Genomic DNA, 56328 nt, shown 5'->3' with positions numbered 1-56328 from the left:
CACCGCCGAAATCGCCGACTACTGCGCCATCGGCGGTGACGGCCCGGTGCTGGTGGGCTCGGCCCGGACCGTGGCCGATCAATTGCAGGAATGGGTGGAAGAAACCGGTGTCGACGGTTTCAACCTGGCCAGCGTGGTTGCGCCGGAAACCTTCGAGGCGGTGGTCGACCTGCTGGTGCCAGAGCTGCAGGCCCGGGGGGTGTTCAAGCGCGCCTACCAACCCGGCACGCTGCGCAACAAGCTGTTCGGCCGCGGTGACCGCCTGGGTGGATCGCACCCGGTGGCCGCCCTGCGCCGGGAGGCACGCCGATGAACGAGCTACTGGCCAACCTCGACTGGGCCGAAATCGCCCAGGCCTGCCTCGATACCTTGAGCATGCTGGGCGCCGCACTGGGCTTCACCGTGCTGTTCGGCCTGCCCCTGGGGGTGTTGCTGTACCTCACCGGGCAGCGCCAGCTGCTGGCCAACGGGCCGCTCTACCGTGCCCTGTCGCTGGTGGTCAACGTGCTGCGTTCGCTGCCGTTCATCATCCTGCTGATCGTGCTGATCCCGTTGACCACACTGCTGACCGGCACCTCCCTCGGGGTCAAGGGCACCATCCCGCCCCTGGTGGTCGGTTGCACGCCGTTCTTCGCGCGCCTGGTGGAAACCGCGCTGCGCGAGGTCGACCGCGGCCTGGTCGAGGCCAGCCAGGCCATGGGCGGCAGCATTGCCCAGATCATCCGCCACACCCTGCTGCCCGAAGCCCGCACCGGGCTGATCGCAGCCGTCACGGTCACCGCCATCGTGCTGGTCGACTACACCGCCATGGCGGGCGTGATCGGTGGTGGCGGGCTTGGTGACCTGGCGATCCGCTTCGGCTACCAGCGCTTCCAGACCGATGTGATGGTGGTCACCGTGCTGCTGCTGATCCTGCTGGTGCAGGTGCTGCAGATGAGCGGTGACCGCCTGGTAAGACATTTCACCCGACGCTGACCCTTGCAAGGTATCCCCTCATGAAAAAGACCCTTACTGCCTTCGCCGCCTTCATCGCCTTCAGTGCACAGGCCGCTGAACATCTGGTCGTCGGTGCCACGCCGGTACCCCACGCCGAGATCCTCGAATTCGTCAAACCGGCCCTGGCCAAGCAAGGCGTGGACCTGGACATCAAGGTGTTCAACGACTTCATCCAGCCCAACCTGCAACTGGCGCAAAAGCACCTGGATGCCAACTACTACCAGTACCGCCCGTTCCTCAACGACTTCAACAAGACCCGGCACACCGACCTGGTGCCGGTGGTGGGCGTGCATATCGAGCCGTTCGGTGCCTATTCGGCCAAGTACAAGACCCTGGCCGAGCTGCCAGAAGGCGCCAGCGTGGCCATCCCCAACGACCCGGTGAATACCGGTCGCGCCCTGGTGCTGCTGGCCGAGGCCGGGTTGCTCAAGCTCAAGGACCCAAGCAACCCGCAGTCCACCCAGCGGGACATCACCGACAACCCGCGCCACCTGAAGATCCGCGAGCTGGAAGGCGCCATGCTGGCCCGCTCGGTCAAGCAGGTCGACCTGGCCTTCGTCTTCGCCAACTACGCCCTGGAGGCCGGCATCGATACCAACAGCGCGCTGATCGTCGAGAAAGGCAAGGACCTGTACGTCGAGTACCTGGTGGCCCGCCCCGACAACCTGCAGGACCCAGGCATCCAGAAACTGGCCAAGGCACTCAATTCGCCAGAAGTACGCAACTTCATCCTGACCCGCTACAAGGGCCAGATCGCCCCGGGTTTCTGAGCCATGAGCCGCTTCCAGCAACAGCTTCAGTCTGCCCAGGCCCATGTGCAACTGCAGGGCGTCCACAAGCGCTACGGCGGGGTCAGTGCGCTCGATGCCATCGACCTTGAGATACGCCGCGGCGAGGTGTTCGGCATCATCGGCCGCAGCGGCGCGGGCAAGTCCTCGCTGCTGCGCCTGCTCAACCGCCTGGAGGCACCCAGTGCTGGCCAGGTCTTGATCGACGGCCAGGACATTGCCGGGTTGCAGGGCAAGCCCCTGCAGACCCTGCGGCGCAACGTGGCGATGATCTTCCAGCACTTCAACCTGCTGGCCAACCGCACGGTCGGTGAGAACGTCGAACTCCCCATGCGCATGGCCGGGGTGCCACGCGCTCAGCGCGCCGCGCGGGTGCAGGCGCTGCTGCAGCTGGTCGGCCTGGCAGACCGCGCCGGGGATTACCCGGCGCAGCTCTCGGGTGGCCAGAAGCAGCGCGTGGGCATCGCCCGGGCGCTGGTGCTGCAGCCGCAGATCCTGCTGTGCGATGAGGCCACCTCGGCGCTCGACCCGCAGAGCACCCAGTCGGTGCTCGAACTGTTGCGCGACATCAACCAGCAGCTGGGCCTGACCATCGTCCTGATCACCCACGAAATGCAGGTGATACGCGACCTGTGTGACCGCGTGGCGGTGCTGGAACAGGGCCGTATCGTCGAGGCCGGTGAGGTGTGGCAAGTGTTCGGCAACCCCCAACATCCTGTCAGCCGCATGCTGCTGAGCGACGCCGCCCTGCCGCGCAAGGCCAGCCACCCTGGCCACCGCCATATCGACCTGCATTATACCGGGCACCAGCAATTGCAGCCCGACCTGCCGGCTATCAGCGCGGCACTGGGCGAAGGTGTGAGCCTGCATTCGGCTTCAATCGAGCCTATTCAAGGCCGTTGCCTCGGGCGCCTGCGCCTGGCAATCGACAACTCGACGCCGTCCGAAGTGCTGATGCAGCGGGCCCGCCGGCTGGCCGACCGGGTCGAGTGGGTTTGAGCGAACTGGGCCACATCGCCCAGGCTGCCGAGGTTACAGCGTCCTTTGCCCCCTCAGTCGCTTGATTTTCGGTTACGCCAGTGGGTCATCTGCATGCCTGTGGCCGGGTCCTGCGCGGGGACGGGTACTGCAACGATCCGCGCCAGCGCCTGCTGGTGGGTTGCACACGCCGGACGCTGCATGTCGTACTGTTCCTGCCCGTGCGGATAGGCGCCGACCACCAGAAAGTCATCGCTGGCTTCGACGCAGCGATGACCGGTACCCGCCGGCAATACCAGCACATCGCCTGCTTTGATGCTCAGCGTCTGCCCCGCTTCGCCGCCGAGGGTAACCTGGGCATGGCCACTGGCGACGCCCAAGGCCTCATGGGCGTTGGTGTGAAAATGGTGGTAGTGGAAAATGCCGGCACGCCATAGCGGTGCCCACTGGTGTGCCGAGAACAGCGCTTCGAACGCACTGGCATTGTCATCTGCAGGGTTCAACTGAAACCTGTACAGGAGCACGGGAAAACGGTTGTTGGGCGTGGCCCCGTCATCGTCGAAGAGCAGGGTCTGCAAGTTGCCGCTGGTGGTATTGATGCCATTCATCTACGTTCATCCTGATCAGGTAACCGATGTGCCTGGGAAGCCCGCGAGCCTGGCAAGGTTCCGGTCGGCCGACAGACGCGAACACCATTGAAACTTTCCCGACGCCGGCCAAGTCCAGACCCCTATCGAGGACATTCCGGGAGAGGACGATGGCTGGCACGGTAGGCGACTATCTGGTGGAGCGCTTGTATGACTGGGGGGTGCGGCGCATCTTTGGCTACCCCGGCGATGGCATCAATGGCGTGTTCGGCGCCCTGAACCGGGCCAACGGCAAGATCGAGTTCATTCAGGCCCGCCACGAAGAAATGGCCGCCTTCATGGCCAGCGCCCACGCCAAGTTCACCGGCGAACTGGGTGTGTGCATCGCCACCTCGGGCCCCGGTGCCTCGCACCTGCTCACCGGCCTGTACGATGCGCGCATGGACCACCAGCCGGTGCTGGCCATCGTCGGCCAGCAGGCGCGCGCCGCGCTTGGCGGGCACTACCAGCAAGAGCTCGACCTGCTGTCGATGTTCAAGGATGTGGCCGGTGCCTTCGTCCAGCAGGCCTCTACGCCCGAACAAGTCCGCCACCTGCTCGACCGCGCCGTGCGCACGGCCGTCGGCGAGCGCCGAGTCACCGCAATCATCCTGCCCAACGACCTGCAGGACCTGCCCTGCAGCGAGCCGCCCAGGGCCCATGGCACGGTGCATTCAGGCATCGGTTACAGCAAGCCCAAGGTTGTCCCGTTCGACGATGACCTGCAGCGTGCTGCCGACGTACTCAACGCCGGGCGCAAGGTTGCGATACTGGTCGGCGCCGGCGCCCTGCAGGCCACAGAGCAGGTCATCGCAGTGGCCGAAAAACTCGCTGCGGGCGTGGCCAAGGCGCTGCTGGGCAAGGCCGTTTTGCCCGACGATCTGCCTTGGGTCACCGGTGCCATCGGCCTGCTCGGCACCGAACCCAGCTACCAGCTGATGGCCGAGTGCGACACCTTGCTGATGATCGGTTCGGGCTTCCCCTATTCCGAATTCCTGCCCAAGGAAGGCCAGGCCCGTGGCGTGCAGATCGACCTGCAACCCGACATGCTCAGCCTGCGCTACCCGATGGAGGTGAACCTGGTCGGCGACGCTGCGCAAACCCTGCATGCGCTGCTGCCACTGCTGGAGCACAAGGCTGACCGGCGCTGGCGTGACAAGGTCGAAAGCTGGCGGGCGCACTGGGACAAGACCCTGGAAAAACGCGCACGGGTCAAGGCCGAGCCGATCAACCCACAACGCGTGGTGCACGAACTCTCTCCACGCCTGCCCGACAACGCCATCATTACCAGCGATTCCGGCTCCTGCGCCAACTGGTTCGCCCGCGACCTGCAGATCCGTCAGGGCATGCAGTGCTCGCTGTCCGGCGGCCTGGCCAGCATGGGCGCGGCCGTGCCCTACGCGATCGCGGCCAAGTTCGCTCACCCACAGCGTGCCGTGGTCGCCCTGGTCGGTGATGGCGCCATGCAGATGAGCAACCTGGCCGAGCTGATCACCGTGGCCAAATACTGGCAGCAGTGGGACAACCCGCAGTGGATCTGCGCCGTGTTCAACAACGAAGACCTCAACCAGGTCACTTGGGAGCAACGGGTAATGGAAGGCGACCCGAAGTTCGAAGCGTCGCAATCGATACCCGATGTGCCCTACCACCTGTTCGCCATTTCCATCGGCCTGCAAGGCATCTACGTGGAGCGCGAAGAAGACATCGCCGGCGCCTGGGAACGGGCCCTGGCAGCCGACCGGCCGGTGCTGATCGAGTTCAAGACCGACCCTGACGTGCCGCCGCTACCGCCGCATATCAAGCTGGATCAGGCCAAGAAGTTCGCCAGCAGCCTGCTGCAGGGCGACCCCGACCAGGCCGGTGTCATCGTGCAAACAGCCAGACAAGTGCTCAGCTCGGTATTGCCGGGCAAGAAATGACCCACCATGAGGACCTCCCATGCGTGCAATCACTCCCGAGGACGCCCAGGCGCTCCCCATACGCCTGACATTGAACGGGCAGGCCCGCTTGCTGCAGGTCCTGCCGTGGACAACGCTGCTGGACCTGCTGCGTGAACAGCTGGACCTGACCGGCACCAAGAAAGGCTGCGACCACGGCCAGTGCGGCGCTTGCACCGTGTTGCGTGACGGCCGGCGGGTGAATGCCTGCCTGACCCTGGCGGTCATGTGCGACGGCGCCGACCTGGTCACCATCGAAGGGCTGGCCAATGGCGACCAGTTGCACCCCATGCAGCGCGCGTTCATCACCCATGACGCTTTTCAGTGCGGCTATTGCACGCCCGGGCAAATCTGCTCGGCCATCGGCCTCGCCCGCGAAGGGCGGGCCGACAGCCGCGAAGCCATACGCGAGCAAATGAGCGGCAACCTATGCCGCTGCGGTGCCTACGGCAACATTGTCGAGGCCGTGGAAGAGGCCCTGCCGCTGATGCAGGAGGTACGCACATGAGCCCGTTCAGCTACCACAAGCCTGCCTCCGTCAACGAAGCCATCCACCTCGCCAGCCTGTCGTCCCGGTTCATTGCCGGCGGCACCAACCTGGTCGACCTGATGAAGGAAAACGTGATACAGCCCGAGCGCCTGATCGACATCTCGGGCCTGCCACTCAAGGAAATCGAAGCGACTGCAAACGGCGGCTTGCGCATCGGGGCGCTGGTCAGTAACGCCGAACTGGCCTGGCACCCACTGATCGAGCAAGGCTATCCATTGCTGTCACAGGCCATCCTGGCAGGCGCCTCACCGCAGCTGAGAAACATGGCGAGCACCGGTGGCAACCTGCTGCAACGCACACGTTGCCATTACTTCTATGACACTGGCACGCCGTGCAACAAGCGCGCGCCAGGCAGCGGCTGCCCGGCGCGCACAGGCCTGAACCGGATGCATGCCATCCTCGGCGCCAGCGCCGCCTGTGTCGCCACCCACCCCTCTGACATGTGCGTCGCACTGGCCGCCCTGGAAGCGGTGATACACGTGCAAGGCCCGCAGGGTGAGCGCCAGATCGCCTTCGCAGACTTCCACCGCCTGCCGGGTAACGCCCCCGAGCGCGACAATCGCTTGAGTGACGATGAACTTGTCGTCGCCATCGAGTTGCCCCCGCCCGACTTCGCCGCGCATTGCAGCTACCTGAAGATCCGCGACCGTGCGTCGTATGCCTTCGCCCTGGTGTCGGTCGCGGCTGGCCTGCATATCAAGGCAGGCCTCATTCAGGATGCCCGCCTGGCGCTCGGCGGTGTAGCGCACAAGCCTTGGCGGCAAGCAACCGCTGAACAGGTATTGAAAGGCCAGGCGCCTTGCGCGGCATTGTTCACGCAAGCCGCCCAAGTATTGCTGCAAGGTGCCAGCCCGCTGAGCCACAACGGTTTCAAGATCCCCCTCGCACACCGGGCCATCGTACGTGCGCTCAGTGAGGCCGCCTTTGGCAAAACCTATGCAGGAGCCGCCCCATGAATGGCATTACCCCCGTTGTCGGCCAGCCCATCGACCGTGTCGATGGCGTGGCAAAGGTCACCGGGCAGGCGCGCTATGCAGGCGAATACCCCGCAGCCGGGCTGCTGCATGGCAGCGTCGTCTGCAGCACCATCGCCCGCGGCCGGGTGCTAGGCATCGACAGCAGCGAGGCGATGAAGGTACCCGGCGTCATTGCCGTGCTGGACCATGCCCACCGCCCTCGGGTGTCCAGTTATGACGATGACTACAGTGACCAAGACTCGGCCAAAGGCGCGCCTTTTCGCCCCTTGTTCAATGACCGCGTGCTGTACAGCGGGCAACCGCTGGCACTGGTGGTTGCCGAAAACCTTGAGCTGGCCCGCTACGCAGGTTCCCTGATCAAGATCGAGTACAGCCAGGAGGCGCACCAGACCGACTTGCTGGCCGTACACGAAAATAGCCACAAGGCCCCCGCCGAGACGCCAGCGCCCCGTGGCGACTTCGCCGGGCAGTTCGTCAATGCGCCGGTCAAGGTCGATGTGACCTACCTGACCGCCAATGAGCATCACAACCCCATGGAACCTCACGCATCGACGGTCCTCTACAAACCCGGCGATCGCCTTGAAATACATGACAAGACCCAAGGCACCCAGAACTGCCAGGACTATCTGCACAAGGTGTTCGGGCTGCCCAAGGAAAATGTCCGGGTACTGGCCGGGTATGTCGGCGGGGCGTTCGGCTCAGGGTTGCGTCCGCAGTATCAGTTGCCGCTTGCGGTCATGGCTGCACTGCAACTGAAACGTTCGGTCAGGGTCACCCTCACCCGCCAACAGATGTTCACCTTTGGTTACCGGCCTCGCACGCTGCAGCGTCTGCGCCTGGGTGCCGATGCAGACGGTCGGTTGCTGGCGGTTGCCCATGACGCGGTCGGCCAGACGTCTCGCTTCGAAGACTTCACCGAGCACCTGGTGGAATGGAGCGGCATGCTTTACCGCTGCGATAACGTTGCGCTGAGCTATCGCCTCACCCCGCTCGATGTATACACCCCGCTGGACATGCGTGCGCCCGGTGCAGGCTCCGGTGTACTTGCCCTGGAATGTGCAATGGATGAACTGGCCTGTGCGCTCGAACTTGACCCGCTGCAATTGCGTCGGGTCAATTTCACCGACCATAACGGCAATGAAGGCAAACCCTACTCCAGCAAGGAATTGCTGGCCTGCTACGACCAAGGCGCCAGGCGCTTCGGCTGGAGCAGCCGTAATGTCGTACCACGTAGTATGCGAAGGGACCGGCAACTGATCGGTTGGGGCATGGCCGGTGGCGTGTGGGAAGCCATGCAGATGAAGGCCAGCGCCAAGGCGCGGCTCGATGCACAAGGCCACTTGACCGTCAGCAGCGCGACGACCGATATCGGCACCGGCACCTACACGGTCATGGCGCAGATCGCCGCCGACGCTATTGGCCTGTCGGTAGCGAACGCAACCTTCGTGCTGGGCGACTCCTCGTTACCCACCGCGCCATTGCAGGGCGGCTCGTTCACGGTCTCGTCCGTCGGTGCGGCAGTCCTGCAAGCCTGCCAGGTCCTGCGCGGCAAGGTGCTGGAGCGTGCACGCGTGACCTACCCCGCACTGGCCAACCTGCCACTGGAGGCAATCACCTTCGCCGACGGTCACCTTCATTGCGGCGAACAGCGCATCGCGCTTGCGGACATTGCCGCCTCATCGGAAAAAGGCTTCTTCGAAGTACAGATCGATGCAGAGCCGAGTGCGAAACGTGAACCGTTTTCCACCGCCACGCACTCCGCCGTGTTCGTCGAAGTCCTGGTGGATGAAGAGCTGGGCACGATCAAGGTAAACCGTGTGGTCAGCGCCGTCGCTGCCGGGCGCCTGGTCAACCCGAAAACCGCTCGCAGCCAGATCCTGGGCGGTGTCGTGTGGGGCTTGGGCATGGCCTTGCATGAGCAGACCCAGACTGACCACGCGCTAGGCCGGATACTCAACCACAACCTGGCCGACTACCACATTCCGGTCAATGCCGACGTAGGCGATATTGACGTGATATTTGTCGACGAGCAGGACGAAATCGTCAACGAACTGGGCTCCAAAGGCGTAGGCGAGATCGGCGTGGTCGGCGTGGCGGCCGCAGTCGCCAATGCCATCTACCACGCCACCGGCAAGCGCATCAGGGAGTTCCCGATCACCCTCGACACGCTGCTGTAACTCAGTTTTTGCGCGTGCCCAGCTCGATCCATACCGGTGCGTGGTCACTGGCCTTGGCTTGGTTGCGCACCCAGGCGTCGACGCCGGCCTGCTTGAGGTAAGGCGCAAGGTCAGGGTTTAGCAACAGGTGGTCGATGCGCAACCCGGCGTTGCGCGCCCAGTGATTGCGAAAGTAATCCCAGAAGGTGTACACGCGCTCGTCAGGGTGCAGATGGCGAATGGCATCGACCCAGCCCTGCTCCAGCAGTTGCTGGTAGCAGGCGCGCGACTCCGGTTGCAGCAGCGCATCCTTGCGCCAAGAGCGTGGGTTGTAGATGTCCATGTCGGTGGGCACCACGTTGAAATCGCCGGCCAGCAGCGTCGGGTGGCCGCTGCGGTACAGGCCCTTGGCATGCTCGACCAGGCACTCGAACCAGCGCAGCTTGTAATCGAACTTCGGCCCAGGCTGCGGGTTGCCGTTGGGCAGGTACAGGCAGGCCACCAGCACCCCATGCACCGCTGCTTCCAGATAACGGCTCTGGTGGTCGTCCTCCATGCCGGGCAATCCACGACGGACCTCCAGCGGCTCGCTGCCGCGTGCCAGGATTGCCACGCCGTTCCACGACGGCTGCCCCTGGTACAGGCAGCCGTAGCCAGCCGCCTCCAGGTCCTGGCGCGGGAACTGCTGATCGGGCGCCTTGAGCTCCTGAAGGCAGGCGATGTCCGGTTGCTCCCGCGCCAACCAGGCCAGCAGCGCCGGCAGGCGGCTGCGGATGCCATTGATGTTGAAGGTGGCGATCTTCAGCGCTTTCATGCGTCCGGATCGCTCACGTGGGCCTGCACGGCATCCTCCAGCGCGCGCACATGGGCCTGGTCGGCCAATGCCTTGAGCGCCAACCAGTCGTCCCAGTCGATGGCGCCATCGTCGCGCAGGGCCTCGGCGGTGCGCACCAGCTCATGGTGGTAGGCATCCGGCGACTCGCGGCGGTAGCTGATGTCGTCGTACTGGGCGTACCAGGCCTCAAGCTCGGGGATGCTGCGTTCGATGCTCATGGGTGACACTCCTCGCTGTGCCCTTTGCATGTATGAGCCCTGCCCCCTGGCAACGTTCAACCGCAACGTCGCCGGTGCCCTCTTCATCGATCTGCGCCATGCTCAAGCGCGAGGTTTCGCGCAGCAGCAGCGAACACACCGCGACCAGTGCCAGCGCCGCTGCCCCGTACAGCGCCACGCCGAGCGGGTCGTGGTCGGTGAGGATCAGGATCGCCGTGGCGATGCTCGACGCCGTGCCGCCGCCCAGCGCCGCGCCAATCTGATAACTGGCCGAAATCCCCGAATAGCGCATGCTGCGCGGGAACTGCTCGCCGAGAAAAGCCGGGATCGGGCCCTGGGTCGCGCCCATCAGCAGGCCGGTCAGGCAATAGGCGAACAAGGCGATGGCGAAGCTGTGCAGGCTCACCAGGGAAAAGAACGCGAACAAGCCCATGGCCATGACCAGCGCGCCGAAGCTCATCACTGCGCGCCGGCCCAGGCGGTCCGACAGGTAGCCGAACAGCGGCGCCGAGAGCACGATGGCGACCGACAGCGCCAGGTCGAACATCAGCGCCTGGGTACTGCCAAAGCCGACCTGGGTGGCGTAGGTAAGGAAGAAAGTGCTGCCGATGTAGGCGATGGTGCAGTAGCCGAAGGCGATCCCGGTGCACAACAGCAGTTGCCGTGGGCGCTGGCGCAGGGCCTCGGCCAGCGGTGCGCGCGCAGCCTTGGCCACAGGCGCAACGGGCGCTGCAGGCGCCTTGAGCCGGGCATACAGGCCGATAAGCACCAAGGTGCCGCCCAGCCAGAACGGGATGCGCCAGGCAAAATCGACCAGGTTGTCGTTGAACGCCGCACTGACGATGGCGAACACCGCCGCCCCGAGAATGCCCCCGACGCCGATGCCCATGCTGGTGAAGCTGCCCCACAAGCCACGCAGCCCCGGTGGCGCCGACTCGATGCCGAACAGTGCGGCGCCGCCCCACTCGCCACCTGCCGCAAAGCCCTGGATCAGGCGCAGCAGCACCAGCATGACCGGCGCGGCCACGCCGACGCTGGCATGCCCGGGCAGGCAGCCGATGAGGAAGGTGCTCAGGCCCATCAGCAGCAAGGTGGTGACCAGCACCTTCTGCCGGCCGAGGCGGTCACCGAAGTGGCCGAACACCAGGCCGCCCAGCGGCCGGGCGAAAAAGCCCGCGCCGAAGGCGCTGAACGCCACCAGGGTGGCGGTCAGGTGGTCCATCTGCGGGAAGAACACCTGGGGAAACACCAGTGCGGCGGCGGTGCCGTAGATGATGAAGTCGTAGAACTCCAGCGCCGTGCCCATGCCGGAAACACAAAAGGTACGGAACGCGGAGCGGGATGATGCAGGCTGAGTCTGTCGCGAATGCATTGTTGTTGTTCTCGTTCAGCGGGTGCAGCCGGCCAGGCTGCAACCGGTATGCCTCAGAAGGTTTGGCTCAGAAGGTCTGGAAGCCGGCCCTGGCCAGCTGCACGGGCGTGCCGGCGACGTATTCCAGCAGGCAGCGTTCGGTGTCGATGCCGACGCTGAGCAGGGTTTCCCAGCGTTCGGTGTCGGGCATGGCCATGTCCGGGTGGAAGCAGATCGGTGCGCTGTCGCCCGCGGCACCGCACATGGCCTCGGCACGGGCACGCAGGTCGGCGCTGCCCATCTGGCCGATCACCTGCTCCAGGTGGCCCAGGCGGCACTGGGTATCGGCGCGGTCGGCGACCTGCTCACCGCGGCTCAGCTGGGGGTCGAGGAAGTGGTTGGTGTGCAGCAGCCAGCCGTCTTCACGGGGCAACACCAGCGCCGTGCGCGCAGGGCTCAGCTCGATGCTCACCGCGCGCGGGCTGCTGTCCTGACGGGAAAATACGGTCAGTACGGTCGAGGCACTGACCCGCGCCGAACGGGCCAGCTCGATGGCCTCGTCGACGCTGCTGGCGTCCTGCAGCAGGCGACGGGCGATGGCGTGCACCGGCACCCCGCCGCTGTCGTTGTCGCTGCTGTGGTGCAGGATGTTGAAGTGCAGGCCGAGGCCTGCGCTGTTCACCCCCAGCTTGGCCAGCATGCCGAACTCGCAGAACAGCTTGACCTGCATGCCACGCTCGGTAGGCAGCGCCAGCATCAAGCCGTGGGGGCACAGGCTGTCGTGCCAGTCCCAGGTCTGCAGGGTCTGTGGCGCACGTGGGCCACAAGGTGCGTGCACGGTGGTCGAGCATTCACTGTGCCGGGTGCGCGCGGCCAGCACTTCGGTGCGGGCGTTGAGGCTCGCCAGCTGCCACAGTGGCAGGCCGGCGCCGTCGGCCATGCCGATCACTTCTGCGGCCAGCTGCGGGCACCAGGATTCCAGGGCGGCCAGGCTGTTTTCGCCGATGCGCTGCGCCTCGCCCAGCGACACGCCCACCCGTGGGAAAAAGCCCAGGTACAGGGCGGTGGTGGTGCGAATCTGTTCGGCAAAGCGTTCGCCGATCTGGCGGCCCCGCTCGAGGGGGTTGCGGATGTCGGTGACGTGGGTGTGGATCTTCACGGCGGGAAACTCCTGGTACGCGGTGGTCAGACGCCTGCAAGCCTAACCAGCGTTCCTGCGCCGATCATTGCCACAACCCGCACAACTTTTGTGCCCAGGCGGAAAAACTCAGCCGCGCCCCAGCACCGGCGCGCCCTGCCCGCGCAGGTGGTCATGCAGCATGGCGATAAACGCCTGGACCTTGCGGGTATTGCGCCGGTGCGGCAGGTACAGCACATGCACCCACGGCCCGAACGCGCTGAGCGCCCGCCAGTAGTCGGGCATCACCTCCAGCAGTTGCCCGCTGGCCAGGTACGGCGCGGCGCTCCAGGTCGGCACGAACTGCAAGCCCTGCCCATCGAGCAGGCAGGCCAGCAGGAAATCGAAGCTGTCACTCACCAGCTTCGGCGTGGGCTGGCGCACGCGCAGGGTCTGGCCCTCGTGCTCGATCCACCAGTAGCTGCGGTTGAGCAGCGGGTGGCGCAGCAGCAGCCAGTCGTGCTGGGCATAGTTGTCCAGGGTGATCGCCTCGCCATGGCGGGCCAGGTAGGCGGGGCTGGCGCAGAGCATCACGCGGTTCTCGATCAGCGGCTGGGCGATCAGCTCCGGCTGGTCGGTGGGGCCATCGCGCAGCGACAGGTCGTAACCGCCATCGATCAGGTCTTCGTTGGCATCGTTGAGGTTGACCTCCAGGCGCACCTGCGGGTGCTCGCGCAGGAAGCGGCAGCACACCTGGTTGAGAAACGCCGGGCCGAACGACGGCGGTGCGGTGATGCGCAGGGTGCCGCGCAACGCATGCTGCAGCTGCTCCACCTCCTCGGTCACCCGCTGCAGGTGCATCAACGCCTGGCGGGCGCCGTCCAGGTACAGGTTACCGGCCTCGGTCAGCGCCATGCGCCGGGTGGTGCGCTCGAACAGGCGCACGCCCAGTTCGCTTTCCAGGTGCGCCACCGCCTTGGTGATGGCCGATGGCGTCTTGCCCAGTTGCTCGGCTGCACGGCTGAAGCTGCCGTGCTCGGCAGCGGCGACGAAGATGGTCAGGGCCATCATCTTGTCCATGGTTTATTCCTGTCAGGCACAAGCGAAAGAGATGGCATGGGTAGTGCGCCCCTACCATCAAACCTTGAAATGCCGCCAATTTGAATAGGCATTAACCAGGCTGCGGCTTGCAGCCAGGCAATCATGGGCCAGGGATTATTGCCCCAGGGCGAAGAAAGCTACCTCGGCGTTGCCAGCTGCACCTGCAGAAAGGCCATCAACGCCGCTGCCGCAGGGGACAGGCTGCGGCCCTTGCGCGTCAGCATGCCGATGTGCCGCTCCACCTTGGGTTCGACCAGCGGCACGAACGCCAGCTTGTCGTTCTCCAGGGGGAACGCCAGGTACGGCAAGGTGCTGATGCCCACCCCCTCCTCCAGCATTGCGATCAACGAGATCATGTTGGAAACGAACAACCGGCTGTGCTCCAGCAAGCATTCGGCCTCGGTGCCAGCCAACAACTGCGAGGTGCCGTTGCGGACCATCGGCACACCCTGCAACTGCGACCAGTGCAGGGCATCGCCCGCCTGCGCCAGTGGGTGGTCGGCGCGGCACACCACGCCCACCTGGTCATTGACGATCGGGGCGAAGTCGAGCTGCTCGTCCTCTGCCCACAAGCTGCTGATGCCAAAGTCCACCTGCCCCTGGGCCAGCAACTGTTGGACGCGCTCGGCCGTGCCGTCCTGGATGCTGACCTGCACATTCGGGTGCTCGGCCACGAACCGCGCCAATGGCCCGGGCAACATGCGGCTGGCCACCGACGGCACAGTGGCGATGCTGACCTGGCCGATTTCATGCCGGGCCAACAAGGTGGCCTCACGGGCAATGCGGTCGTGATGCTCGATCAGCCCGCGAAACAACGGCAGGCAATGCTCGCCGAACGGGGTCAGCTCGACCCGGCCGCCGCCCTTCTCGATCAGCGCCTGGCCCAGCTTCTGCTCCAGCTCGCGCACCGCCAGCGAGATCGCCGGCTGGGTGCGAAAGGCCTGGCGGGCCGCAGCGTGAAAGCTCTTGAGTTCAGCGACCAGCAAAAAGTAACGCAGCTGGGCGATTTTCAGCTCGGGCAACATGGTTAGCGTTCCTTATCAAAGCATTTTTTTTATTAATTTTTATTTGCTGCATATTGCTCGCAAGATGAAGGCCAGGCAAACGGAGGCTTTCAGCCATGTCACTCAAGACCTACAAGAACTACATCGATGGCCAGTGGTGCGAAGGCCACGCCACCCTGGGCAACCACAGCCCATCGGACACCCGCGACCTGATTGGCCACTACCACCAGGCCAGCGCCGAACAGACCCGCCAGGCCATCCAGGCCGCCCGCAGCGCCCAGCCGCACTGGGCGGCCAGCGGCCTGGAAGCCCGCCAGCAGGTATTGATGGCCATCGGCGACGAACTGATCGCACGCAAGGCAGAACTCGGCGAACTGCTCTCGCGCGAGGAAGGCAAACCATTGGCCGAAGGCATCGGCGAGGTCCACCGCAGCGGCCAGTTCTTCCATTACTACGCCGCCGAAGTGCTGCGCCAGATGGGCGAGACCGCCGCCTCGGTGCGCCCCGGCATCGACATCGAAGTGCATCGCGAACCGGTGGGCGTGGTCGGCATCATCACCCCGTGGAACTTCCCCATGGCCACCGCCGCCTGGAAGATCGCCCCGGCACTGGCGTTCGGCAACACCGTGGTGTTCAAGCCAGCCAACCTGGTGCCGGCCAGCGCCTGGGCGCTGACCGAGATCATCAGCCGCCAGGGCCTGCCTGACGGTACTTTCAATCTGGTCATGGGCAGCGGCGCCAGCGTCGGCGAAACCCTGGTGCAGTCGGCCGAAATCGACGCCCTGACCTTCACCGGCTCGCTGCAGACCGGCCGCCGCGTCGCTGTCGCCACCGCCGGCAACCTGGTGCGCTGCCAGCTGGAGATGGGCAGCAAGAACGCCCTGGTGGTGATGGACGACGCCGACCTCGACCTGGCGGTGGAATGCGCCCTCAACGGCGCCTTCTTCGGCACCGGGCAGAAGTGCACGGCGTCTTCACGACTGATCGTCTGCGACGGCATCCACGACCGCTTCGTCGAGGCCCTGCGCCTGCGCATGCGCCAGCTCAAGGTCGGCCATGCCCTGGAGGCCGGCGTGCAGATCGGCCCGGTGGCGGACGCCCGCCAGCTTGAACAGAATCTGCAGTACCTGCAGCTGGCCCAGGCCGAAGGCGCCACCCTGATCGAAGGCGGCGAACGGCTGCAATTGGAGAGCGACGGCTACTACATGCGCCCGGCGCTGTTCGTCGACAGCCGCAACGACATGCGCATCAACCGCGAGGAAGTGTTCGGCCCCATCGCCTGCGTGATCCGCGTGCGTGACTTCGACGAGGCCCTGACCACCCTCAACGACACCGAATACGGCCTTACCGCCGGCATCATCACCCAGTCGCTGCGCCACGCCAGCGCCTTCAAGCGGGGTGCCCAGACCGGCTGCGTGATGGTCAACCTGCCCACCGCCGGCACCGACTACCACGTGCCGTTCGGCGGCCGCAAAGCATCGAGCTTCGGCCCCCGCGAACAGGGCCAGTACGCCCGCGACTTCTACACCGTGGTCAAGACCACCTACCTGCGGCCCTGAAGGAATACGCGCCATGCACGACCTCTTGATGATCGACGGCCTGCAGTACTCCAACTGGAGCCCGGAAATATTCCAGCAGATGCAGGCCGGTGGCCTGAGCGCGGTGCACGCCACCATCGCCTACCACGAGAACGCCCGCGAGACCTTGTCGCGCCTGGGTGAGTGGAACCGCCGCTTCGAAACCTGGCCCGAGCTGATCCGCCCGGTGCGCTCGGCAGCCGATATTCGCCTGGCCCACGTCGAAGGGCGGGTGGGGATCTTCTTCGGCTTCCAGAACTGCTCGCCGATCGAGGACGACATTGCCCTGGTAGAGGTGTTCCGCCAGCTCGGGGTGTTCGTCATGCAGCTCACCTACAACAACCAGAGTTTGCTGGCCAGCGGCTGCTACGAGCGCGAGGACAACGGCATCAGCCGCTTCGGCCGCCAGGTGATCGCCGAAATGAACCGGGTCGGCATGCTCATCGACATGTCCCACAGCGCCGAACGCAGCACGCTGGAAGCCATCGAGCTGTCGAGCCGGCCGGTGATCATCTCCCACGCCAACCCGGCGAGCTTCCACGCCGCCAAGCGCAACAAGTCCGATGCCGTGCTGCGTGGCATCGCCGAGACCGGTGGGCTGCTGGGCTTCAGCACCTACCCGTTCCACCTCAAGGGCGCGTCGGACTGCAGCCTGGAAAGCTTCTGCGACATGGTGGCGCGCACCGCCGACTTGATGGGCGTGGAGCATATCGGCATCGGCACCGACCTGTGCCAGGCACAACCGCTGGCGGTGCTCGAATGGATGCGCAATGGCCGCTGGAGCAAGGACAAGGACTACGGCGAAGGCTCCAAGGACAACGCCAACTGGCCGGCACCGTTGCAGTGGTTCCGCGACAGCCGCGACTTTTGCAACATCGCCCACGGCCTGCGCGCCCGCGGCTTTGCCGAGGACGACGTGGCCAGGATCATGGGGCTGAACTGGTTGCGCCTGCTGGAGACCGCCACCACGGCGCAGGCCTGAGCCCCTTGCACGGACAGCATCAACAATAACAACAATCGCAGGTTCCGGAGGCTTCATGAAAAACCCAACCACCCTGCAGGCAGAAGGCCAGGCCATGGGCCTGCCGCTGACGCGGGACATCGACTGGCCGCTGTTCCTGATCAGCGGCGGCTTCCTCGGCGCCTTCCTGCTGGCCGCGCTGATCGACATCGACACCGTCTCGGCGCTGGTCAACACCCTGTTCGCCTGGTCGACCAAGGCCTTTGGCCTGTACTGGCAGGTGCTGATGCTGGCGACCTTCGCGGTCAGCCTGGCCATTGGTTTCTCCCGCTGCGGGCGCGTGCGCCTGGGCGGCGTGACCCAGCGCCCGGACATCAGCACCTTCAATTGGATCGCGGTGATCATGTGCGCCTTGCTGGCCGGTGGCGGAGCCTTTTGGGCCGCGGCCGAACCGCTGATGCACTTTGCCAGCCCGCCGCCGTTGTTCGCCGGCCTGCAACCGCACAGCGAGGCAGCGGCCACCGCGGCCCTGGCGCAAGCCTTCGTGCACTGGGGCTTTCTGGCCTGGGCCGTGCTGGGCAGCCTGCTGGCCATCGTGCTGATGCACCTGCACTACGACAAGGGCCTGCCGCTGGCACCGCGCACCCTGCTCTACCCGCTGTTTGGCGAGCGTGCGCTGAAGGGCCCGATCGGCACCTTGGCCGACGCCACGTCGATCATCGCCGTGGTTGCCGGCACCATCGGCCCGATCGGCTTTCTCGGCCTGCAGATCAGCAGCGCCTTGCATGCGGTGTGGGGCCTGCCCAACGACATCGTCACCCAGTCACTGACCATCGTGCTGGTCACGGCGATGTACACCGTGTCCTGCCTGGTGGGGCTCAAGGGCATCCGCTTCGTCAGCGAGATCAATGTCTGGCTGATGATCGGCCTGGCGCTGTTCATGGTGGTGTGCGGCCCCACCCTGTTCATCCTCGGCGGTTTCCCCGCAGCCTTCGCCTTGCACATCGAGCATTTCATCCCGATGACGATGTTCCGTGCCGACCCCAAGTGGCTGGACTGGTGGACGGTGTTCTACTGGGGCTGGTTCATCGGCTACGCCCCCATGGTGGCGCTGTACGTCGCGCGGATCTCGCGGGGCCGCACCATTCGCGAGATCATCATGACGCTGTCGATCATCGCACCGCTGGTGACCATGTTCTGGTTCACCGTGGTCGGCGGCACCGGCATCGGCCTGGAGCTGCAGACGCCAGGCGTCGTCACCGCCCATGGCACCCAGCCCGAGGACCTGCTGCTGGGGGTGACGCAGAACCTGCCGCTGGGCGGACTGATCAGTGGATTGTTCCTGTTCCTGAGCTTCATTTCGGTGGCGACCAATGGCGATGCCATGGCTTTCACCGTGGCGCTGGCGATGTCCAGCAACGATAAACCGAAGAAATGGCTGTGTGGATTCTGGGCCATCGGCATGGGCCTGGCGGCGGTGGTGCTGATCACCATCGGCGCGGGTGGCGTGACGGCCCTGCAGTCCTTCATTGTCATCACTGCGGTGCCGGTGTCGCTGGTGATCCTGCCGGCGCTGTGGGATGCGGTGCGCATTGCCCGGCACATGGCCCGCGAACAAGGCGTCTGAACATGATCCATCCAGGTACGACAACAATGTCCAACAGCCTACCTGCAACACTGGCGCTGCGCCCTGCCAGCCAGGTCATGGACCTGGCCCGGCTGGGCAGCCACTTCCAGAGCCCGCTGAGCTTCGTACGCAGCAGCATGCGGCGGATGATGAACCAGCGCTGGCAGATCCAGCGCAACCGCTTCGACCTTGATGCGCAAGGCTTTGGCACGGCCATCTACAGCATCGACACGCCCAATGGCCATTACCACTGCGTGTTGTTCTCGGCCTACCTGCCGCCAGAAAAACGCAGCGACCGGGTGATCGCCGACCAGTGGGACGTCACCTTTGTGCTGGTCGCCGGCGACGTCGACGCGGCGCAACTGGCCGACCTGCAACGCAACGTGCCGCTGCAGGAGGCTGGGCGCTTCGATGCCCGTGTACTGGTACTGTCCCGGGCCAACCGCAGCCTGCGCAACTTCGACCGCTTCCTCGCGGCGCTGGCCGAAGGGCAACAGCCAGATCCGCACCAACTGGCCGAGGTCGGTTACCTCTACCGCACCACTGCGGTGTACGGCAACGGCAAGTTCGGCATCGCCGACTTCGGTTGCCTGCAGGACAACCCGGACTTCAACCAGCCGTTCAGCGCGCAGATGTTCACGGTCTACCTGCTTCGCCACTTCAGCATCGAGCAGATCGAACACATGGCCCGCGCCCTCGCCCCACAGCGGGCCGTGCCGCTGGCCCCGGCGCTGCAACGTTACCTGGGGGTCGGCAACGCGACCGGGCTAGGCATGGCGCCATTCCTGATCAACCACCCGCAGCTGGTGGAACGCTGGATCCACATGCGCGAAACCGCGCTGGGCCAGGCCTTGGCGCACCCGGCCGAGCCCGCCCGGCTGTTACGCCTGCACGCACTGCTGGCGCGGGCCAGCCTGCACCTCAGCCAGACCCAGACCGAAGACCTGCGCCAGCACGAACAGAATCGGCAAACCCTGGCCGAACTCGCTGCGCTGAACGACTGGCTCGCTGGCCAGCCCGCTGGCGCTGACCTCTGGCCCCGGCTGCTGGGCTGGAGCGAAGCCCATGCCGGGCCGGGCTGCCAGGAACTGCTGGTGAGCCTGCTGCTGGAGCTGTACCCCGAATTCACCACGCCGCTGGCCGAGCAGATGGGGGCCAGTGAGGGTTGGCCGCTGAACGCGCAGATGCCGCTCAGGCAGCTGCGCGAACTCATCGAACAGCAGTATGGCTGGGCCCTGGCCTACGACTTCGACAACGTGGAGGCCGAGCACTTCTTCTGGTATCGCTCGGCCGAGAAAGAGGAGCCACGCCTGGGCATGCGCGCCGAGGAACCAGGCGCAGAAAAGGAAATGCAACTGGGCATCGCCCGCAATATCCAGCGCTGCCACCGCGCCGTGCTCGAGCACCTGCAGGCACACCCTCAGGCACTGACCGCGCACCTGCTGATTGCCGCGCCTGCGCTCAAAGGCACGGTGCGCCGCCTGCAAGGCATGGCCCACAGCACCTACGGGGAAATCCGCGCCAACCTGCTGGACCGTGACATGCTGCCGATCCACCTGCTGCGCTGCAAACTGGCATTCTTCGGCGCGGGCAAGTTCGACCCCAAGTCGAGCCGCTGGGTGCGCATCACCTTGTTCCAGGGCGCCCCCCTGGTGAGCGACATCGGCCAGCCGTTCGAAGACGACTGGAACTTCGCGGTCATGCCGCAGGGAGCCTTGTGACCATGCGTGTATCACTCAACGAAATCCAGGTGATGTGCCGCAAGGCGTTCGAAGGCATGGGCTTTGCCCCGGGCGACTGCGAGGACGCGGCCGAACTGGTGGGCTGGCTGCACCTGCAAGGGCTGGACGGCATCGGCGCGCTGGCACAGGCGCTGGACTTTCTGCAAGGTGAAGCCACCCAGCCATTCACCCTGACCGACGACGACAGCACCTCGCTGGTGATCGACGCCCACGGCCAGAGTGTGCTGCGCTGCGCCGCGACGGCAGTGGAACTGGCACTGGAAAAGGCGCTGCACCGCGGCCAGGCACTGCTGCGCATCCATCACTGCCATAACCGCCTGTTGCTGCTGGGCTACCTGAGCAAGGCCGCTGAACGCGGGCTGCACGTGCAGGCCCGCTGGGAGGATGCCCGCCAGCGCCACCTGGCCGACTTTACCGCAGGCGAGCAACGCCCTGCGCTGCACAGTGAAGCCCAGCCCGGCACCGCCGCTTCATTCGAGCAAGGCGTCACGGTGCTGTTCACCCGGCCTGCCTACGCCCTCCCGGTCGCGCGCGCCACACCGCGCACGGCGAACCAGGGCTTCACGGTCGACGCAGGCACCTGGCAGCGGCTCAAGCAGTTGTCCGAACAGATTCTCGTCGAAAGCACCGAAGCCTCCCGCCGCCATGGCGCAGGCGGCGGCAGCGATGCCGACTGACCCTCGCCTGCACTCAGGAACCCATGCCATGAAACATGCAATCAAGACTGACCTTTACGCCTCCAGGGCCCCCCTGGAGTGGGCTGTGGTCGGCAACGGCACCCTCTACACCGCGCAGATCCCCATCGATGCCCAGGGGCAGGTGGTCACCGGCGGCATCGAAGCGCAGACCCGCCAGACCCTGGACAACCTGTGCCACACCCTGGAGGCAGCCGGCAGTTCGCTGGATGCCGTAACCCAGGTGCTGATCTACGTGACCGACCGCAGCTACCTGGCTGCCGTCAACAGCCTGTACGCCGACTACTTCCAGGCGCCCTACCCTAACCGTGCGGCGATCGTGGTGGCCGGGCTGGCCCGGGAAGAAATGCTGGTGGAACTGGTGGTATACGCCTGCCTCTAGGGACGCGTGACTGCAGCGGCGAGGGTCATTCCACCAGTTTGCTGGCGATGATGATCTCGCCGCTCAACACCTTGTGAATGGGGCAGGCGTTGGCGATCTCCAGCAACCGCGCGCGCTGCTCATCACTCAGCGCCCCGCGCAGGCGTATTTCGCGCGCGATCTGCAGCCTGGGTTCACGCCCCAGTTGCTCCTGTTCGATGGTGATGTCCACGTCGATGGCGTCCAGCGGCATTTCCTTGCGCTGCGCGTACATCGCAACGGTGATGGAGGTACACGCGCCCAGGGACGAGAGCAACAGCTCATGGGGCGACGGCCCGACATCGCCGCCACCCGCCTGTTCAGCGACGTCACTGGCCCACTGGTGCTGGCCATTGGTGATGTTCACCTGGTAGGCCACGCCTGCGAATGAGGCACGGATTGCTCGTTCTGCCATGGAAACTCCTGATGGTTGATTGCCCTGAAGCAACCCTGCTGTGGGGCTGCGAGGGTTTGATGATAGAAGCTCAGGGCAGTTGGCAGTAGACGGCGCAAATGCACCTTGGCGTTCTGTCTGGTGAACGCGGCTCTCCTTCGACCTGCAACAGGCTTTCACCCGCTAATGGTTGGGCCGGGGTTGGTTAAAGCACCTCGTCCGAATAGCGGAAAGATTTTGCAGCGCGCCGCAACCTTCGCCAGTCACACGTAAACACTGAACTTCCTGTGTCTGACTTGAGGTAAGCGATCATGGCTAACAATCAAGACAACGATAGAAACCAAGGCGGCAGCCACCAGGCCAATCCAGGTGATGCTGGCGGCAAGGGCAGCCAGGGCGGCATGGCCGACACCCAGAAAGGCGGTCAGCAGTCCGGGCAAAAACCTGAAGACAAGATGAACAAGGACTGGGAGAAATCCCGGGATACCGGGCACCAGGGCGGCCAGGCGGGTGGCAAGCAAACCCCTGCCGATACCGGGCGCATGGGCGGGCAATCCTCCCAGGGCGGCACCCAGCATAAAGACACGGATCGTTGATAGCTGGCTTGGCACCGGGGCAAGGCATCGCCCCGGTGCATCAGGATTGCGCGTTGTACCAGCCTAAATGCCCACCGCGAGCGTTTTCTTCACTCGTGCACAGCACACCATTGCGACAGGCACAGGCATAGTCTGCCTCTGCACGGGTTGCGAAATTCAGCGTCAACCTGAGTTTGTCGAGCGTGTCATAGAGGTCGTAGCCCTTGCCCAATGCGTTGGGGAAGCCTGCGCGCCTGGGCAGGTAGTCTTTTTCCGGGGGTAGAGCGGGAACCACAACAAAGCGCGTCTGCATGACCATCCCTCTTCTTGGCAGCTATTTAGTATTAGTCGCAATATGTAAAAGCATCAAGACGGCTCATGATTGAATTTCGCCCCACTTTGGCGCCCCCTGCGCCCCAAAACCACACACCCTGCTTGCCCCAGCACCCGCCAGCCGCGCTGCGCTGATCAGCCACGACCCCGCCTGCAACGGCCGCGAAACGGGAATTTGACCACTTGGCCATGTTTTTGCTTTGCAAGCTGCTCACGATCATCACTGTCGAGCAGCCCCATGTCCGATTCCCCTACGCACCTGCGTCTCGAGCTGCGCGCCATCACCAAGCGATACCCGGGCACGCTGGCCAACGACCGCGTCGACCTGCGCATCGCACCCGGTGAGATCCATGCCCTGCTCGGCGAGAACGGTGCGGGCAAGAGCACCCTGATGAAGATCATCTACGGCGTCACCCGGCCGGATTCCGGCCAGCTGTTGTGGCAAGGCCGCCAGGTGCAGGTGGCGGATCCGGCCCAGGCCCGCGGCTTGGGGATTGGCATGGTGTTCCAGCACTTTTCCCTGTTCGAGACCCTGACCGTGGCGCAGAACATCGCCCTGGCGCTGGGCCGCGAGGCGGGCTCAGCGCAGCAGCTGGCGCCGCGCATTCGCGAAGTGTCGCAGCGCTATGGCATGGCGCTGGAGCCGGAACGCCTGGTGCACAGCCTGTCGATTGGCGAGCGCCAGCGCGTGGAGATCGTGCGCTGCCTGATGCAGGACATCAAACTGCTGATCCTCGATGAACCGACCTCGGTGCTGACGCCCCAGGAAGTCGAGCAACTGTTCGTCACCCTGCGCACGCTGGCTGATGAAGGCTGCAGCATCTTGTTCATCAGCCACAAACTCAACGAAGTGCGCGCGCTTTGCCACAGCGCCACCGTGCTGCGCGCGGGCCGGGTTGCCGGCACCTGCGTACCGGCCGAATGCAGCGACCTGCAGTTGGCGCGGCTGATGGTCGGCGATGCCGAAGGGCTCGAAGCCCGCTACCCGAAGCGCGTAGGTGGCCTGCCGCGGCTGTGCGTGGACGACCTGAGCTGGCGCAACCAGGACCCGTTCGGCACCTCCTTCGAGCACCTGCGCCTGGAGGTGCGCAGCGGCGAAATCGTCGGCATCGCCGGGGTTGCCGGCAATGGCCAGGACGAGCTGCTGGCGCTGCTCAGTGGCGAGACACGCCTGCACGCCAGCGAGCGCGAGCGCATCAGCCTCGACAACCAGCCCATGGCCAACCTGCATCCGGATGCCCGTCGCGCCCTGGGCCTGGCGTTCGTCCCGGCAGAGCGCCTGGGCCACGGCGCCGTGCCGGACCTGAGCCTGGCCGACAACGCCCTGCTCAGCGCCTTCCAGCAAGGCCTGGTCGAGCGCGGCCTGATCCGCTCGGGCAAGGTACTGGCGCTGGCCGAGCAGATCATCCAGCGCTTCGCGGTCAAGACCCCGGGCGCGCAGACCACGGCGCGCAGCCTGTCAGGCGGCAACCTGCAGAAGTTCATCCTCGGCCGGGAAATCCTGCAGAACCCCAAGCTGCTGATTGCCGCCCACCCGACCTGGGGCGTCGATGTCGGGGCTGCGGCGGCGATACACCGCGCACTGATTGCCCTGCGCGATGCCGGCGCGGCGATCCTGGTGATTTCCGAAGACCTCGATGAGCTGTTGCAGATCAGTGACCGCATCGGCGCCCTGTGCAGCGGGCGCCTGTCACCGCTCAAGGCCACCGCCGACACCCACAGCGTGGAGGTCGGCAGCTGGATGGCCGGCCAGTTCGACACCGCGCAAGCCGCCATCTGACGAGAGCCTGCCATGTTGCTATCCCTCGAACCCCGTACCCAGCAGTCACGCGCCATGCTGGTGCTGTCACCGCTGCTTGCCGGCCTGCTGACCCTGGTCAGCGGCGCAATCCTGTTCAGCGCCCAGGGGCATGACCCGCTGCTGACCTTGCACACCTTGCTGATCGAACCGATCAGCGACTTCTACGGCGTCAGCGAACTGCTGCTCAAGGCGCTGCCGATTCTGCTTTGCGCCCTGGGCCTGGCGGTAGCCTACCAGGCGCGCATCTGGAACATCGGCGCCGAAGGCCAGCTGCTGATCGGGGCACTGGCCGGCAGCGCCCTGGCGATCCACCTCATCGATTGGCAAAGCCGCTGGGCACTGCTCTGGGTGCTGCTGGCCGGCAGCCTTGCCGGCGCCCTGTGGGGCGCACTGGCGGCATGGCTGCGCACGCACTTCAATGCCAACGAAATCCTCACCACCATCATGCTCAACTACATCGCCCTGAACCTGCTGCTGTACTGCGTGCACGGCCCGCTCAAGGACCCTGAGGGCTTCAGCTTCCCGCAATCGGCGATGTTCGGCGATGCCAGCCGCCTGCCAGCCTTGTTCGAGGATGGCCGCCTGCATGTCGGGCTGTACTTCGTGCTGCTGGCACTGGTGGCGGTGTGGGTGCTGCTGCACAAGAGCTTCCTGGGTTTCCAGATCAAGGTGCTCGGCCTCGATCAGCGCGCCGCCGGCTTCGTCGGCTTTCGCGAAAAGCGCCTGGTGTGGCTGGCGTTGCTGATCAGCGGCGGCCTGGCGGGCCTGGCCGGGGTCAGTGAAGTCAGCGGGCCGATTGGCCAGCTGGTGCCGCAGGTGTCGCCGGGCTACGGCTATGCGGCGATCACCGTGGCCTTCCTCGGCCGGCTCAACCCGCTTGGCATCCTGGTTGCCGGCCTGCTCATGGCGCTGCTCTACCTGGGCGGCGAGAACGCGCAGATGAGCCTCAATCTGCCGCAGGCACTGACCGGGCTGTTCCAGGGAATGATGCTGTTCTACCTGCTCGCCTGCGATGTGCTGATCCTCTACCGGCCGCGGCTCACGCTGAACTGGCGGCGGCGCACGCCGGTGGCCGAAGCGGCCAGTGCCTGACCTCCCCTGACCCATACATGTGCCTGCCGCCATGGGTGCGCAGGCTGAGGCTCCGACAATGGATTTCGATCTGCTTGGCAACATCCTCTACGCCATGGTGCGCTGCGGTACCCCGCTGCTGCTGGTGGCCCTGGGCGAACTGGTGTGCGAGAAGAGCGGCGTGCTCAACCTGGGCCAGGAAGGCATGATGCTGTTCGGCGCGGTGGTGGGTTTCATCACCGCCTTCGCCACCGGCAGCCTGTGGCTCGGCGTGCTGATGGCCTGCCTGGCCGGCATGCTGCTGGCCGCGCTGTTCGCCGTGGTCGCCCTGGGCTGCCAGGCCAACCAGGTGGCGACCGGCCTGGCCCTGACCATTTTCGGCGTCGGCCTGTCGGCGTTCGTCGGCAGCGCCTGGGTCGGCAAGCCGCTGAGTGGTTTTGAAGCGCTGCCAATTCCGCTGCTGGCCGAGCTGCCGATCATTGGCCACATGCTGTTCAACCAGGACCTGCTGGTCTACCTGTCCTTCGCCCTGTTCCTGCTGGTCGCCTGGGTGCTGCTGAAAAGCCGCACCGGCCTGATCCTCCAGGCCGTCGGCGAAAACCCCGACGCCGCCAGCGCCATGGGCCTGCCGGTGCTGCGTGTGCGCACGCTGGCGGTGCTGTTCGGCGGCGCCATGGCCGGCCTGGCCGGGGCCTACCTGTCGCTGGCCTACACCCCGATGTGGGCAGAGAACATGACTGCCGGCCGCGGCTGGATCGCCCTGGCGCTGGTGGTGTTCGCCAGCTGGCGTGTGCTGCGCGTGCTGCTCGGCGCCTACCTGTTCGGCCTGGCCAGCATCCTGCACCTGGTGGCCCAGGGCATCGGCGTGAGCGTGCCGGCCAACCTGCTGGCGATGCTGCCGTACGTGGCGACCATCGTGGTGCTGGTGGTGCTCTCGCGCAACGCCTTCAAGACCCGGCTGTACGCCCCGGTTTCGCTGGGCCAGCCCTGGAAAGCGGGACGCTGATGACGCCCCGGCAATAAAAAAGAAACGACACAAGACCCACAGGAGTGAACCCTCGATGCATCTGAAAAAAAGCACCCGGCTGTTGCGTACCCTGGCCGCCGCTATCGGCCTCGGCACGGCGCTCTGTGCCGTCACCGCCGCCGCCGACCCGCTGAAAGTCGGCTTCGTCTACATCGGCCCGATCGGCGACCATGGCTGGACCTACCAGCACGAGCAGGGCCGCCAGGCGCTGATCAAGCAGTTCGGCGACAAGGTCCAGACCAGCTTCGTCGAGAACGTACCGGAAGGCGCCGACGCCGAGCGGGTCATCCGCAACATGGCCAAGGGCGGTTACGACCTGGTGTTCGCCACCTCGTTCGGCTACATGAACCCTACCGCCAAGGTCGCCAAGCAGTTCCCCAAGGTCACCTTCGAACACGCCACCGGCTACAAGCAGGACAAGAACCTCGGCACCTACCTGGCAACCTCCTATGAAGGCCGTTACGTCGGCGGCTACCTCGCCGCGAAGATGACCAAGAGCAAGAAAGTCGGCTACGTCGCATCCTTCCCGATCCCGGAGGTGCTGCGTGACATCAACGCCATCCAGCTGGCGCTGGACAAATACAACCCCGGCACCGAGATCAAGGTGGTGTGGGTCAACTCCTGGTTCGACCCGGGCAAGGAAGCGGACGCCGCCAATGCGCTGATCGACCAGGGCGTCGACGTGCTGTTCCAGCACACCGACAGCCCGGCGCCGATCCAGACCGCCGAACGCCGCGGCATCTATGCCGTGGGCTATGCCTCGGACATGGCCCATTTCGGGCCCAAGGCGGTGCTGACGTCCATCGTCAACAACTGGGGGCCGCATTACATCAAGAGCACCCAGGCGGTCATGGACGGTAACTGGAAGCCCCAGGACTACTGGGGTGGCCTGGCCGACGGCACCGTCCAGCTGCCGATCAGCGACCTGGTACCGGCCGACGTGAAAAGCGGCGCCGAGCAGATCATCGCCAGCATCAAGGACGGCACGTTCCACCCGTTCACCGGGCCGATCCTCGACCAGAGCGGTGCCGTGAAAATCCCTGAAGGCGCCGTGGCCAGCAATGCCGAACTGGCGGGCATGAATTACTACGTCAAGGGCATCACTGCACAGCTGCCCAAGTAACCCCGCGCCCACAGTTCTAACTCCAGCCTCCCGGCGAGCGCGATCCCTGTGGGAGCCGCGCTTGCCGGCGATGGGCCGCGAAGCGGCCCCAAGATTTCGCGGTTATTGCACAAGTTGTGGGGGCCGCTTCGCGGCCCATCGCCGGCAAGCGCGGCTCCCACAGGGATCGCGCCAGCTTTGAGAAACTCAGCAACCCACTTTCCGGAGCCCTGATGAACACACTGCCCATCATCGACATCGCCCCGCTGTACCAGCACGACCCCGCCGCCCGCCAGGCCGTGGCCCGGCAGATCGACGCCGCCTGCCGGCAATGGGGCTTCTACTACATCAAGGGTCACCCGATCCCGGCCGCGCGCATCGCTGAGCTGAAAGCCGCCGCCGAAGACTTCTTCGCCCGCCCGGCCGAGGAAAAGCTGCGTATCGACATCACCCGCAGCGCCCACCACCGCGGCTATGGCGCCATCGCCACCGAGCAACTCGACCCGAACCGGCCGAGCGACCTGAAGGAGACCTTCGACATGGGTTTCCACATGAGTGCCGAGCACCCCGACGTGCTCGCCGGCAAACCGTTGCGCGGCCCGAACCGCCACCCGGCCATTGCCGGCTGGGAAGCGCTGCTGCAACAGCACTATCAGGACATGCACGCGCTGTCCCTGACCTTGCTGCGGGCCATGGCCGAGGCACTGGGCATCGAGCCGGACTTCTTCGACCAGCGTTTCGCCGAGCCGATCAGCGTGTTGCGCATGATCCACTACCCACCCCGCCAGGCCGCCAGCAGCGCCGACCAGCAAGGTGCTGGCGCGCACACCGACTACGGTTGCATCACCCTGCTGTATCAGGACAACGCCGGCGGCCTGCAAGTACGCAGCCGCGACGGCCAATGGATCGACGCGCCACCGATCGAAGGCACCTACGTGGTCAACATCGGCGACATGATGGCGCGCTGGAGCAACGACCGGTACACCTCCACGCCGCACCGGGTGATCAGCCCGCTGGGGGTGGACCGCTACTCGATGCCGTTCTTCGCCGAACCGCACCCGGACACCGAGATCAGCTGCCTGCCCAACTGCTCCGGCAGCGACAACCCGGCCAAGTACCCGCCGGTGTCATGCAGCGCCTACATGCTGTCGCGGTTTGCCGAGACCTATGCCTATCGCCGTGAAGCGCTGTGAAAGGGGCGGTTACATCTCCACCTGGGTGCCCAGTTCGATCACCCGGTTCAGCGGCAACTGGAAGTACTTGAGGTTGCTGTTGGCGTTCTTCAGCAGGAACGCGAACAGGTGCTCGCGCCAGCGGGCCATGCCCTTCTGCTTGCCGGCGATCACCGTCTCGCGGCTGAGGAAGTAGGTGGTGCGCATCGGCCCGAACTCGAGATCGGCATGGGGGTAACGGCTCAGGGCCAGCGGCACGTTGGGCTCTTCCATGAAGCCGAAGTGCAGGCTCACACGGTAGAAACCGTCGCCGAAGGCCTCGACCTCGAAACGCTTGCCGGCACTGACCCGTGGCTCGTCTTCGAACAACACGGTGAGCAGCACCACCTGCTCATGCAGCACCTGGTTGTGCAGCAGGTTGTGCAGCAAGGCGTGGGGCACCGCCTCGGGGCGGGCGGAGAGGAACACCGCTGTGCCGCTGACGCGATGCGGCGGCTGCGCCTGCAAGCTGGCGATGAACAGCTCCAGCGGCAGCGAATGCTCGTCCAGCCGTTCGACGATGATCTTGCGCCCGCGCTTCCAGGTGGTCATCAGCACGAACAGCGCCACCCCGGCGATGACCGGGAAAGCGCCGCCCTGGATGATTTTCGGGGCGTTGGCGGCAAAGTACAGGCTGTCCACCAGCAGCAAGGCCAGCAACATCGGCAGCGCCAGCCAGCGCGGCGCCTTCCACAGCAGCAGCACCACCGCCGACGCCAGCAGCGTGGTGATCAGCATGGTGCCGGTCACGGCCACGCCATAGGCCGCCGCCAGTGCCCCGGACGACTCGAAGCCGACCACCAGCAGCACCACGCCGACCATCAGCGCCCAGTTGACCATGCCGACGTAGATCTGCCCCTGCTCCTCGCTGGAGGTGTGCTGGATGAACATGCGCGGCACATAGCCCAGCTGGATGGCCTGGCGGGTCATGGAAAACGCCCCGGAAATCACCGCCTGGGAGGCGATGATGGTGGCCAGCGTGGCCAGCCCGACCATCGGCAGCAGGGCCCAGTCGGGCGCCAGCAGGTAGAACGGGTTGCGCACCGCCTCCGGGTTACCGAGGATCAACGCCCCCTGGCCGAAGTAGTTCAGCACCAGCCCCGGCAGCACCAGCAGGAACCAGGCACGGGCAATGGGCTTGCGGCCGAAGTGGCCCATGTCGGCGTACAGCGCTTCGGCACCGGTCAGCGCCAGCACCACGGCGCCGAGAATCGCCACGCCCATGCCTGGGTGCAGGATGAAGAACCTGACCGCCCACACCGGGCTGAGTGCCTGCAGCACCTCCGGGCGCTGGACGATGCCGTGCACGCCCAGCGCGCCGAGCACCACGAACCACAGCACCATGATCGGCCCGAACAGAATGCCGATGCGTGCGGTGCCGTGCTTCTGGATGAGGAACAGCGCCACCAGCACCACCACCGCCAGCGGCACGACCCAATGCTCGATGCCGTCGAAGGCCAGTTGCAAGCCTTCCACGGCCGACAACACCGAGATGGCCGGGGTGATCATGCTGTCGCCATAGAACAGTGCAGCGCCGAACAGGCCGAGCAGCACCAGCCCCCTGCCCAGCCGCTTGTAGGGTGCCGCCGCGCGGTGCGCCAGTGCCGTCAAGGCCATGATGCCGCCCTCGCCCTGGTTGTCGGCACGCAGGATGAACAGCACGTACTTGAGCGACACCACCCACAGCAGTGACCAGAACACCAACGACAGCACGCCAAGTACACCGGCGCTGTTGGCCTGCACGCCGTAGTGCCCGGCGAACACTTCCTTGAGGGTGTACAACGGGCTGGTGCCGATATCGCCATAGACCACGCCGACTGCGGCGACGAGCATGCCGACGGCGGAGGATTTGCTGGATTGGGGAGGGTTTGCTGCGACGGCGGACTGGCTCACGAAAGGGCTTCTCTGGACTGGCGGTTGGATATGCATGCCATCCCTGAGCATCGCGCGGTCAGTATCCCTGCAGGCAGACTGTTCAGTCGTAAAAAGTGCGTAAAAAAACTGGGGCATGGGCCGGGGGCGATTGGGCTTCGGGGTGTTCGCCTTGAGAGGTTCAGCGTCCATGAGATCGAGCGCCGCCCGCGCGGCGCATCGCGAGCTGCGCTCGCTCCTACGTTTGTTTCGGGCCAATTATTCTTGGGGGATTTGCGCGCGGACGCCTTGGTGCATGGCGCGATATCGCGTCGTACCCACAAGGCGGTCGCGCGCGCCTGTCACAGGCGTTACTGGCCCGAAACAAACGTAGGAGCGAGCGCAGCTCGCGATGCGCCGCGCGGGTGGCGCTCGATCTCACAGGCGCTGCAGATCTCCCGGCAGGCACTTGGTGGCCTTCACGCAATCCCACGACAACCTGTATGGTTGTCGCTACCGAGTAAACCCCGGAGCCCCTCATGTTTCGTACCTTTGAACGCTGGCTCGACCCTTTCCCACCCGACGAGGTACCGCCACCCCCGGTCGGCCTGCTGCGTTTTCTGTGGGCCTGCACCCGCGGTGCCCGCGGCTACATCCTGGCACTGGCGCTGTTCAGTGCCGGCGTGTCGATCTACGAAGCCTGGCTGTTTTCCTTCCTCGGCCAGGTGGTGGACCTGCTCTCCAACTGGCAGGCCGGCGGTGGCGTGAGCGCAGAAGAAAGCCGCGTGCTGTGGGGCGTCGGCCTGCTGCTGATCGCCAGCATCGTGCTGGTGGCCTTGCGCACGCTGATGCAGCACCAGGTGCTGGCGATCAACCTGCCGCTGCGCCTGCGCTGGGACTTCCACCGGCTGATGCTGCGCCAGAGCCTGTCGTTCTTTTCCGACGAGTTTTCCGGCCGGGTCACCACCAAGGTGATGCAGACCGCGCTGGCCGTGCGTGAAGTGCTGTTCACGGTGATCGAGATCGTGCCGGGCATCGGTGTGTATTTCATCGCCATCATCGCCCTGGCCGGTGGCTTTGCCGCCAAGCTGATGCTGCCGTTCATTGCCTGGCTCGCGCTGTTCGGCCTGGCCATGCTGTATTTCGTACCACGCCTGGGCAAGGTCGGCCAGGAACAGGCCCATGCGCGCTCGTCGATGACCGGCCGCGTTTCCGACGCCTACACCAATATCACCACCGTGAAGTTGTTCTCGCACTCCAGGCGCGAGGCGCATTTCGCCCGGGCGGCGATGGAAGACTTCAAGCAGACCGGCTTTCGCCAGATGCGCCTGGTCAGCCAGTTCGAGATCGTCAACCAGGCGCTGGTGGTCGGGCTGATTTTCGGCGCCGGCGGCTACGCCCTGTGGTTGTGGCACCAGGGCCAGGTCGGTACCGGTGCGGTGGCCGCGATCACGGCCATGGCCCTGCGCATCAATGGCATGTCGCACTGGATCATGTGGCAGATGACCTCGCTGTTCGAGAACATCGGCACCGTGCAGGACGGCATGGCCACCCTCACCCGCGGGCCCAAGGTGCAGGACGCGCCGGATGCCGGCGTGCTGCAGACCCGCGGCGGCGCGGTGACCTTCGACAACGTCAGCTTCAACTACAACGGCGAGCGCCAGGTGCTCGATGGCCTGAGCCTGAGCATCCGCCCTGGCGAAAAGGTCGGCCTGGTGGGCCGCTCCGGTGCCGGCAAGTCGACGCTGATCAACCTGCTGCTGCGCTTCTATGACGTGGACCGCGGCGAGATCCGCATCGACGGGCAGAACATCGCCCACGTCACCCAGGACAGCCTGCGCAGCGCCATCGGCATGGTCACCCAGGACACCTCGCTGCTGCACCGCTCGATCCGCGACAACATCGCCTACGGCCGCCCCGAGGCCAGCGAGGCGCAGATCCAGCGTGCCGCCATCAACGCCCAGGCCGATGGCTTCATCCGCCAGCTCAGCGACCGCGACGGCCACAGCGGCTACGACACCCTGGTGGGCGAGCGCGGCATCAAGCTTTCAGGCGGCCAGCGGCAACGCATAGCCATCGCCCGGGTGATGCTCAAGAACGCCCCGATCCTGCTGCTGGACGAAGCCACCAGTGCCCTGGACTCGGAAGTCGAGGTGGCCATCCAGGAGAGCCTCGACGAGATGATGCAGGGCAAGACGGTGATCGCCATCGCCCACCGGCTGTCCACCATCGCCGCCATGGACCGGCTGATCGTGATGGATGAGGGGCGCATCATCGAGCAAGGTACCCATAGCGAACTGCTGGCGAAGAACGGCACCTATGCGCGGCTGTGGCAGCACCAGAGCGGTGGCTTCCTGGGTGAGGATCAGGGGGTGGCCGAGGCGCTGGAGTGATTGCGCCTCCGAGGGGGGCGGACCATCGGCCCTCTGTGCGCATCGCGACACAACTGACGGGGCCCACTGCAGGCGAGCAGTGAGCCCCGAGGTCGAGCGTTCAGGCAATCTGTCTTACCAGTTCATGGCCATGCTCCTCTGTGGTCAGGCGGGGGCAGTGGCTGCGTATCAGTTCTCACCGATGCAGTGGTCACCGAGGGTGCGGTAGTTCAGCACCTGGGTCTGGTCATGCGAGTCGAGGTAGGTAAGGCGGGCGTTCACCACCCCGCAGGTCGGCGCTGCATCCTGGCTGGTCGACACCACTTTCTTGATGTCCAGCTGGGTGCCATAGGTGTAGTCGCGGGCATTGTCGGCGGCTTCGGCACGGGCGGCCAGGGTGCAGACGTTCAGGGCGGCAAACAGGCAGGCGGCGTAGACGGCTTTGCGGTTCATGGTGATGCTCTCCGGGCTTCAATGGGTTCGGTTTGAACCGAGGCGTTACTGCTTCGCTTCGATGGAGCCCATTTAAAGCCCGGAACGTACCTGGCTTGTGTCACGATCCCGGGCGAATCGAATCACAGGGTATCCGCATCTCCTCTGGATACGCTGTGATACAAACGCGCGCAGCCTTCAGCAGGCGCTCTACCCGGCGCGTCCCATCGATCCCGTTGATGAATACTATCGAGCGGCTCGCCTGTCGACGTGCGACAGCCGGCTCTTATAATCGCCTTCAATTTTCCCTCCCCCTCGCCTGCAACAGGCGACCTCACCTTGGAATCAGGAACATGCCAAGCGTCAGTCAGGCCTCCCACGGCCTTCCCGAACATGATCAACAAAGCGTCAAGCAGCAGTGGCTGGCGATCCTCTCGGTCGCGGTGGGCGCCTTCGCCCTGGTCACCAGCGAGTTTCTGCCGGTGGGCGTACTCAACGATGTCGCCAGCGACCTGGGCATCAGCGCCGGCCATGCCGGGCTGATGGTGACCCTGCCCGGCATCATGGCGGCCCTCGCCGCGCCGCTGCTGTCGGTGGGCATCGGCGCCATGGACCGGCGCTACCTGCTGATCGGCCTGACGCTGATCATGATCATCGCCAACTCGGTGGTGGCCTACGCCAGCGACTTCAGCCTGCTGCTGTTCGGCCGCGTGCTGCTGGGCATCAGCATCGGTGGCTTCTGGGCGACCGCCATCGCCCTCAGCGGCCGCCTGGCGCCCAAGGGCGTGAGCGTGGCCCGGGCCACCTCGATCATCATGGCCGGTGTGACCCTGGCGACCGTGCTGGGCGTGCCCGTGGGTACCTGGCTGAGCGGCCTGATGGGCTGGCGCATGACCTTCCTGGTCACCGCACTGCTCGGCGTGCCGGTACTGCTGGCGCAGCTGTTCCTGCTGCCGCGGCTCAACCCGGACAAGGCCATTCACATCCGTGACCTGCCGGCGCTGTTCATCAACCCGCAAGCCCGGGTCGGCCTGATCGCCGTGCTGCTGATCGGCCTGGCGCACTTTGCCGCGTACACCTATGTCGCGCCGTTCTTCAAGCAGAGCTCCGGCTTCGACGGGCAGACCATTGGCTCGCTGCTGCTGCTTTACGGCGTGGCCGGGGTGATCGGCAACCTGTTCGCCGGCTACGCCGCCAACCAGAGCGTGCGCCACACGCTGATGCTGGTGGCGGTGATGATCGGCGTCAGCACCGCACTGTTCCCCTACTTCGCCACCGGCCTGACCGGCGCGGCCATGCTGATCGCGCTGTGGGGCTTCGCCTTTGGCGCGTTCCCGGCCTGCTCCAGCATCTGGATGTTCGTGGTGGCGCCCAAGGATGTCGAACGCGGTATGCCACTGTTCGTGGCCATGTTCCAGGTGATCATCGCGCTGGGCTCGTTCTTTGGCGGGCGCATCGTCGATCAGCTGGGCAGCTCGGTGCTGTTGAGCCTGGCCACGGCCCTGGTGGGTTGTGGTTTTGTCACGGTGCTGGTGCTGGGGCGTAATGTGAGTAACAGCCTGGCGGCGCAGGCTGGCTGACCTACCCCGGGACACGCGTGACACGACACGTCATTGAATCGTCCCGATGAGTCATATTGATGACTTCCACTCCTCAGGCTAATACTAAGGTATCTGCCTGGGGAGGCACGAATCATGCAATCAAGATTTGTTATCGTTCCCGCTGTGCCAATCGAAAAAGAATCCTTTCAATCGGGATCCCGTTTCTATGCCGCTACCGTTTCAGGTGGCTTCGACATCTACGACAACCAAGAGAAATTGCGGCTCAAATCCAGTTACGCGAGCCGGTCACAGGCAGAAGCCGCACGCGTGAGGCTGAACAGCGAATGCCGTAATCCAGACGAGCTTTTCCCCTTCCTGCGGGTTGAATGCGCCGGCATCGATCAGTGACTGCGAATTGCGCTGCCAGCGCTCGCGGGCCAATTTCGCATCTGGGATCAGCGCCTCGGTGAACCTGTGTCGAGGCGCGCAGTCTTAGCCGAGCCCTTTGATCGGCATGACTGCCTTTTTCCCTGCAGAGCTGTTCTTCCATGCGCCAAGCTGCCCGCTGCTCGTCGTTCGTCTCGCTGTGCCTGGTTCATTTCATCCCGCTGTTCATCAGCCCCGCACAAGCCAGCGGGGAAGGCCAATTGCTGGCGGCCATCAACGACTACCGCGCCCAGCCACAGCGCTGCGAAGGGCGCAGAACCCTGAACGCAACGCCACTGGCGTTGAAAGCGAACCTGGCGTTGCCGGTCGGCTACGGTGGCCGCTTGCGCGAAGGGTTGCAGGCCGCCGGCTATCAGGCGGTAAAGGTGCGCAGCATCCGCCTGGTCGGTGCGCAGGATGCCGAGCAAGCCTTTGCCATGCTGCGCAGCGATTACTGCTCAGCCCTGCTCGATAACCAGTTTGCCGATATCGGCATCCGCCGCGCCCGCAATGAGTGGCAGGTGGTGCTGGCGCGCCCCGTGCTCGACGCTCAGCTCGGCGATGAGCGTTCCGCGAGCAAGGCGCTACTGATGCAGGTCAATGCAGCACGGGCGAAGCCGCGCCTGTGTGGTCGCCAGCGCTTCGCGGCTGCACGTCCGCTCACCTGGAACACGGCCTTGGGAACAGCGGCGCAGCGGCACAGCCGGGCGATGGCCAACGAGAATTTCTTCGCGCACCGCGACCGCAACGGTGATCTGCCGGCAGATCGGGCGTGGGATGCCGGCTACCGTGGGCGTCAGATTGGCGAGAATATTGCCGCGGGCCAGGGCTCACCGAGCAAGGCGATGGCCGGCTGGCTGGCCAGCCCCGGGCATTGCGCCAACCTGATGAACCCGATGTTCACCCAGGTCGGCGCGGCCTATGTCGCGAACGCGCGCAGCGATGAGGGCGTGTATTGGACGATGGTGTTCGGGGCGCCTTGACAGGGGCGCCCTCCCCGGCGCGGATCAGTCGTCGTCGCGCCAGTCACGGTGATGCTTGCGCCAGCCATAGTGATGGCCACGGTCGTGGTGGCGACCACGCCAGCCCCGATCATCGTCGTCATCATCGTCATAGTCACGACCACGGGAATGGTGGCCACTTTCATCATCGTATTCCCGGCCCATGTGGTTACCCAGGGCACCGCCCACGCCGCCACCGGCTGCCGCGCCAATCAAACTGCCCGTGGTACCGCCCATCTGGCGACCCACCACGTTGCCGCCGGCGGCGCCCAGTGCGCCGCCAATGGCGGCTTCGCCACGGCTGTGCTTGTTGGCCCCCACCGCGCCACCGGCGGCGCCACCCAGGCCAGCGCCAATTGCCGAGCCGGTGCTGCCACCGATCGACTGGCCGACCACCGAGCCCAATACCCCGCCCAATGCGCCGCCTATGCCTGCTTCGGTATTGCCGCCTGCCGATGCGACGCCGCTCAGCAAGCCAAGGGACAACAAGAGAATCGAGGAGTACTTCATGCGTGAAAGCCTCAAAGGGATGCCGGGGCGATCCTGAGGCTCTGCACGGAGGCTTACAATTGAAATCCGACGAGTAACACGGCGCGGAAAAATTCTCTAAGCTACTGTTTTTTCGGCGAAACTTTAGGGCTTTTTAGCGGTCTTTGTCTACTTCACGCCCGGCACATCCAGCTCGGCCAATGCCTGGCGCAGCTGCTGCGCGTCGACAAAGCGCAAGGCTTGCATCCCCTGCTCTTTCGCCGCGTCCACGTTCTTCTGCACGTCGTCGATGAACAGCGTGCGCGAAGGGTCGAGCCCGTATCGACGAAGCAGCAACTGGAAAATCTCGGGCTCGGGCTTCATCAGGTTTTCCTCGCCCGACACCAGCACCCCGTTTCGATAACGCTGGAGGGTTCATGCATGGCGCTCATCTCCGCTTGTTTGAGTGGGGACCGATCTCCCGAGCTTACCTGACCCTAGTGGGCGATGACGTAGCGTTGCACCTGATCATGCAATGCAAAGGCAATCAGCACTACGCCCAGCAGGGCGCCAATGTCCAATGCCCGACTCGCCCCCCACAACGGTGTACGCTGGCGTAGTTTGAAGTACCAGGGGCCGGTGCTGCTGACGACCCCGAGGCTCAGCACGAGCACGGCACCCATGAAGCTCCAGATGCCCGCCACCTCTGCACCTTGCCCCACTCCCGCACGGCTCACTGGAACGACCACCAGGAAGTAGAGCCACGCAAGCGCCATTGCGACCAGCAGCAGTCCGACAGGCCACAGCGCAAAGCCCTTGGCCACCTCCGGCTCAGGTTCATCGCTCGCTTCACCTTGCAACAACCGCGCGATCCGTGGCCAGCCGGCTTCATGTGCAAGTGCCAGCGACGTCTGGCCATTGCTGTTGGTTGCCAGCGGGTCGGCCCCGTGGCGCAACAGTGCCTGTACCACCGGGTAGTTACCCGCCAGCACTTCCCGATGCAGGAGCAACCAGCCGCCGTCGTCGAAATCGGTGATCATGCCGGGGTACTGCTGCAAGGCCTCTTCGAGTTTTTCGCGCATGTTCACGGCCATGGGATGGTCGCCTTGCTCCAGCTGCGCCAGCAGCTGCTGGTCGGCCAAGTGGCTCAATGCCCGCGACACCCGCCAGGGCGCCTGGCCCTCGGCGGCGGGCGCCACTTCGACGGTACCTGGCTCACCGAAGCCCAGCCCCCATGCGGCATCATGCCCGGCGCGCTCGTCGTCAGTCATGCTGCTGCGCAACGCATCGACAGTGAAACCGCCATAGACGTGGCCATCCCGGACGTACATCCAGTCGTTGAGTGCTGCAAAAGGCAGCGACACCGGGTCGCCTGCCTTGAACGCGGTAGCCCAGCGGGGCTCATTCATCAGCACTCCGGTGACCGTGGCACCGTCGAAGTCGACATCCCTGACCCACATGTTTTCGACCACAGGGATGTCCGGGTCATCCGGATCAAGCATGAATGACAACTTGACGGCCGCCATGTCGAGGCACTTGATGATGCGACGTGCCTCCCACGACATTTCCCGCCAGTAGAACTTGAAGGTCGCCTGGGCACTGGCCACGGCGTCCTTCAACGCCTGGCTTTCGCCTTCGACGCCATAGATCATCTGCTCCGTCATGAGCGGCTCGTCCTTGTGCTGTGATCCGAAAGGTCAATGCCCGGATGTTACCTGAAAACCGTCAGGCAAAATGCCGCAGTGCGCTGTCATCCCATTCATGGCCTGCGTGCGACCAGCCGTTGTCCATCGGCAGCGGGAACCCGGTACGGCAATGCCCCTGTTTGGCTTCGAAATCGAAAACCGCATGCGGGTAGTCGTTGATCAGCAGCAGCGCCTTGCGGTGATCCTCGGACCAGGCGATCTTGACCAGCGAAGGCTTGTCACGGTCAGAAACGCTTTCCACGTCGTAGATGTGCAGCGCATTCTGGATGGGGTTGCCGGCGCCTGAGGTATCCAGGGCGTAGAAATAGCCGGTTTCTTCATCGTCCTCGAACACCACGACATAGGGCCCTTCCCCGGCGGGCGCCTCGACCACCAGGCCGTCCCCAACGAGCAATTCGTTCTGCGCAGCAAGATAGGCAGGCATGTCGGCATTCCTTGTCATGTTTGAGAGACCTTGATCATGCCTAGCGAGGGACACCGGCTGCAAGCACCCGTAAAGAAATTGATTTGATAATCGTTATCATCTAAGGTGCCTCCCTCACCCCGGAGGGATACCCGTGATCAACGACGATCTCAGTCAGGCCTACGCCGAGCACAACGGATGGCTCAAGCAATGGCTCTACCGCCGGCTGGGCTGTTCGGCCCAGGCGGCCGATCTGGCGCAGGACACCTTCCTGCGCATCCTTCAGGCCCAGCAGAAGGCTGGCGCCAGCCTCAGCCTGCATCGGCCCCGGGCCTACCTGGCCACCATCAGCCGGCGCCTGGTCTACGACCATTTTCGCCGCCAGTCGCTGGAACGTGCCTACCTGGAAATGCTCGCGCAGCTGCCCGAGCTGTTGGCGCTGTCCGCCGAAGAACAGTGGGCCATGCGCGAGACCTTGCAGCAACTGGACACCCTGCTCGACACCTTCAAGCCGGTCGTGCGTTCGGTGTTCCTGCTGGTGCAGCTGGAAGGCCTGAGCTACATCGAAGTAGCGCGCCGCCTGGGCATTGGCGAGCGCACGGTCAAGCGGCACATGGCCAATGCGCTGGAAGCCTGCATCCTGTTCGACGAAGACGTCTGAATGGTTGCCAGGATGCCGCGTATAAGCCCCGAAGTGGCACGTCAGGCCGCCCACTGGCACATGCTGATGCTCGACGAAGGCGTCAGCCCTGCCCAGCGAGAGGCCTGCACGCGCTGGCGTGCTGCAGCGCCCGAGCACGAGCGGGCCTGGCAGAAGGCCGAGCGCGTATGCGCTCAGTTGGGCCTGCTGCCGCCAGGCCTGGCAATGGGCACGCTGGACCGGGAACGACGGCAGGCGATGAAACAGCTGTTGGCCCTGGCCATCGTCGTGCCCATGGGCTACGTGGGTTACCGCCAGCTGTTGCCACAGCCAGCCTATGCCACCGCAGTGGGCCAACACAGGCAGTTCACATTGGCAGACGGCACGGTGCTCGAGTTGAATACCGACACTGCGGTGTCTGTGCACTTCGAGGAGCAGCAACGCCTGATCACCTTGCGTCGTGGCGAGATCCTGGTCGACAGCGGGCCCGATGCCACCAGCCTTCGACCCCGGCCATTGCGGGTAGCCAGCGAACAAGGCCTGATGGAGGCCCTGGGCACCCGCTTCGTGGTCCGGCAATGCGAGCGCAGCACGCAACTCAGTGTGCTTCAGGGCGCGGTCAGGGTGATGCCCGTCGACGGCCCGCAACGAACCCTCGATGCAGGCCAGCAGCTGGCCTTCGACGCCGGAGGCCAAGGCAATGTGGACGTTGCACGTGAACAGGACAGTCTGTGGACACACGGCCAGTTGGTGGTCGAGGAGATGCCCCTGCAGCAGTTCCTGAACGAGCTTGGCCGCTATCGATCAGGTTGGCTGAGATGCCAGCCCGAGGCGGCGCAGTTGCACATCAGCGGTACGTTCCAGCTGGGCAACACCGACGCGATCCTCGCCGCGCTGCCCGCCACGCTGCCCGTGAAGGTGGATTACCGAACCCGTTACTGGGTTACCGTGACGGCGCGCTGAAAAGAATTGGCCCGATTTTCCAACTCGTCAGTCCTTACCTGTGGAACTGCCACACACAAGGACAATCTTTCAATGATCCGCTCTACTTCAAGGGGGTGCAAAACCGCCCTCGCCCTGGCCATCGCCCTGCAGGGTTCTGTCATCTCGGCCACTGCCACCGCCGCTCAGGCGCCACATGCCTACAGCATCAATGCCGGTAGCCTGGCCCAGGTACTTGCGCGGTTTGCCAGTGAGGGCGGCATTACCCTGCAATACACCTCGGAGCTGACCCGTGGCCTGTCCAGCCCTGGCCTGCAGGGCGACTACGGCATCGAGGACGGATTCCAGCAACTGCTTGCCGGCACCGGACTGCGCGCCGTGCGCCGCGGCAACGACGTCTACGGCCTGGAACTGCAGCCCCTGAGCGGCGACGCCCTCAACCTCGAGCCACTCAACATCAACGGCCGCCAGGACTGGGCGACCACCGAAGGCTCTGGCAGCTACACCGCCAGCGCGGTCACCATCGGCAAAGGCACACAGCGCCTCAAGGACATCCCGCAATCGGTCAGCGTGGTCACGCGCAAGGCGATGGACGACCAGCGCCTCGACACCCTCGACCAGGTGCTGGAGCACACCACGGGCATCACCACCTACCAGAGTCCTTCCGGCGGCAAATACATCTATTCGCGCGGCTTCGAGGTGGAGACCATCCAGTATGACGGCGTGCCACTGGACCGCCGCTATTACGGTATCGGCAGCAGCTTCACTTCCGACACGCTGTTGTACGACCGCGTCGAGATCCTGCGCGGCGCCAATGGCCTGCTGCAAGGCAGCGGCAACCCCGGTGCTGCCATCAACCTGGTGCGCAAGCGTCCAAAAGCCGAGCCGTCGCTGTCCATCACCGCCAGTGCCGGTTCCTGGGATACCTATCGCCAGACCCTGGACGCCAGTGGTCCGCTGACCGCCGACGGCAAGCTGCGCGGTCGCCTGGTCGCCGGCCATGAAGACCGCGACTATTTCTATGACACCGCAGAAAGCCGCAAGAACGTGCTGTACGGGATTCTTGAATACGACATCACCGACTCCACCGTGGTCGCTGCCGGCGCCAGCGTCGAAGACCTGCATTCGACACCGTTCTTCGGCGGCCTGCCGCGCAACAAGGATGGCAGCGCAGTGAATGTCGGCCGCTCCACCTTCGTCGGTGCCGACTGGAACAGATGGAACAACAAGCAGACCACCTACTTCGCCGACCTCTCCCACGACTTCAACGAAGACTGGCGGCTGAAAGCGTCCGGCAGCTACATCCGTGAAACCAACGATATTCTCTACAGCTTCGGCCGTGGCGCGGTCGACCCGGCAACCGGCGACGGCATGCAATCGCGCGCCTATCTGTACGACTTCGAGAACATCAACAAGGGCGCCGACATCAACCTCACCGGCAAATGGCGCGCCTTCGGCCTGGAGCACGAAGTGGTGGTGGGCGCCAACGCCAGCGACCTGCGCACCGATGACCTGCAGGGCGGCATGCTCAACCTGGGCCCGATGAACATCTACGATCCGATTTCGCCCCGCGAGCCAACCCAGGCAGAAATGCTCGGCACCACCTACGCCGGCAATTCCAAAGCCAGGATCCGCCAGAACGGCCTGTACAGCGTGGTGCGCTACAAGCTGGCCGAGCCGCTGACCCTGGTGCTGGGCGCGCGCGTCAGCAACTACAAGTACGACTATGAACTGACCCGTTTCACCGCCAAATCGCCCGACCCTGCCCACGCCAAGGAAAGCGGCGAAGTCACGCCCTACGGTGGGCTGATCTACGCGCTGAATGACCAGTGGTCTGCCTATGTCAGTTATGCCGACATCTTCAAGCCGCAAACGGAGATGACGGCAAACAACACCATGCTCAAGCCGATCGAAGGCACCAACTACGAGATCGGGCTCAAAGGCGAGTTGCTGGACGGCCGCGTCAACACCAGCTTTGCGATCTTCCGCGTGACCCAGGAGAACCGCGCGCAGTACCAGTACGGCTCGCCGTGCGATGGCGAAAACAACTGCTATGCCGACGGTGGCAAGGTCCGCGCCGAAGGCCTGGATGCCGAAATCAGCGGTGAAGTGCTGACCGGTCTGCAACTGTTCGCTGGCTACACCTATACCTCGACCAAATTCCTCAATGACCCGGGTGACGGCACCTCGACCTCCGGTGCCGCCTTCAACAGCTATACACCACGCCACATGCTGCGTTTCTGGGGTGACTACAACCTGCCTGGCGAACTGCACCAGTGGAGCGTGGGTGCCGGCGCCAATATCCAGAGCAAGAACCACAATATCAACCAGGGCGGTACCGGCGGCGTGGGCGACATCGAACAAGCCGGCTATGCCATCTGGAACGCCCGTCTGGCCTACCAGATCAACCAGAACTTCAGCGTTGCCCTCAACGGCAACAACCTGTTCGACAAGAAGTACTATTCCTCCATCGGCTGGCTGAACACCAGCAACAACTACGGCGAGCCGCGCAACTATACCGTCACGTTGAAAGCGGACTTCTGAGCATCCGCCAGGGCCGGCGAAGAGGGCCGGCCCTGGCTCCGGCAAGGCTTCAAGCGTCAGCCCCCCATCCTCCCCCCAGTGCCGCCATCAAGCCGACCCGCGCCTCCAGCTGCCGGGTTTTCAGCGCCTGAAGCTTCTGCTTCTCTTGCAACGCATCGAGCTGGGCGGTCAGTACATCCAGCAGGCTGACCGCGCCCTGCCGATAGCTGTGCAAGGCAATCTGTTCGGCGCTGCCTGCCGCCTGCGCCGCTTGCTGCACGTCCTGCGCTTGCCGCGCCAGGTCATGCACCTGTGCCAGGTTGTCTTCGACTTCACGCACGGCCAGCAGCACCTTGCCGTGATACGCTGCGGCCGCTGCCTCGAACTCGGCATGGGCCCTGCGCTCATCGGCCGAACGGCGGCCACCGTCGAACAACGGCAGCTGCAACACCGGCCCAATCGCCCAGTAGCGATTGGCGGCGGCCAGCAGGTTGCCGGCGCCTTGCGTCTGCCCGCCCATCAGCCCCACCAGGCTGAAGTCCGGGTACCAGGCGGCACGGGCCACGCCGATGGTGGCGTTGGCGGCAAACACGCGACGCTCGGCGGCGGCCACATCGGGCCTGCGCAACAACAACGTGCCGGGCAGCTCGCTGGGCACCTGCGGTACCTTGAGCGGCGCGGCGTCCGGCACCAGCGCAAAGTCACCCGGCAATGCCCCGACCAGCTCGGCGATAGCATGCTGCGCCAGGTTGCGCTGGGCGACGACGTCATCCACGGCAGCCTTGGCCTCGGACAGCCTGGCAGCCGCCCGATCAAGGTCCAGTTCCGAGGCGATATTGCCATTGAAGCGGTCCTGGATCAGCACCAGCAGCTGGCTACGGTCTGCCACGGCGCTGTCGAGCAACTGGCGCTGCGCGTCGAGGCCACGGGCACGCACGTATAGCACCGCCAGTTGCCGCTGCAGGCTCAGGCGTGCACCGGCCAGGTCATCCGCCGCGGCCTGCGCCGAGGCATCCCCCGCTGCCACCTGATTGCGCAAGCGGCCCCACAGATCGAAATCAAAGCTCAGACTCAGCCCGGCAGTGTCGCTGTTGTATATCGACGGCTGGCTGTCTCCGCGCAGCGGTCGCCGGTCCGACTGGCGCTGGCGAAGCGGTGTGGCGCTCGCACTTGCCTGCGGCCACAGCCCGCCATGCAGGCCCTGGGCGTAGGCGGCTGCGGCATCGTAATGCGCCACCGCGGCGGCCAGGTTCGGGTTCGATGCCTCAAGCTGTGCCTGCAGTTCATTGAGGCGTTGGTCATCGAAAAGCGTCCACCACTGCGCTGGCAGTGGCCTTGCCGCGTCGACCCGCTGCCAGGCCCCAGAGCGCTCGCCATAGTGCGCGGGCAATTGCACCACAGGTGCCTGGTAGTGCGGTGCCAGCGAGCAGCCTTGCAAGGCCAGGCACAGCAGCAGCCCGCTGCGCTTAAACCGAGGGCGCATGCACACCTCCCGGCGTTACGCTGCGCACTGCATCATTGTCACGCAGGGCATCGGGTGGATTGTCCACCACCTGGTCCTTCAGGCCCAGGCCACCGTCGACGATCAGCGTGCTGCCCAGGTCCTGGGCGATATGAATGCTGCGCAGGTGCGCGCGGTTCTGCGCATCGAGCACCGCCACCTGCGGCCCCTGTGCCCTGAAGATCAGGGCGCTGGCAGGAATGCTCACGGCCTGGGCATTGCTGCGCAGGGTAATGCGGGCGCTGGCGTAGTCGCCCGGCAGCAACGCCGCGCTGGCGTTTTCCACCGCGTACTGCGCCAGCAGCGTGCCCGAGCCCTGATCGACGGCGGTGGAGGTACCCAGCAACGCCGCGGTGAAGTGCTGGCCAGGGCGTTCAGGCACCGACAACTGCACCTGCATGCCGGGCAGAATCTGGCTGGCGTAGCTCTGCGGCACCGGCACGTACAGGCGCAGGCGGCGGGTGTCGGCGATGTCGAACAGCGAAGTGGCACTGTCGCTATCGGCCTTGACCAACTGGCCGACCTGCGCGTGGCGGGCGGTGATGGTGCCGGTGAACGGTGCGCGAATGACCTTGTACGCCGCCAGGTCCTTCAGCCGCACATAGTCCGCCTCGGCGGCCTGTGCATCGGCGCTGGCGACCGCGGCGGCGGCCACCTTCTCATCCACCTCCTGGCGCGACACCGAATGGCTGGCGAACAGGTGCTGCCAGCGCGCAGCGGTGCTTTGCGCCAGCGCGGCACTGGCCTGGTGCTGCGCCAGCCTGGCCTTGGCCTGGGCCAACTGCTGGTCGAGTTCGGGGCTGTCGATTTCGGCGAGCGGCTGGCCGGCCGTGACCACCGTGCCGATGTCCACCTGCCAGTTCTTCAGGTAACCGCTGACCCGGGCATTGATCCGTGCCATGTTCCAGGCCTGCAGGTGGGCCGGCAGGCTCAGCGTTTCACCGCCAGCATTCAGCGACGGGGTAAAGGTGACTACCGCAGGCGTCGCCCGGTGCTCGGTCCACGCCTGCACCGCAGCGGCCTGGTGCTGCCGGGCGTACACGCCCAGCGCAACCACCAGGGCAGCCAGGCCCAGGCCGGCGCCCCCCATGAGTTTCAAGCGCCGACGATCAGCTACGCAACGGCTAGGCATGCAGGTTTTCTCCAACGACAGCGTGAGGGGTTGAGCGGCGGTGGGCCAGGCTGAAGACCACCGGCACGAACAGCAGGGTCGCCGTGGTGGCAACGATCAGCCCGCCAATCACCGCCCGGCCCAGCGGCGCGTTCTGCTCCTGGGACAGGGCCAGCGGCAGCATGCCGATGATCATCGCCAGGGCCGTCATCAGCACGGGCCGAAAGCGAGTGAAACCGGCCTCCATGGCGGCCTTGACGGCATCGCCATGCACTGCCAGGCGCTCGCGGCAGAAGCTGACCACCAGCACCGAGTTGGCGGTGGCCACGCCCATGCACAGGATTGCCCCGGTGAGTGCCGGCACCGACAGCGTGGTGCCGGTGACGAACAGCATCCAGACGATACCGGCCAGCGCGGCGGGCAATGCGGTGATGATCACGAACGGGTCGACCCAGGACTGGAAGTTGACCACGATCAGCAGGTAGATCAGCACCACCGCGCCCAGCAGGCCCAGGCCCAGGCCGTGGAAGGCTTCGTGCAGCGCGCTGATCTGGCCGTGCAGGCTGACGGTGGCGCCCTTGGGGCGCAGGTGCGCGGTGTCGTCGATGACCTGTTGGATGTCGGCGGCGATACCGCCCAGGTCACGGCCCTGGACGTTGGCGTACAGGTCCAGGGTCGGGGTGATGTTGTAGTGGCTGACCACGTCGGCGGTGTTGGTGCGCGCCAGGCTGGCAATGCCGCCGAGCACAGCGGTGTGCCCGTTGCTGCCGGTGATCGGCAGCGCCTCCAGCTGGGCGATGCTGCTCATCTTGTACTGCGGGGTCGCGCCGACCACGGAATAGGACACACCATTGGCCGGGTTGAGCCAGTAGGTCGGCGCCGTCTGCGAGGTACCGGCCAGCGAAGCGCCCAGGCTGGCGGTGACATCGCGTTCGGTGATGCCCAGCTCGGCGGCGCGCTTGCGGTCGACATCGACCTGCAGCGACGGGTAGCTTTGCGACTGCTGCAGGCGCAGGTCGGCGATGCCCGGAACATGCCGCAAGCGGCGCATCACTTCGGCTGCATAGACGCGGTTGGCAGCATCATTGGGGCCGGAAATCTTCACGTCCAGCGGTGCCGGCGCGCCGAAGTTGAGGATCTGGCTGCTGATGTCGGCCGGGAGGAAGGCGAAGGTGGTGCCGGGGAAACTGTCTGGCAGCACCTCGCGCAGGCGCTTCACGTAAGTGGCGGTCGGTCCGTGGCCGGAGTTGAGCGACACCTGGATGTCGCCGTCCTGCGGGCCGACCGTGCCGCTGGTGTTGTAGGCCATGTCGATGCCGCTGATGGGCAGGCCGATGTTGTCGATGATCGACGCCACGGCCTCTGCCGGCAGCACTTCGCGAATGCGGCTTTCGATACGGTCGAAGGCCGCAGCGCTTTCTTCGATGCGCGTGCCCAAAGGCAGGCGCACATGCAGTGCCATTGCCCCGGCATCGGTTTCGGGGAAGAAATCCTCACCCAGCATTGGCAACAGCGCGAAGCTGGCCAGCACGCAACCGAGGAAGCCAAGCAGGAACCGCCGACGGTTGGCCAGGGCCAGTTCGAGCAGGCCCTGGTAGCCATCGCGCAGCCGGGCAAAGCCGGCTTCGAAACCGGCCTGCAGGCGCACCAGCGGGTTGGCCGACTTGTCGCCTTCGTGGTGATTGAGATACGCGTCCTCGGGGTACCGCCCCTCGCCCTGCTCCACCCGGTGCGGCTTGAGCAGGAACATGGCCAGGGTCGGCACCAAGGTACGCGACAGAATAAAAGAGCTCCCCATGGCGAACATCACTGCCAATGCCATGGGCCGGAACAGGTATCCGGCGATGCCCTGGAGCATGAACATCGGAACAAATACAACGCAGATGCACAACAAGGCCACGAACGCCGGGCCGACGATCTGCCGCGCGCCATCGAGGATGGCCCGGCGGACCGACTTGCCCTGTTCCAGGTGCCAGTTGATGTTTTCGATGGTCACCGTCGCGTCGTCGACCAGAATGCCCACGGCCAGCGCCAGGCCGCCGAGGGTCATCACGTTGAGGGTCTGCCCGCTGACCGCCAGCAAGGCGATGGCCGACAGCACCGCCAGCGGGATCGAGGCGGCGATGATCAGGGTCGAGCGCCAGCTGCCAAGGAACAGCAGGATCATCGCGCTGGTCAGCAAGGCGGCGATGATCCCCTCGCGGGCCACGCTGCCGACCGACGCCTTGACCACCGTGGAGGCATCGCCAAGCAGCGAGGTCTTGAGTTCCGGTGGCAGGGTTTCGTTGATGCGCGGCAACATGCCGCGAATGCCGTCGACGATCGACAGGGTCGAGTTGTTGCCGTTCTTCAGCGCTGGCATCAGCACCGCGCGGCGGCCGTCGACGCGCACGATATTGGTTTGCGGGGGCGCACCGTCACGCACATGGGCCACCTGGCCCACGGTGATCTGCGCGCCATCGACGACCTTGACCGGCAACGCGTTGAGCTGGTCGATGGCCGTGGGGCTGTTGTTCAGCAGCACAGTGAATTCGTTGCGGCCGATCTTCGCCGTGCCCACCGGGATGATCTGGTTCTGCGCCGCCAGCGCATTGGCCACGTCCTCGGCGGACAAGCCCTTGGCTGCCAGTGCCTGTGGGTCGAGGTCGAGGGTGATCTGGCGCTGCTTGCCGCCCATGGGGGTCGGCATCGATAGCCCGGGTACCGCGGTCAGCGGCAGGCGAATGCTGTTCTGCACCAGGTCGCGAATACGCGCTTCGGACAAGGTCGGGCTGGAAAACGCCATCTGCAGGATCGGCACGGTCGATGCGCTGTAGTTGAGGATCAGCGGTGGCGTGATACCGGCAGGCATCTGCTTGAGCACGGTCTGCGAAACGGCGGTGACCTGCGCGTTGGCGGTACGGATGTCGACGCTGGGCTGGAAGAAGATCTTGACGATGCCCATGCCCGGCAACGACTGCGATTCGATATGTTCGATGTCGTTTACCGTGGTGCTCAATGCCCGCTCATAGGTGTAGATCACCCGGCCCGACATGGCGTCCGGGGCCAGCCCCGCGTATTGCCACACCACCGCGATGACCGGTATGCCGATATCAGGGAAAACATCACTTGGCGTGCGCACTGCCGCCAAGGGACCGACGATGCAGATCACGATCGCCAACACCAGAAACGTGTAGGGCTTGTGAAGTGCCGTTTTAACCAGACCGAGCATACCCTGCCCCCGAAAGTTGAACGGGGCGCAGTCTTCCATGGACTTCCTGAAACTTCGGTTAAACCTCCATTAACGTTTTTTAAGGAAAACCGGTGGCTGTATTCATTTGCAGCGAAGTGGCTTGCTGGCATCCTGTGCGAATCATTCGCAGCTGCAATCAGAGGTCGTTCATGGGGAGCAAGATGGGTAAAAGATGGGGGTTGGCATTACCACTATTGGGCGCACTCGGAGTGCTCGCTGGCTGTGCCGGGCCAATGCCAAAAGCCAGCCCGGACGAGGCTTGGGTGAGCTTGCGCGAGGAGCCGACGACCACGTTGATGGCCGAGACCCTGGATGGCAAGCGGTTGGATGACGGGCGCTATTTCGAGGTACCCAAGGGCCAGCATACGTTGGGCAGCACGCTGTATGTCGAGGGTGACGGAGACAGTAATGGTAGTGCCTGCAATGCCAACGTCATTTACAAGGACTTTAAGCCAGGCAAACATTACACCTTGGTGGAAAGTAGTCTTGGGCAACAATATATGCTGACACTTTACAACAGTGCCAATAAACCAGTGGCGCAGACTTCAGATATAGATTGCATGGCTGGGTAAGTACCCGACCTATAACTTAAAGCACACTGAAAGTTAAACCCATAACAGCAGGCGCGGGCGCTGTGGGAGCAACTGTCTTGCTCAATTTCTAGAATCTGGCGCGATCCCTGTGGGAGCGGCGGTTCGGCGCCGCTCCCACAGGGGCCCAGCACAGCCTGCCATGCCTCAATCCAGCACCGGTTTGAGCAACGCCTGCGCCTCATACAGCGTCGCCAGGTAGCGCAGGCGCATCTCGTCGATGCTCAACCGCGACGCATGGGTGGTGATGGTCAAGGTCGCCTTCAACTGGCCGCTGCGGTCGAGCAGCGGCACACCCAGCACACGCATGCCGATTTCGTATTCCTGATCGACGATGCTGTAGCCCTGCGCCCTCACCCGCTGCAACTCCGCCTGCAACAGCGCCCGGTCGGTCTGGGTGTATGGCGTCAGCGCATTCAGCGGGTTGCGCGCAAAGTATTCCTCGCGCTGCCCCTCCTCCAGCCACGCCAACCAGACCCGGCCGCTTGCCGTGCAATACATCGGCACCCGCGACCCGGGGCGGATCGACAACGAAGCAATGTGGCTGTAGCGGCTGCGCACCAGGTGAATGATCTCGTCACCATCACGACTGCCCACCGACACATGCTCCTGAGTCTGCCGCGCCACCTGCTCGACGATCGGCCGCAGCATGCGCGGCAACTGCGCCGAATCGACATAGGCCTGGCCGATGCGCAGGGCCTTGGGGGTCAGCCAGTAATGGCGGTTGTCGGTCTCGGCGAAGCCTTCGTGCACCAGCGTCAGCAGAAAACGCCGTGCGGCGCTGGGGGTCAGGCCCGACAGCCTGGCCGCCTGGGGCACGCTCAGGCGGGGTTGCTCGGCACTGAACAGTTGCATCAGCGCCAGGCCTTTCTGCAGGCCGGCGATCAGGTCGCGGGGATGGATCTCGGGCTGGGACATGTACGCGGCTCTTGGAAAGTGGCAGTTAATGCGATAACCGCAAGGTGACTGCGATTATCGTATCAAACATCCGATAAGCGCATTGTTGCTGCAACCGCCCTGCGCCAGGCTTGCCTCCACAACAACAGCCATAACGGAGGTCAGCATGATCCGAGGTTCGACAGAACTGGTCGCCATCGTCGGTTCGCCTATCGCCCAGGTGAAGTCGCCGGAAAACTTCAACACCTGGTTCGCCAACAACGCCCGCGACCTGGCGATGCTCCCCATCGACCTGGAGGAAACGGCGCTGGGCGCCTTTGTCGAGCACCTGCGCGGTTGGCGCAACCTGCGCGGCTGCGTGGTCACCGTGCCGTACAAGCAGGCCCTGGCTACACGGCTGGACGGGCTCAGCGAGCGCGCCCAGGCCTTGGGCTCGGTCAATGTGATCCGCCGCGAACGCGACGGCCGCCTGCTGGGCGACAACGTCGATGGCGCGGGCTTTCTCGGGGCTGCCCGCCTGCAAGGCTTCGTGGCCAGCGGCAAGCGCGCGCTGGTGGTGGGCTGCGGCGGGGTCGGCAGTGCGATCGCCTATGCACTGGGAGAAGCGGGCATTGCCAGCATCACCCTCAGCGACCCCAGCGCCGAACGCGTCGCTGCGCTGGGTGAGGTGCTCGGCAATGCCTTCCCAGCCCTGCAGGTCGCCACCCTTTACCGCTCACTGGAAGACTTCGACCTGGTCGTCAATGCCTCCCCGGTCGGCATGGGCAACAGCGGCGAGCTGCCTTTGCCCGCCGCACTGCTGCAGACCCTGAAGGCCGCCACACTGGTGGCCGACGTGGTCACCTCGCCGGAAATCACCCCGCTGCTGCACCAGGCCCGCGAACGCGGCTGCCCGATCCAGACCGGAGCGCAAATGGCCTTCGCCCAACTGGGCCACCTCGGCGCCTTCATGGGCGTCACACCGCTGGAGATCTGAAACCATGAGCGCTAGCGAACAAGCAGTGTTCGACCTGGTGGTCCTCGGCAGCGGTGCCGGGGGCTTCGCCACGGCAGCCACGGCGGCCCGCCGCGGGCTGAAGGTGCTGGTGGTGGAAAAGGCCGAGCGCTTTGGCGGCACCTCGGCGATTTCCGGCGGTGCGGTGTGGATCTACGGCAGCGATCAGGCACAGGCGGCCGGTGCCGAGGACTCCCCCGAGGCCATGCGCACCTACCTGAAGACGATCATCGGCGCCGGTTACAACCCGGCACTGGTGGATGCCTTCATCGAGCAGGGTCACCAGGCCCTGCGCTGGCTGGAACGCAATACCGAACTGCGCTATGGCCTGCGCCCGCATTCCCCGGACTACTACCCCGACGAACCCGGCGCCACCGAGTTCGGCCGTGCCCTGGAAATGGTCGAGTACGACGGTCGTCATCTTGGCTCACGCTTCAAGGACCTGCAGATGCCGCCGCCGGGCATGCTGCTGTTCGGCGGCATGATGGTCAACCGCGTGGACATCCAGCACTTCCTCAACCTGCGCCGCTCGCCCGCCTCGCTGTGGCATTGCCTGAAGCTGATGGCACGTTATGCGCGGGACCGCCTGCGCCACCCGCGCGGGACCCGCCTGACCACCGGCAACGCCCTGATCGCGCGCCTGGCCAGCAGCGCCTTTGCCCACGGCAGTGAACTTTGGCTACGCAGCGAGGCACAGGAACTGATTGTCGAACGCGGCGTGGTAAGCGGCGTGATCGTGCAGCGCGAAGGCCGACTGATACGGGTGCAGGCACGTGGCGGCGTGGTCTGCGCCATGGGTGGCTTTGCCGCCGGCAAGCTGGCCGCGAGCTATCGCCCGCACGCCGCATCAGCCCACCTGAGCATGTCGCCGGCCAGCAACGATGGCGCTGCCCTGCGCCTGGGCGAAAAGGTTGCGGCGGCGCAGGGCGAAGGCCTGGCGGCCAATTTCTTCTGGGCGCCGGTGTCCGAATTACGCCACGCCAACGGCCAGCGCGAGCGCTTTCCGCACCTGGTCACCGACCGCGCCAAGCCGGGGGTGATCGCGGTCGACCCGGCCGGGCGGCGCTTCGTCAACGAATCCAACTCGTACCACCACTTCGTGCAGACCATGTTCGCCAATGGTATCGGCCACTGCTGGCTGATCTGTGATGCCGAGGCGATGAACCGTTATGGCCTGGGCCTGGCGCGGCCAAAGCCGGTGGACAACTCGGCGCTGATTGCCGCCGGCTACCTGCAGCACGCCGCCAGCGTGCCCGCCCTGGCGGCGGCTATCGGGGTCGACCCGCAGGCCCTGCAACAGACGCTGGAGCACTTCAATGCCGACGCCCGCAATGGCATCGACCGTGCGTTCGGCAAGGGCGGCAACAGCTACAACCGCTACATGGGCGACCCTCAGCACCAGCCCAACCCGTGCCTGGCACCGCTGACCAAGGCGCCGTTCTACGCCATCCGCATCCATACTGGCGACCTCGGCTCGGCACGCGGCCTGGTCACCGACACCAATGCCAACGTGCTGAACCGCAGCGGCGCGCCGATTGCCGGGTTGTATGCCGTGGGCAACGACATGAATTCAATGATGAACGGCACCTACCCTGGCCCCGGTATCACCCTCGGCCCCGCCCTCACCTTCGGCTGGCTCGCCGCCAGCCATATCGCCGAGCGCCTGCAGGCGCCAACCAACCACCCGGAGCAACCCGCATGTATTACGAATTGAGAACCTACACCCTCGACCCGCTGAAGATGGGCGACTGGCTGGCCTTGTACCAGAGCCATGCGCTGGAGGTGCAGCGCGAGCACCTGGGCAACCTGGTGGGCTTCTTCACCAGCGAATTCGGCGAGGTCAACCAGGTGGTGCACATGTGGGCCTACGTCAGCCTCGACGAGCGCATGGCGCGCCGTGCGGCGATGGCCGCCGACCCACGCTGGGCTGAGTTCTCGCGGCGCAACCGGGAGCTGGGCGCGGTGCTGCAGCTGCACTCGCGGCTGCTGCGGCCCACGGGCTTTTCGCCGCTGCAATAAGCTGTTTCCCCAAGGTTAGCGGGAGCCATGTGGGAGCCGCGCTTGCCGGCGATGGGCCACGAAGTGGCCCCAACATTCTTGCGTCTGCCATGGGTCGACAGCAATCACTTTCGAACGGCAGATTTCGACCCGCAACGAACATCTGTAAGCCGGGGCCGCTGCGCGGCCCATCGCCGGCAAGCGCGGCTCCCACAGCGACCGAGCTTGCACTCATAAGGATTGATCCATGCAACCCCTCGAATGTGACGTACTTGTCATCGGCTCCGGCGCCTCTGGCCTGGCAGCCGCCGTTACCGCCGCGCATCACGGCCTGAAGGTGATCGTCGCGGAAAAGGCCAGCCAGCTTGGCGGCACCAGTGCCTGGTCAGGGGGCTGGCTGTGGATCCCGCGCAACCCGCTGGCCATCGCCGAAGGCATCATCGAAATCGACGACGCACCAGAACGCTACCTGCGCGCCCAGACCCATGTCACCGAACTGGACCCTCGCCAGCGCGGCTTCCTGCAGCATGGCCCGGAGATGGTGGCGTTCTTCCAGCAACACACTGCCGTGCAGTTCCAGTCCGGCAGCAAGATGCCCGACATGCATGAAGGCGACGGCAGCGCCCGTGGCGGGCGCTCGCTGTGCGCGCTGCCGTTCGACGGTCGCTTGCTGGGCCCGTGGCTGCACAGGCTGCGCCCGCCACTGGACATCGTCAGCCTGGCGGGCATGGGCATCGCCGGTGGCGCGGACATGGCCGCCTTCTTCAATGCACGGCGCTCGCCCAAGGCCGCCCTGCACGTTGGCAAGCGCCTGCTGCGCCATGGCCGCGACCTGCTGCTGTACCGCCGCGGCCTGCAGCTGGTCAACGGCAATGCCCTGGTCGCGCGCCTGTTGCGCAGTGCCCTGGACCTTGGCGTGACAGTGCTCACCGACAAAGCGGCCACCCGCCTGCTCGGCGATAGGCGCATCGACGGCGCGCAATTCGCCGATGGCCAGGTGATCCAGGCACGCCGTGGCGTGGTCCTGGCCTGTGGCGGCTTTGCCCACGATCGCCAGCGCATCGCCCAGCTGATGCCCCATGCGCCCGATGGCGACCAGCACCACTGCGCTGCCCCGCTGGAAAACAGCGGTGATGGCCTGCGCCTGGCCGAACAGGTCGGCGCGCGCGTCGGTACGCTGGCTCAGGCCGGTGCCTGGGCACCGGTGTCCCGCGTGCCACGCCGCGACGGCAGCATTGGCCATTTCCCGCACCTGATCGACCGCGCCAAGCCCGGCTTCATCGCCGTGCGCCGCGATGGCCGCCGGTTCGTCAACGAAGCCGATTGCTACCACGACTTCATGAACGCGCTGTTCGCCGCCACACCAGCGGGCGAAGCGCACGAAGCGTGGCTGATCTGCGACCATGCCGCACAACGGCGCTACGGTATCGGCTGGGCCAAGCCCTTCCCTTTCCCGACCGGCTTCTATCAGCGACGCGGCTATCTGTTCAGCGGCCGGTCCCTGGCTGAACTGGCACAGCGCTGCGGGATCGCCGCCGAACAACTGCAACGCACCGTGGCCGAGTTCAATCGGCATGCCGCGCACGGCGAAGACCCAGCCTTCCAGCGCGGCGCCTCGGCCTACAACAAGGCCCAGGGCGAACCGCTGCAGAGGCCCAACCCCTCTCTGCGGCCGTTGCTGCACGGGCCCTTCCATGCGGTGAAACTGCTCCCCGGCAGCCTCGGCACCTTCGCCGGCCTGCACACCGATGCTGCGGCACGCGTGCTCGACCACGCCCAGCAGCCGATACCCGGCCTGTTCGCGGTCGGCAACGACATGCACAGCGTGATGGCCGGGCATTATCCTAGCGGTGGAATCACCCTGGGGCCGGGCATGACCTTCGGCTATCTGGCCGGCAAAGCGCTGGGCAGCCTGTGAGCGTGGCGCACTATTGTTCGGTTATCGAACGATAGCCTCCTCCAGCGAATTGACGGTCCCCGATTCCCTGCCCACCATGCACCGGCCTTGCGTGTAGCCCCTGCCTGGGGCGACGTCACGTTCGAGAAACAGCAGTCCATTACAATTTCAAGAAACGACCAGGATATGACCCCCTCCAAGCTCACTACCGCCAGCCCACGGCTGCCCTCCGCCGGCATCGGCGACAAGATCCGTGGCGCCTTCGCCGTCGGCAATACCCGTTGGGGCATGCTCGCCCTGGTGTTCTTCGCCACCACCTTGAACTACATCGACCGCGCCGCGCTCGGCATCATGCAGCCGGAACTGGCCAAGGCCATGAGCTGGACGGCGATGGACTACGCCAACATCAACTTCTGGTTCCAGGTCGGCTATGCGGTCGGCTTCGTGCTGCAGGGCCGGCTGATCGACAAGGTCGGCGTCAAGCGCGCCTTCTTCGCCGCCGTGCTGCTGTGGAGCCTGGCCACCGGCGCCCACGGCCTGGCCACCTCGGCTGCCGGCTTCATGGTCTGTCGCTTCATCCTCGGCCTGACCGAAGCGGCCAACTACCCGGCCTGCGTGAAAACCGTGCGCCTGTGGTTCCCTGCCGGCGAACG

52 protein-coding genes (2 of these 52 only partly in view) are annotated in these 56328 nt (G+C 65.1%); 33 read left to right on the top strand and 19 right to left on the bottom strand.

Annotation, left to right across the window (positions count from 1 at the left end; all coding sequences use genetic code 11):
* The 4 genes in view from OCX61_RS11170 to OCX61_RS11155 are tightly spaced (at most 20 nt apart) and all read left to right on the top strand, a layout consistent with a single transcriptional unit that may run on beyond the window.
* Positions 1-313 carry the end of an LLM class flavin-dependent oxidoreductase gene (locus tag OCX61_RS11170; protein ID WP_261943846.1) on the top strand. It extends 1058 nt beyond the left edge of the window, so only the last 313 of its 1371 coding nucleotides appear in the window; its start codon lies off the left edge, out of view; its stop codon occupies positions 311-313.
* Positions 310-975, top strand: coding sequence for a methionine ABC transporter permease (locus OCX61_RS11165; protein WP_261943845.1), 666 nt, complete (start codon positions 310-312; stop codon positions 973-975). Before OCX61_RS11170 ends, OCX61_RS11165 begins: the two co-directional genes overlap by 4 nt.
* Positions 976-995: 20 nt before the next feature.
* Complete coding sequence (locus OCX61_RS11160; RefSeq protein ID WP_261943843.1) at positions 996-1766, top strand: MetQ/NlpA family ABC transporter substrate-binding protein; 771 nt, start codon at positions 996-998, stop codon at positions 1764-1766.
* Between the two features lie 3 nt (positions 1767-1769).
* Entirely contained in the window at positions 1770-2783 is a 1014-nt protein-coding gene (locus OCX61_RS11155; protein ID WP_261943842.1) for a methionine ABC transporter ATP-binding protein, read from the top strand.
* Positions 2784-2836: 53 nt separating this feature from the next.
* On the opposite strand, the gene OCX61_RS11150 is transcribed toward OCX61_RS11155, so the two are convergent.
* Complete coding sequence (locus OCX61_RS11150; protein ID WP_261943841.1) at positions 2837-3370, bottom strand: cupin domain-containing protein; 534 nt, start codon at positions 3368-3370, stop codon at positions 2837-2839.
* 149 nt (positions 3371-3519) lie between these two features.
* Between OCX61_RS11150 and OCX61_RS11145 the strand changes: the two genes are divergently transcribed.
* Genes OCX61_RS11145 through OCX61_RS11130 form a run of 4 tightly spaced genes read left to right on the top strand, consistent with a single transcriptional unit; the run spans position 3520 to position 9029 of the window.
* Positions 3520-5307: a thiamine pyrophosphate-requiring protein gene (locus OCX61_RS11145; RefSeq protein WP_261943839.1), complete on the top strand. Its 1788-nt coding sequence runs from the start codon at positions 3520-3522 to the stop codon at positions 5305-5307.
* A gap of 19 nt (positions 5308-5326) precedes the next feature.
* On the top strand, positions 5327-5833 hold the full coding sequence (locus OCX61_RS11140; protein ID WP_261943838.1) for a (2Fe-2S)-binding protein: 507 nt from the start codon (positions 5327-5329) through the stop codon (positions 5831-5833).
* Positions 5830-6831 carry an FAD binding domain-containing protein gene (locus OCX61_RS11135; RefSeq protein ID WP_261943837.1) on the top strand — a complete coding sequence of 334 codons (1002 nt, stop codon included), beginning with the start codon at positions 5830-5832 and terminating at the stop codon, positions 6829-6831. The genes OCX61_RS11140 and OCX61_RS11135 overlap by 4 nt, the downstream gene beginning before the upstream one ends.
* Positions 6828-9029: a xanthine dehydrogenase family protein molybdopterin-binding subunit gene (locus tag OCX61_RS11130; protein ID WP_261943835.1), complete on the top strand. Its 2202-nt coding sequence runs from the start codon at positions 6828-6830 to the stop codon at positions 9027-9029. The genes OCX61_RS11135 and OCX61_RS11130 overlap by 4 nt, the downstream gene beginning before the upstream one ends.
* Before the next feature lies 1 nt (position 9030).
* Here the strand turns inward: OCX61_RS11130 and xth are convergent, their stop codons facing one another.
* The 6 genes from xth to OCX61_RS11100 form a co-directional block, all read right to left on the bottom strand.
* Positions 9031-9822, bottom strand: a complete 792-nt coding sequence (xth, locus tag OCX61_RS11125; protein ID WP_261943834.1) for an exodeoxyribonuclease III — start codon at positions 9820-9822, stop codon at positions 9031-9033.
* Entirely contained in the window at positions 9819-10061 is a 243-nt protein-coding gene (locus OCX61_RS11120; protein ID WP_085677382.1) for a hypothetical protein, read from the bottom strand. Before OCX61_RS11120 ends, xth begins: the two co-directional genes overlap by 4 nt.
* Entirely contained in the window at positions 10030-11367 is a 1338-nt protein-coding gene (locus tag OCX61_RS11115; protein ID WP_410011105.1) for an MFS transporter, read from the bottom strand. Before OCX61_RS11115 ends, OCX61_RS11120 begins: the two co-directional genes overlap by 32 nt.
* A 133-nt stretch (positions 11368-11500) precedes the next feature.
* On the bottom strand, positions 11501-12571 hold the full coding sequence (locus OCX61_RS11110; protein ID WP_261943832.1) for a C45 family autoproteolytic acyltransferase/hydrolase: 1071 nt from the start codon (positions 12569-12571) through the stop codon (positions 11501-11503).
* Positions 12572-12679: 108 nt separating this feature from the next.
* A complete protein-coding gene (locus tag OCX61_RS11105; RefSeq protein WP_261943830.1) occupies positions 12680-13609 on the bottom strand; it encodes a LysR family transcriptional regulator in 930 nt (309 codons plus the stop codon).
* Positions 13610-13767: 158 nt separating this feature from the next.
* On the bottom strand, positions 13768-14655 hold the full coding sequence (locus OCX61_RS11100; RefSeq protein ID WP_261943829.1) for a LysR family transcriptional regulator: 888 nt from the start codon (positions 14653-14655) through the stop codon (positions 13768-13770).
* A 95-nt stretch (positions 14656-14750) separates the two neighbouring features.
* On the opposite strand from OCX61_RS11100, the gene OCX61_RS11095 reads away from it, so the two are divergent.
* Genes OCX61_RS11095 through OCX61_RS11070 form a run of 6 tightly spaced genes read left to right on the top strand, consistent with a single transcriptional unit; the run spans position 14751 to position 21618 of the window.
* Complete coding sequence (locus tag OCX61_RS11095; protein ID WP_261943827.1) at positions 14751-16193, top strand: aldehyde dehydrogenase family protein; 1443 nt, start codon at positions 14751-14753, stop codon at positions 16191-16193.
* 13 nt (positions 16194-16206) lie between these two features.
* Entirely contained in the window at positions 16207-17193 is a 987-nt protein-coding gene (locus OCX61_RS11090) for a dipeptidase (protein WP_261943826.1), read from the top strand.
* A 55-nt stretch (positions 17194-17248) separates the two neighbouring features.
* Positions 17249-18799, top strand: a complete 1551-nt coding sequence (locus tag OCX61_RS11085; RefSeq protein WP_261943825.1) for a BCCT family transporter — start codon at positions 17249-17251, stop codon at positions 18797-18799.
* Between the two features lie 26 nt (positions 18800-18825).
* The gene (locus OCX61_RS11080) at positions 18826-20520 is read left to right on the top strand and encodes a hypothetical protein (RefSeq protein ID WP_261943824.1); all 1695 of its coding nucleotides are present in this window, start codon (positions 18826-18828) and stop codon (positions 20518-20520) included.
* Positions 20521-20522: 2 nt separating this feature from the next.
* Positions 20523-21218 carry a DUF3726 domain-containing protein gene (locus OCX61_RS11075; protein WP_261943823.1) on the top strand — a complete coding sequence of 232 codons (696 nt, stop codon included), beginning with the start codon at positions 20523-20525 and terminating at the stop codon, positions 21216-21218.
* Positions 21219-21246: 28 nt separating this feature from the next.
* Entirely contained in the window at positions 21247-21618 is a 372-nt protein-coding gene (locus tag OCX61_RS11070) for a RidA family protein (protein WP_261943822.1), read from the top strand.
* A gap of 25 nt (positions 21619-21643) precedes the next feature.
* Here the strand turns inward: OCX61_RS11070 and OCX61_RS11065 are convergent, their stop codons facing one another.
* Complete coding sequence (locus OCX61_RS11065; protein WP_261943821.1) at positions 21644-22051, bottom strand: OsmC family protein; 408 nt, start codon at positions 22049-22051, stop codon at positions 21644-21646.
* 290 nt (positions 22052-22341) lie between these two features.
* Here OCX61_RS11065 and OCX61_RS11060 point away from each other — a divergent pair, with 290 nt between their 5' ends.
* A complete protein-coding gene (locus OCX61_RS11060) occupies positions 22342-22626 on the top strand; it encodes a hypothetical protein (RefSeq protein ID WP_261943820.1) in 285 nt (94 codons plus the stop codon).
* Between the two features lie 40 nt (positions 22627-22666).
* Here OCX61_RS11060 and OCX61_RS11055 read toward each other — a convergent pair whose 3' ends face one another.
* The gene (locus OCX61_RS11055) at positions 22667-22924 is read right to left on the bottom strand and encodes a hypothetical protein (protein WP_261943818.1); all 258 of its coding nucleotides are present in this window, start codon (positions 22922-22924) and stop codon (positions 22667-22669) included.
* A 252-nt stretch (positions 22925-23176) separates the two neighbouring features.
* Between OCX61_RS11055 and OCX61_RS11050 the strand changes: the two genes are divergently transcribed.
* From OCX61_RS11050 to OCX61_RS11030, 5 genes are all read left to right on the top strand, one after another.
* On the top strand, positions 23177-24718 hold the full coding sequence (locus OCX61_RS11050; protein ID WP_261943817.1) for an ABC transporter ATP-binding protein: 1542 nt from the start codon (positions 23177-23179) through the stop codon (positions 24716-24718).
* Positions 24719-24730: 12 nt separating this feature from the next.
* The gene (locus OCX61_RS11045) at positions 24731-25831 is read left to right on the top strand and encodes an ABC transporter permease (RefSeq protein WP_261943815.1); all 1101 of its coding nucleotides are present in this window, start codon (positions 24731-24733) and stop codon (positions 25829-25831) included.
* Between the two features lie 58 nt (positions 25832-25889).
* Positions 25890-26816, top strand: a complete 927-nt coding sequence (locus OCX61_RS11040; protein WP_261943814.1) for an ABC transporter permease — start codon at positions 25890-25892, stop codon at positions 26814-26816.
* Positions 26817-26871: 55 nt separating this feature from the next.
* Entirely contained in the window at positions 26872-27960 is a 1089-nt protein-coding gene (locus OCX61_RS11035; protein ID WP_261943812.1) for a BMP family ABC transporter substrate-binding protein, read from the top strand.
* Between the two features lie 212 nt (positions 27961-28172).
* Positions 28173-29132 (top strand): isopenicillin N synthase family dioxygenase, encoded by a 960-nt coding sequence (locus OCX61_RS11030; RefSeq protein ID WP_261943811.1) that lies wholly within the window; start codon positions 28173-28175, stop codon positions 29130-29132.
* A 9-nt stretch (positions 29133-29141) separates the two neighbouring features.
* On the opposite strand, the gene OCX61_RS11025 is transcribed toward OCX61_RS11030, so the two are convergent.
* Complete coding sequence (locus OCX61_RS11025; protein WP_261944300.1) at positions 29142-30983, bottom strand: potassium transporter Kup; 1842 nt, start codon at positions 30981-30983, stop codon at positions 29142-29144.
* A gap of 557 nt (positions 30984-31540) precedes the next feature.
* On the opposite strand from OCX61_RS11025, the gene OCX61_RS11020 reads away from it, so the two are divergent.
* A complete protein-coding gene (locus tag OCX61_RS11020) occupies positions 31541-33394 on the top strand; it encodes an ABC transporter ATP-binding protein (RefSeq protein ID WP_261943809.1) in 1854 nt (617 codons plus the stop codon).
* A gap of 168 nt (positions 33395-33562) precedes the next feature.
* On the opposite strand, the gene OCX61_RS11015 is transcribed toward OCX61_RS11020, so the two are convergent.
* Positions 33563-33826: a DUF2790 domain-containing protein gene (locus tag OCX61_RS11015; protein WP_261943808.1), complete on the bottom strand. Its 264-nt coding sequence runs from the start codon at positions 33824-33826 to the stop codon at positions 33563-33565.
* A gap of 332 nt (positions 33827-34158) precedes the next feature.
* Here OCX61_RS11015 and OCX61_RS11010 point away from each other — a divergent pair, with 332 nt between their 5' ends.
* The 3 genes from OCX61_RS11010 (at position 34159) to OCX61_RS11000 (ending at position 36755) form a co-directional block, all read left to right on the top strand.
* A complete protein-coding gene (locus OCX61_RS11010) occupies positions 34159-35385 on the top strand; it encodes an MFS transporter (RefSeq protein WP_261943806.1) in 1227 nt (408 codons plus the stop codon).
* A gap of 114 nt (positions 35386-35499) precedes the next feature.
* Positions 35500-35754, top strand: coding sequence for a hypothetical protein (locus OCX61_RS11005; RefSeq protein ID WP_261943805.1), 255 nt, complete (start codon positions 35500-35502; stop codon positions 35752-35754).
* A gap of 140 nt (positions 35755-35894) precedes the next feature.
* Positions 35895-36755, top strand: a complete 861-nt coding sequence (locus tag OCX61_RS11000; protein ID WP_261943804.1) for a CAP domain-containing protein — start codon at positions 35895-35897, stop codon at positions 36753-36755.
* Positions 36756-36779: 24 nt separating this feature from the next.
* Here OCX61_RS11000 and OCX61_RS10995 read toward each other — a convergent pair whose 3' ends face one another.
* From OCX61_RS10995 to OCX61_RS10980, 4 genes are all read right to left on the bottom strand, one after another.
* On the bottom strand, positions 36780-37283 hold the full coding sequence (locus OCX61_RS10995; protein ID WP_261943802.1) for a glycine zipper domain-containing protein: 504 nt from the start codon (positions 37281-37283) through the stop codon (positions 36780-36782).
* Between the two features lie 147 nt (positions 37284-37430).
* Positions 37431-37625, bottom strand: a complete 195-nt coding sequence (locus OCX61_RS10990; RefSeq protein ID WP_410011104.1) for an HAD-IA family hydrolase — start codon at positions 37623-37625, stop codon at positions 37431-37433.
* Between the two features lie 113 nt (positions 37626-37738).
* Positions 37739-38905 carry a DUF2314 domain-containing protein gene (locus OCX61_RS10985; RefSeq protein WP_261943800.1) on the bottom strand — a complete coding sequence of 389 codons (1167 nt, stop codon included), beginning with the start codon at positions 38903-38905 and terminating at the stop codon, positions 37739-37741.
* 61 nt (positions 38906-38966) lie between these two features.
* Positions 38967-39371, bottom strand: a complete 405-nt coding sequence (locus OCX61_RS10980) for a DUF2251 domain-containing protein (protein ID WP_261943799.1) — start codon at positions 39369-39371, stop codon at positions 38967-38969.
* 133 nt (positions 39372-39504) lie between these two features.
* Between OCX61_RS10980 and OCX61_RS10975 the strand changes: the two genes are divergently transcribed.
* The 3 genes from OCX61_RS10975 to OCX61_RS10965 all read left to right on the top strand — a co-directional run bounded on the left by OCX61_RS10975 (position 39505) and on the right by OCX61_RS10965 (position 43476).
* A complete protein-coding gene (locus OCX61_RS10975) occupies positions 39505-40011 on the top strand; it encodes a sigma-70 family RNA polymerase sigma factor (RefSeq protein ID WP_261943797.1) in 507 nt (168 codons plus the stop codon).
* Positions 40012-40023: 12 nt separating this feature from the next.
* A complete protein-coding gene (locus tag OCX61_RS10970) occupies positions 40024-40953 on the top strand; it encodes a FecR domain-containing protein (protein ID WP_261943796.1) in 930 nt (309 codons plus the stop codon).
* Between the two features lie 72 nt (positions 40954-41025).
* Entirely contained in the window at positions 41026-43476 is a 2451-nt protein-coding gene (locus OCX61_RS10965; protein WP_261943795.1) for a TonB-dependent siderophore receptor, read from the top strand.
* Between the two features lie 49 nt (positions 43477-43525).
* Here OCX61_RS10965 and OCX61_RS10960 read toward each other — a convergent pair whose 3' ends face one another.
* From OCX61_RS10960 to OCX61_RS10950, 3 genes are read right to left on the bottom strand one after another with little or no spacing between them, the layout of a single operon-like run.
* A complete protein-coding gene (locus OCX61_RS10960) occupies positions 43526-44938 on the bottom strand; it encodes an efflux transporter outer membrane subunit (RefSeq protein WP_261943794.1) in 1413 nt (470 codons plus the stop codon).
* Positions 44922-46088, bottom strand: a complete 1167-nt coding sequence (locus OCX61_RS10955; protein WP_261943793.1) for an efflux RND transporter periplasmic adaptor subunit — start codon at positions 46086-46088, stop codon at positions 44922-44924. Before OCX61_RS10955 ends, OCX61_RS10960 begins: the two co-directional genes overlap by 17 nt.
* A complete protein-coding gene (locus OCX61_RS10950; protein ID WP_261944299.1) occupies positions 46081-49278 on the bottom strand; it encodes an efflux RND transporter permease subunit in 3198 nt (1065 codons plus the stop codon). The genes OCX61_RS10955 and OCX61_RS10950 overlap by 8 nt, the downstream gene beginning before the upstream one ends.
* A gap of 182 nt (positions 49279-49460) precedes the next feature.
* Here OCX61_RS10950 and OCX61_RS10945 point away from each other — a divergent pair, with 182 nt between their 5' ends.
* Positions 49461-49871: a PA0061/PA0062 family lipoprotein gene (locus OCX61_RS10945; protein WP_261944298.1), complete on the top strand. Its 411-nt coding sequence runs from the start codon at positions 49461-49463 to the stop codon at positions 49869-49871.
* Between the two features lie 165 nt (positions 49872-50036).
* Here OCX61_RS10945 and OCX61_RS10940 read toward each other — a convergent pair whose 3' ends face one another.
* Positions 50037-50807 (bottom strand): IclR family transcriptional regulator domain-containing protein, encoded by a 771-nt coding sequence (locus tag OCX61_RS10940; protein WP_261943791.1) that lies wholly within the window; start codon positions 50805-50807, stop codon positions 50037-50039.
* A gap of 145 nt (positions 50808-50952) precedes the next feature.
* On the opposite strand from OCX61_RS10940, the gene OCX61_RS10935 reads away from it, so the two are divergent.
* The 5 genes from OCX61_RS10935 to OCX61_RS10915 all read left to right on the top strand — a co-directional run.
* A complete protein-coding gene (locus OCX61_RS10935; RefSeq protein WP_261943790.1) occupies positions 50953-51762 on the top strand; it encodes a shikimate dehydrogenase family protein in 810 nt (269 codons plus the stop codon).
* Positions 51763-51766: 4 nt separating this feature from the next.
* A complete protein-coding gene (locus OCX61_RS10930; RefSeq protein WP_261943789.1) occupies positions 51767-53494 on the top strand; it encodes an FAD-dependent oxidoreductase in 1728 nt (575 codons plus the stop codon).
* Positions 53479-53799 carry an NIPSNAP family protein gene (locus OCX61_RS10925; protein WP_261943788.1) on the top strand — a complete coding sequence of 107 codons (321 nt, stop codon included), beginning with the start codon at positions 53479-53481 and terminating at the stop codon, positions 53797-53799. Before OCX61_RS10930 ends, OCX61_RS10925 begins: the two co-directional genes overlap by 16 nt.
* Before the next feature lie 226 nt (positions 53800-54025).
* Positions 54026-55696, top strand: a complete 1671-nt coding sequence (locus OCX61_RS10920) for an FAD-dependent oxidoreductase (RefSeq protein WP_261943787.1) — start codon at positions 54026-54028, stop codon at positions 55694-55696.
* Between the two features lie 165 nt (positions 55697-55861).
* Positions 55862-56328, top strand: partial view of an MFS transporter gene (locus tag OCX61_RS10915; RefSeq protein ID WP_261943786.1) — the 5' portion only. Its footprint extends 859 nt past the window's final position; 467 of the gene's 1326 nt are visible here — the first part of the coding sequence; it begins with the start codon at positions 55862-55864; the stop codon falls past the right edge of the window.

This window comes from Pseudomonas sp. LRP2-20, from assembly GCF_024349685.1.
GTDB lineage: Bacteria > Pseudomonadota > Gammaproteobacteria > Pseudomonadales > Pseudomonadaceae > Aquipseudomonas.
The sequence above is the reverse complement of the archived record's forward strand: the minus strand, read 5'-3'. Positions and strand labels throughout refer to the sequence as shown.

What these genes read in the sequence shown, in the direction of transcription:
- OCX61_RS11165 (WP_261943845.1), top strand. Translation starts at nt 310, where the DNA reads ATGAACGAGCTACTGGCCAACCTCGACTGGGCCGAAATCGCCCAGGCC.
- OCX61_RS11160 (WP_261943843.1), top strand. Translation starts at nt 996, where the DNA reads ATGAAAAAGACCCTTACTGCCTTCGCCGCCTTCATCGCCTTCAGTGCA.
- OCX61_RS11155 (WP_261943842.1), top strand. Translation starts at nt 1,770, where the DNA reads ATGAGCCGCTTCCAGCAACAGCTTCAGTCTGCCCAGGCCCATGTGCAA.
- OCX61_RS11150 (WP_261943841.1), bottom strand. Translation starts at nt 3,370, where the DNA reads ATGAATGGCATCAATACCACCAGCGGCAACTTGCAGACCCTGCTCTTC.
- OCX61_RS11145 (WP_261943839.1), top strand. Translation starts at nt 3,520, where the DNA reads ATGGCTGGCACGGTAGGCGACTATCTGGTGGAGCGCTTGTATGACTGG.
- OCX61_RS11140 (WP_261943838.1), top strand. Translation starts at nt 5,327, where the DNA reads ATGCGTGCAATCACTCCCGAGGACGCCCAGGCGCTCCCCATACGCCTG.
- OCX61_RS11135 (WP_261943837.1), top strand. Translation starts at nt 5,830, where the DNA reads ATGAGCCCGTTCAGCTACCACAAGCCTGCCTCCGTCAACGAAGCCATC.
- OCX61_RS11130 (WP_261943835.1), top strand. Translation starts at nt 6,828, where the DNA reads ATGAATGGCATTACCCCCGTTGTCGGCCAGCCCATCGACCGTGTCGAT.
- xth (WP_261943834.1), bottom strand. Translation starts at nt 9,822, where the DNA reads ATGAAAGCGCTGAAGATCGCCACCTTCAACATCAATGGCATCCGCAGC.
- OCX61_RS11120 (WP_085677382.1), bottom strand. Translation starts at nt 10,061, where the DNA reads ATGAGCATCGAACGCAGCATCCCCGAGCTTGAGGCCTGGTACGCCCAG.
- OCX61_RS11115 (WP_410011105.1), bottom strand. Translation starts at nt 11,367, where the DNA reads ATGGGCACGGCGCTGGAGTTCTACGACTTCATCATCTACGGCACCGCC.
- OCX61_RS11105 (WP_261943830.1), bottom strand. Translation starts at nt 13,609, where the DNA reads ATGGACAAGATGATGGCCCTGACCATCTTCGTCGCCGCTGCCGAGCAC.
- OCX61_RS11100 (WP_261943829.1), bottom strand. Translation starts at nt 14,655, where the DNA reads ATGTTGCCCGAGCTGAAAATCGCCCAGCTGCGTTACTTTTTGCTGGTC.
- OCX61_RS11095 (WP_261943827.1), top strand. Translation starts at nt 14,751, where the DNA reads ATGTCACTCAAGACCTACAAGAACTACATCGATGGCCAGTGGTGCGAA.
- OCX61_RS11090 (WP_261943826.1), top strand. Translation starts at nt 16,207, where the DNA reads ATGCACGACCTCTTGATGATCGACGGCCTGCAGTACTCCAACTGGAGC.
- OCX61_RS11085 (WP_261943825.1), top strand. Translation starts at nt 17,249, where the DNA reads ATGAAAAACCCAACCACCCTGCAGGCAGAAGGCCAGGCCATGGGCCTG.
- OCX61_RS11080 (WP_261943824.1), top strand. Translation starts at nt 18,826, where the DNA reads ATGTCCAACAGCCTACCTGCAACACTGGCGCTGCGCCCTGCCAGCCAG.
- OCX61_RS11075 (WP_261943823.1), top strand. Translation starts at nt 20,523, where the DNA reads ATGCGTGTATCACTCAACGAAATCCAGGTGATGTGCCGCAAGGCGTTC.
- OCX61_RS11070 (WP_261943822.1), top strand. Translation starts at nt 21,247, where the DNA reads ATGAAACATGCAATCAAGACTGACCTTTACGCCTCCAGGGCCCCCCTG.
- OCX61_RS11065 (WP_261943821.1), bottom strand. Translation starts at nt 22,051, where the DNA reads ATGGCAGAACGAGCAATCCGTGCCTCATTCGCAGGCGTGGCCTACCAG.
- OCX61_RS11060 (WP_261943820.1), top strand. Translation starts at nt 22,342, where the DNA reads ATGGCTAACAATCAAGACAACGATAGAAACCAAGGCGGCAGCCACCAG.
- OCX61_RS11055 (WP_261943818.1), bottom strand. Translation starts at nt 22,924, where the DNA reads ATGGTCATGCAGACGCGCTTTGTTGTGGTTCCCGCTCTACCCCCGGAA.
- OCX61_RS11050 (WP_261943817.1), top strand. Translation starts at nt 23,177, where the DNA reads ATGTCCGATTCCCCTACGCACCTGCGTCTCGAGCTGCGCGCCATCACC.
- OCX61_RS11045 (WP_261943815.1), top strand. Translation starts at nt 24,731, where the DNA reads ATGTTGCTATCCCTCGAACCCCGTACCCAGCAGTCACGCGCCATGCTG.
- OCX61_RS11040 (WP_261943814.1), top strand. Translation starts at nt 25,890, where the DNA reads ATGGATTTCGATCTGCTTGGCAACATCCTCTACGCCATGGTGCGCTGC.
- OCX61_RS11035 (WP_261943812.1), top strand. Translation starts at nt 26,872, where the DNA reads ATGCATCTGAAAAAAAGCACCCGGCTGTTGCGTACCCTGGCCGCCGCT.
- OCX61_RS11030 (WP_261943811.1), top strand. Translation starts at nt 28,173, where the DNA reads ATGAACACACTGCCCATCATCGACATCGCCCCGCTGTACCAGCACGAC.
- OCX61_RS11025 (WP_261944300.1), bottom strand. Translation starts at nt 30,983, where the DNA reads ATGCTCGTCGCCGCAGTCGGCGTGGTCTATGGCGATATCGGCACCAGC.
- OCX61_RS11020 (WP_261943809.1), top strand. Translation starts at nt 31,541, where the DNA reads ATGTTTCGTACCTTTGAACGCTGGCTCGACCCTTTCCCACCCGACGAG.
- OCX61_RS11015 (WP_261943808.1), bottom strand. Translation starts at nt 33,826, where the DNA reads ATGAACCGCAAAGCCGTCTACGCCGCCTGCCTGTTTGCCGCCCTGAAC.
- OCX61_RS11010 (WP_261943806.1), top strand. Translation starts at nt 34,159, where the DNA reads ATGCCAAGCGTCAGTCAGGCCTCCCACGGCCTTCCCGAACATGATCAA.
- OCX61_RS11005 (WP_261943805.1), top strand. Translation starts at nt 35,500, where the DNA reads ATGCAATCAAGATTTGTTATCGTTCCCGCTGTGCCAATCGAAAAAGAA.
- OCX61_RS11000 (WP_261943804.1), top strand. Translation starts at nt 35,895, where the DNA reads ATGCGCCAAGCTGCCCGCTGCTCGTCGTTCGTCTCGCTGTGCCTGGTT.
- OCX61_RS10995 (WP_261943802.1), bottom strand. Translation starts at nt 37,283, where the DNA reads ATGAAGTACTCCTCGATTCTCTTGTTGTCCCTTGGCTTGCTGAGCGGC.
- OCX61_RS10990 (WP_410011104.1), bottom strand. Translation starts at nt 37,625, where the DNA reads ATGAAGCCCGAGCCCGAGATTTTCCAGTTGCTGCTTCGTCGATACGGG.
- OCX61_RS10985 (WP_261943800.1), bottom strand. Translation starts at nt 38,905, where the DNA reads ATGACGGAGCAGATGATCTATGGCGTCGAAGGCGAAAGCCAGGCGTTG.
- OCX61_RS10980 (WP_261943799.1), bottom strand. Translation starts at nt 39,371, where the DNA reads ATGCCTGCCTATCTTGCTGCGCAGAACGAATTGCTCGTTGGGGACGGC.
- OCX61_RS10970 (WP_261943796.1), top strand. Translation starts at nt 40,024, where the DNA reads ATGCCGCGTATAAGCCCCGAAGTGGCACGTCAGGCCGCCCACTGGCAC.
- OCX61_RS10965 (WP_261943795.1), top strand. Translation starts at nt 41,026, where the DNA reads ATGATCCGCTCTACTTCAAGGGGGTGCAAAACCGCCCTCGCCCTGGCC.
- OCX61_RS10960 (WP_261943794.1), bottom strand. Translation starts at nt 44,938, where the DNA reads ATGCGCCCTCGGTTTAAGCGCAGCGGGCTGCTGCTGTGCCTGGCCTTG.
- OCX61_RS10955 (WP_261943793.1), bottom strand. Translation starts at nt 46,088, where the DNA reads ATGCCTAGCCGTTGCGTAGCTGATCGTCGGCGCTTGAAACTCATGGGG.
- OCX61_RS10950 (WP_261944299.1), bottom strand. Translation starts at nt 49,278, where the DNA reads ATGCTCGGTCTGGTTAAAACGGCACTTCACAAGCCCTACACGTTTCTG.
- OCX61_RS10945 (WP_261944298.1), top strand. Translation starts at nt 49,461, where the DNA reads ATGGGTAAAAGATGGGGGTTGGCATTACCACTATTGGGCGCACTCGGA.
- OCX61_RS10940 (WP_261943791.1), bottom strand. Translation starts at nt 50,807, where the DNA reads ATGTCCCAGCCCGAGATCCATCCCCGCGACCTGATCGCCGGCCTGCAG.
- OCX61_RS10935 (WP_261943790.1), top strand. Translation starts at nt 50,953, where the DNA reads ATGATCCGAGGTTCGACAGAACTGGTCGCCATCGTCGGTTCGCCTATC.
- OCX61_RS10930 (WP_261943789.1), top strand. Translation starts at nt 51,767, where the DNA reads ATGAGCGCTAGCGAACAAGCAGTGTTCGACCTGGTGGTCCTCGGCAGC.
- OCX61_RS10925 (WP_261943788.1), top strand. Translation starts at nt 53,479, where the DNA reads ATGTATTACGAATTGAGAACCTACACCCTCGACCCGCTGAAGATGGGC.
- OCX61_RS10920 (WP_261943787.1), top strand. Translation starts at nt 54,026, where the DNA reads ATGCAACCCCTCGAATGTGACGTACTTGTCATCGGCTCCGGCGCCTCT.